Annotated in this window: 35 protein-coding genes and 2 pseudogenes; 15 read left to right on the top strand and 22 right to left on the bottom strand. The window is 71.1% G+C overall.

Features of this window, described 5'->3' with window-relative positions; all coding sequences use genetic code 11:
* From D452_RS0114020 to D452_RS0114005, 4 genes are all read left to right on the top strand, one after another.
* On the top strand, positions 1 to 623 hold a 623-nt coding region (locus D452_RS0114020; protein WP_017544781.1), incomplete at its 5' end, for a nucleotide-binding domain containing protein.
* Positions 620 to 1,642, top strand: a complete 1,023-nt coding sequence (pdxA, locus tag D452_RS0114015; RefSeq protein ID WP_017544780.1) for a 4-hydroxythreonine-4-phosphate dehydrogenase PdxA — start codon at positions 620 to 622, stop codon at positions 1,640 to 1,642. The genes D452_RS0114020 and pdxA, both read left to right, overlap by 4 nt.
* A gap of 148 nt (positions 1,643 to 1,790) precedes the next feature.
* Positions 1,791 to 2,696 (top strand): GntR family transcriptional regulator, encoded by a 906-nt coding sequence (locus D452_RS0114010; protein ID WP_026129294.1) that lies wholly within the window; start codon positions 1,791 to 1,793, stop codon positions 2,694 to 2,696.
* Positions 2,697 to 2,793: 97 nt separating this feature from the next.
* A complete protein-coding gene (locus tag D452_RS0114005) occupies positions 2,794 to 3,891 on the top strand; it encodes an ArsR/SmtB family transcription factor (protein ID WP_017544778.1) in 1,098 nt (365 codons plus the stop codon).
* A gap of 115 nt (positions 3,892 to 4,006) precedes the next feature.
* Here the strand turns inward: D452_RS0114005 and D452_RS0114000 are convergent, their stop codons facing one another.
* From D452_RS0114000 to D452_RS0113975, 6 genes are all read right to left on the bottom strand, one after another.
* Positions 4,007 to 5,371: an alpha/beta hydrolase domain-containing protein gene (locus D452_RS0114000; protein ID WP_017544777.1), complete on the bottom strand. Its 1,365-nt coding sequence runs from the start codon at positions 5,369 to 5,371 to the stop codon at positions 4,007 to 4,009.
* A 50-nt stretch (positions 5,372 to 5,421) separates the two neighbouring features.
* Positions 5,422 to 6,225 carry an ATP-binding cassette domain-containing protein gene (locus D452_RS28285; protein WP_017544776.1) on the bottom strand — a complete coding sequence of 268 codons (804 nt, stop codon included), beginning with the start codon at positions 6,223 to 6,225 and terminating at the stop codon, positions 5,422 to 5,424.
* Positions 6,225 to 7,085 carry an ABC transporter ATP-binding protein gene (locus tag D452_RS0113990; RefSeq protein WP_017544775.1) on the bottom strand — a complete coding sequence of 287 codons (861 nt, stop codon included), beginning with the start codon at positions 7,083 to 7,085 and terminating at the stop codon, positions 6,225 to 6,227. Before D452_RS0113990 ends, D452_RS28285 begins: the two co-directional genes overlap by 1 nt.
* Positions 7,082 to 8,035: an ABC transporter permease gene (locus tag D452_RS0113985; RefSeq protein WP_014910150.1), complete on the bottom strand. Its 954-nt coding sequence runs from the start codon at positions 8,033 to 8,035 to the stop codon at positions 7,082 to 7,084. Before D452_RS0113985 ends, D452_RS0113990 begins: the two co-directional genes overlap by 4 nt.
* A gap of 3 nt (positions 8,036 to 8,038) precedes the next feature.
* Positions 8,039 to 8,950, bottom strand: coding sequence for an ABC transporter permease (locus D452_RS28280; protein WP_017544774.1), 912 nt, complete (start codon positions 8,948 to 8,950; stop codon positions 8,039 to 8,041).
* Between the two features lie 70 nt (positions 8,951 to 9,020).
* Positions 9,021 to 10,577 (bottom strand): ABC transporter substrate-binding protein, encoded by a 1,557-nt coding sequence (locus D452_RS0113975; protein ID WP_051061311.1) that lies wholly within the window; start codon positions 10,575 to 10,577, stop codon positions 9,021 to 9,023.
* 256 nt (positions 10,578 to 10,833) lie between these two features.
* Between D452_RS0113975 and D452_RS0113970 the strand changes: the two genes are divergently transcribed.
* The 3 genes from D452_RS0113970 to D452_RS0113960 all read left to right on the top strand — a co-directional run bounded on the left by D452_RS0113970 (position 10,834) and on the right by D452_RS0113960 (position 12,376).
* Positions 10,834 to 11,088, top strand: coding sequence for a hypothetical protein (locus D452_RS0113970; protein WP_152498591.1), 255 nt, complete (start codon positions 10,834 to 10,836; stop codon positions 11,086 to 11,088).
* 190 nt (positions 11,089 to 11,278) lie between these two features.
* Entirely contained in the window at positions 11,279 to 11,962 is a 684-nt protein-coding gene (locus tag D452_RS0113965; protein WP_017544771.1) for an HNH endonuclease family protein, read from the top strand.
* Positions 11,963 to 12,073: 111 nt separating this feature from the next.
* Positions 12,074 to 12,376: a hypothetical protein gene (locus D452_RS0113960; protein ID WP_017544770.1), complete on the top strand. Its 303-nt coding sequence runs from the start codon at positions 12,074 to 12,076 to the stop codon at positions 12,374 to 12,376.
* A gap of 74 nt (positions 12,377 to 12,450) precedes the next feature.
* Here the strand turns inward: D452_RS0113960 and idi are convergent, their stop codons facing one another.
* The 6 genes and pseudogenes from idi to D452_RS31960 all read right to left on the bottom strand — a co-directional run.
* Positions 12,451 to 13,053, bottom strand: a complete 603-nt coding sequence (gene idi / locus D452_RS0113955) for an isopentenyl-diphosphate Delta-isomerase (RefSeq protein WP_017544769.1) — start codon at positions 13,051 to 13,053, stop codon at positions 12,451 to 12,453.
* 110 nt (positions 13,054 to 13,163) lie between these two features.
* The gene (locus tag D452_RS0113950) at positions 13,164 to 14,042 is read right to left on the bottom strand and encodes a geranyl diphosphate 2-C-methyltransferase (RefSeq protein ID WP_017544768.1); all 879 of its coding nucleotides are present in this window, start codon (positions 14,040 to 14,042) and stop codon (positions 13,164 to 13,166) included.
* A gap of 120 nt (positions 14,043 to 14,162) precedes the next feature.
* Positions 14,163 to 15,413 carry a family 2 encapsulin nanocompartment cargo protein terpene cyclase gene (locus D452_RS0113945; RefSeq protein ID WP_017544767.1) on the bottom strand — a complete coding sequence of 417 codons (1,251 nt, stop codon included), beginning with the start codon at positions 15,411 to 15,413 and terminating at the stop codon, positions 14,163 to 14,165.
* A 31-nt stretch (positions 15,414 to 15,444) separates the two neighbouring features.
* Entirely contained in the window at positions 15,445 to 16,848 is a 1,404-nt protein-coding gene (locus D452_RS0113940) for a family 2B encapsulin nanocompartment shell protein (protein ID WP_017544766.1), read from the bottom strand.
* Between the two features lie 456 nt (positions 16,849 to 17,304).
* Positions 17,305 to 18,054 carry a cryptochrome/photolyase family protein gene (locus tag D452_RS31385; protein WP_017544765.1) on the bottom strand — a complete coding sequence of 250 codons (750 nt, stop codon included), beginning with the start codon at positions 18,052 to 18,054 and terminating at the stop codon, positions 17,305 to 17,307.
* Between the two features lie 151 nt (positions 18,055 to 18,205).
* A pseudogene (locus D452_RS31960) lies at positions 18,206 to 18,796 on the bottom strand (cryptochrome/photolyase family protein); the annotation flags it as partial.
* A 514-nt stretch (positions 18,797 to 19,310) separates the two neighbouring features.
* On the opposite strand from D452_RS31960, the gene D452_RS0113930 reads away from it, so the two are divergent.
* Together D452_RS0113930 and D452_RS0113925 are read left to right on the top strand one after the other, a co-directional pair.
* Positions 19,311 to 19,820, top strand: coding sequence for a TspO/MBR family protein (locus tag D452_RS0113930; RefSeq protein WP_017544764.1), 510 nt, complete (start codon positions 19,311 to 19,313; stop codon positions 19,818 to 19,820).
* A gap of 125 nt (positions 19,821 to 19,945) precedes the next feature.
* Positions 19,946 to 20,407: a hypothetical protein gene (locus tag D452_RS0113925; protein WP_017544763.1), complete on the top strand. Its 462-nt coding sequence runs from the start codon at positions 19,946 to 19,948 to the stop codon at positions 20,405 to 20,407.
* 60 nt (positions 20,408 to 20,467) lie between these two features.
* Here the strand turns inward: D452_RS0113925 and D452_RS0113920 are convergent, their stop codons facing one another.
* The 3 genes and pseudogenes from D452_RS0113920 to D452_RS28265 form a co-directional block, all read right to left on the bottom strand.
* Positions 20,468 to 24,172, bottom strand: a complete 3,705-nt coding sequence (locus D452_RS0113920) for a caspase, EACC1-associated type (protein ID WP_017544762.1) — start codon at positions 24,170 to 24,172, stop codon at positions 20,468 to 20,470.
* Positions 24,172 to 24,576: a hypothetical protein gene (locus D452_RS28270; protein ID WP_083927521.1), complete on the bottom strand. Its 405-nt coding sequence runs from the start codon at positions 24,574 to 24,576 to the stop codon at positions 24,172 to 24,174. The genes D452_RS0113920 and D452_RS28270 overlap by 1 nt, the downstream gene beginning before the upstream one ends.
* A gap of 159 nt (positions 24,577 to 24,735) precedes the next feature.
* Positions 24,736 to 25,946: pseudogene (locus tag D452_RS28265) on the bottom strand (PLP-dependent cysteine synthase family protein).
* 378 nt (positions 25,947 to 26,324) lie between these two features.
* Between D452_RS28265 and D452_RS0113905 the strand changes: the two are divergent.
* Positions 26,325 to 26,660, top strand: a complete 336-nt coding sequence (locus D452_RS0113905; RefSeq protein WP_026129291.1) for a hypothetical protein — start codon at positions 26,325 to 26,327, stop codon at positions 26,658 to 26,660.
* 42 nt (positions 26,661 to 26,702) lie between these two features.
* On the opposite strand, the gene D452_RS0113900 is transcribed toward D452_RS0113905, so the two are convergent.
* From D452_RS0113900 to D452_RS0113870, 7 genes are all read right to left on the bottom strand, one after another.
* Entirely contained in the window at positions 26,703 to 28,007 is a 1,305-nt protein-coding gene (locus D452_RS0113900) for a DUF5685 family protein (protein WP_017544759.1), read from the bottom strand.
* Between the two features lie 95 nt (positions 28,008 to 28,102).
* On the bottom strand, positions 28,103 to 28,810 hold the full coding sequence (locus tag D452_RS0113895) for an SEC-C metal-binding domain-containing protein (protein ID WP_017544758.1): 708 nt from the start codon (positions 28,808 to 28,810) through the stop codon (positions 28,103 to 28,105).
* A 51-nt stretch (positions 28,811 to 28,861) separates the two neighbouring features.
* Positions 28,862 to 31,081, bottom strand: a complete 2,220-nt coding sequence (locus D452_RS0113890) for a hypothetical protein (protein WP_051061310.1) — start codon at positions 31,079 to 31,081, stop codon at positions 28,862 to 28,864.
* Positions 31,082 to 31,222: 141 nt separating this feature from the next.
* Positions 31,223 to 32,194 carry an aldo/keto reductase gene (locus D452_RS0113885; RefSeq protein WP_017544757.1) on the bottom strand — a complete coding sequence of 324 codons (972 nt, stop codon included), beginning with the start codon at positions 32,192 to 32,194 and terminating at the stop codon, positions 31,223 to 31,225.
* Positions 32,194 to 32,601, bottom strand: coding sequence for a MerR family transcriptional regulator (locus tag D452_RS0113880; protein WP_017544756.1), 408 nt, complete (start codon positions 32,599 to 32,601; stop codon positions 32,194 to 32,196). The genes D452_RS0113885 and D452_RS0113880 overlap by 1 nt, the downstream gene beginning before the upstream one ends.
* Before the next feature lie 368 nt (positions 32,602 to 32,969).
* Complete coding sequence (locus D452_RS0113875; RefSeq protein ID WP_017544755.1) at positions 32,970 to 33,623, bottom strand: TetR/AcrR family transcriptional regulator; 654 nt, start codon at positions 33,621 to 33,623, stop codon at positions 32,970 to 32,972.
* A gap of 56 nt (positions 33,624 to 33,679) precedes the next feature.
* The gene (locus tag D452_RS0113870; RefSeq protein ID WP_017544754.1) at positions 33,680 to 34,450 is read right to left on the bottom strand and encodes a hypothetical protein; all 771 of its coding nucleotides are present in this window, start codon (positions 34,448 to 34,450) and stop codon (positions 33,680 to 33,682) included.
* A gap of 532 nt (positions 34,451 to 34,982) precedes the next feature.
* Here D452_RS0113870 and D452_RS0113865 point away from each other — a divergent pair.
* From D452_RS0113865 to D452_RS0113845, 5 genes are all read left to right on the top strand, one after another.
* On the top strand, positions 34,983 to 36,710 hold the full coding sequence (locus D452_RS0113865) for an ABC transporter family substrate-binding protein (RefSeq protein ID WP_017544753.1): 1,728 nt from the start codon (positions 34,983 to 34,985) through the stop codon (positions 36,708 to 36,710).
* A gap of 135 nt (positions 36,711 to 36,845) precedes the next feature.
* A complete protein-coding gene (locus D452_RS0113860; protein ID WP_017544752.1) occupies positions 36,846 to 38,357 on the top strand; it encodes an ABC transporter permease in 1,512 nt (503 codons plus the stop codon).
* Positions 38,358 to 38,373: 16 nt separating this feature from the next.
* On the top strand, positions 38,374 to 39,390 hold the full coding sequence (locus D452_RS0113855) for an ABC transporter permease (RefSeq protein WP_017544751.1): 1,017 nt from the start codon (positions 38,374 to 38,376) through the stop codon (positions 39,388 to 39,390).
* Entirely contained in the window at positions 39,390 to 40,544 is a 1,155-nt protein-coding gene (locus tag D452_RS0113850) for an ABC transporter ATP-binding protein (protein ID WP_017544750.1), read from the top strand. The genes D452_RS0113855 and D452_RS0113850 overlap by 1 nt, the downstream gene beginning before the upstream one ends.
* Entirely contained in the window at positions 40,541 to 41,554 is a 1,014-nt protein-coding gene (locus D452_RS0113845; protein ID WP_017544749.1) for an ABC transporter ATP-binding protein, read from the top strand. The genes D452_RS0113850 and D452_RS0113845 overlap by 4 nt, the downstream gene beginning before the upstream one ends.
* Positions 41,555 to 41,626: the final 72 nt, after the last annotated feature.

The raw sequence follows: 41,626 nt of genomic DNA, 5'->3' as shown, positions 1-41,626 counted from the left end.
CCGGGGCCGCCGCCGCCGTCACCGCCCTGGGAGACCGCGCCGTCCCCGTGGGTTCGGCCGGTCTGGCCACACGGCTGGCGGAGGCCTGGCGCCCCGTCCTGGAACCGGACCCGACCCTGGTGGTGGTGACCTCCCTCCACCAGGCCGCACGCGGTCAGGTGGCCGAGCTGATGGCCGACGAGTGGACGCGGGTGGAACAGCCCGACGCCCACGCGCTGGCCGACGACGCCGCCTGGCGGGAGTGGTCGCAGCGGGTGCTGGACACCTTCGACCCCGCCTGCCCGCACACCGCCCTCGTCGCTCCCGACGACCGCACCAGCGGGCTGGACCCCGCCCTGGTCGCCCGACGCTTCGGGGAGCTGGCGGCCCGCGTCGCCCAGCGATACCCGCTGTCCGGGTTCGTCGTCACCGGCGGCGACGGGGCACGTGCCCTGACCGCGTCCCTCCAGGCCAGGGCCATCGTCCTGACCGGCGAGGTGGCCCCGGGCATCCCGTTGGGCTCCCTGGCGGGCGGCCCCCGCGAGGGACTCTCCATCGTCACCAAGGCCGGGGGCTTCGGCTCCCCCACCGCCCTCATCGAGGCCGCTGACGCGGTCCGCAACACGAAAGGCAGCAACGTATGAGCCGCCCCACCCTCGCGGTCACCCTCGGTGACGTCGCGGGTATCGGTCCGGAGATCACCGCCAAGGCGCTCCTCCACCACCCGGAGGTCCGTGAGCTGGCCAGGCCCGTGGTCGTCGGCGACGCCGACGCCCTGCGCAGGGCCGTCACCGCCGTGGGCGGGGACGCGTCGGCGGTGAACCCGATCGACTCCCCCGCCGACGCGGCCGACACCCCCGGCGTGATCGACGTCGTGCAGACCGGCCCCTCGCTCGGCCACGTCCCCTACGGCGAACTGAGCGCTGAGGCGGGCGACGGCGCGGCCCGCTTCGTCATCGCGGCCGTGGACCTGGCCAAGCGGGGTCTGGTCGACGGGATCGTCACACCCCCGCTGAACAAGGCCGCCATGCACCTGGGCGGGCACCTGTGGCCGGGGCACACCGAACTGCTGGCGCACGAGTTCGGGGTCAGCGACTACAGCCTCGTGCTGTCCGCGGGCGAGCTGTCCTTCTTCCACCTGACCACGCACGTCTCGCTCCGCCGTGCCATCGAGGACGTCACCCAGGAACGCACCCTGGAGGTCCTGCGGCTGATGAGCGCGTTCGCCCGCGCCCAGGGGGAGGCCGACGAGCCCATCGGCGTGGCCGGACTCAACCCGCACGCCGGGGAGAACCGCCTGTTCGGCGACGAGGACGCCGACGTGCTCGCCCCGGCCATCGAACGCGCCCGCGCGGAGGGCATCAACGCCCACGGGCCCATCCCGGCCGACGCGCTCATCCCGGCGGCCGTCCGAGGCAAGTGGAAGCTGGTCGCGGTCTGCTACCACGACCAGGGGCACGCGCCCTTCAAGGCCGTCTACGGCGACGACGGCGTCAACATCACCGCGGGACTGCCGGTGGTCCGGGTGTCGGTCGACCACGGTACGGCCTTCGACATCGCGGGCCAGGGCATCGCGCGCGAGGCCAGCCTGGTCCTGGCACTGCGCCGGGCCGCCGAGCTCGCTCCCGGTTGGGGGCACGTCTGGAAGGCCACCGCCTCCTGACGGCACGGACGACGCACCGCCGCGAGGCGGCCGGGACGCCCCTGTCTCCCCTGGTTTCCGGGGAGGCGGGGGCGCGCCCCGTCGCGCGCGACCCGCGGGTCCGGGGGCGCCTCCGACGCTCCGTGGCACCCGCGCCACACGCCCTAGAATGACGGCCATGCCTGTCGACCGCTCCGACCCCCGGCCCCTGCACGCCCAGGTGGCCGACGCGCTGCGCGCGGAGATCCGCGACCGCTCGATCCCGCCCGGAGACGCCCTGCCCAGCGAGGCCGCCCTGCGCGAACGCTTCGGCGTCTCCCGAAGCGTGGTCCGTCAGGCTCTGGCCACCCTGGAGGACGACGGGACGGTCCGCCGGACCAGGGGCCGGGCCCCGGTCGCGGCGGTCCCCACCGAGCACCACCGCCTGGTGCAGCGGGTGACCGGACTCTTCGACCAGTTCTCCGCCGAGGGGCTGAGCCTGCGCACCGCGGTGCTCTCCCTGGAGCGGACCCGCGGCGGACCGCCCTCGGCCGTCCACCACCTGGTGACCGAGGACCTGCTGCGCCTGGAGCGCGTCCGGTCGGTCGACGACGAGGCGCTGTCCTACGTGCGCACCTGGCTCCCGGCGGGGCGCTTCGCCGACCTGGACTCGGCGATGCTGGCCAACGCCTCCCTGCACCGGCTCATGGAGACGCGGTTCGACGCCGTTCCCAGCAGCGGCCGCAGGCAGATCCGGGCGGTCCCGGCCGACCCGCGCATCGCCCGTGAGCTCGGTGTCTCCGACGGAGTCCCGCTCCTGCTCCTGGAGGGCGGCACCTTCGACCAGGACGGCCTGCCCCTGGAGTGGTTCGAGAGCTGGCACCGCTCGGACCGGGTGGTCTTCGACATCGAGGCGGACGGTGCGGCCGACCAGATCCGCATCGCTCCGGGTCCGTCGTTGGCGGCCGCCCCGTCCCCGGAGGGCCCGCAGGAGGCCGCGTCCGAGGCTCCCGCGCCGCACTCCGGGCTGGACCGCGCCGCGGCCCTCGCCGCCGAACTGCGCACCGAGCTGGACCGTCTGCGCGCCGGGAGCTGATGCTTCCCGCGGTCCTCGCGGTCACGCCGGACTGGGGCCCACGGCGACGGGGGTGCCCGGGGTCGCCCGCGTGCGAGAGGTCACTAGGATCTGGGGCATGCCCATCGTGTTCGACCTGGTCAGCACCGACGCCTCACGTGTGGTGGTGCGCCCCTCGCCGCTCGCCGAGCTGATGGCGTTCCTGCACAGCGTCGCCGAACCGGGCCACCACCCCGGCGCGAGCCGGGACATCCGCGCCGTGCGGACCGGAGTGGACCGCGCCACCGATCGGCGCCTGCGCACGTTCGCCCCCCTGTGGGCGCGGTTCCGTCTGCGCGCGCTGCTGCCCCTGGACACCAGCCACCCGGCGACGTTCCAGGACGAGCTGGCACTGATGAACGCCATGCCCGCGTCGGTGTTCGACTCCATGGTGGCGGAGACCATCGCGAGCGGGAGCTGGGAGCGCTACTACGGCCTGCGCGACCCCAGCGATCACCGGGCGGAGTTCCTGGAGGTGTGCCGGGCCAAGAGCGAGGAGCGCGAGGAGCTGGGCGAACTCTTCCTGGCAGACCGCGCGGCCTTCCGCCACAACCTGTCCGACCTGCTCCAGCACTGCCATGACACGTTCTTCCGCGCGCGCTGGGAGGCGACCCTGCCCCAGCTCGCCACAGCCGAACGCGAGGTGCGGGGGCGGTTCTCCAGGGACCGGCTCGGGGTCGTGCTGGCCTCGCTCACACCGGGCGGGCACTACCTGCCGCAGACCGCGCAGGTCGCCTACGACAAGCTCCAGAACGCCTTCGTCTCCTGTGCGGGACGCGACCTGGTCCTGGTGCCCAGCCTGTTCACCCGCCCCCACCTGGTGGTGAAGTTCGAGGAGGCCCAGCCCCGCGCGAACCTGCCCATCGTGGTGCAGTTCCCCATCACCGAGATGGGCACCACCGACGTCCCTCTCAAGGAGTTGCAGCACCGTATGGCCGTGCTCTCGGACCCCGCCCGGCTGGTGTTGTGCCGTCACCTGGTCAACGAGCACTGCACCACCGGCGAGCTGGCGGCACGGGTCGGCATGACCGAACCCCAGGTCTCCCGGCACCTGCGGCGCCTGCGCGAGGCCGGGCTGCTGGAGTCGGTGCGCGACGGAAGGCTGGTGCGCCACCGCATCAGGCTGGGCACCGTCTACGCGCTGGGACACCAGTTCCTGACCCGCCTCGTGCAGTGACGCCGAGACGCGGGGGCCGCTCCGTGGCCCCGATCCCCCGTGCCCCGTGCGGCGACGCGGCCCGGGACGCCACGGGCCCCGGTCCGCGTCCGCGCGGAACCGGGACCCGCGCCGGTCAGAAGTCGACCAGCTCCGCGGCCAGCCGCAGCTGCTCGGCGTCCTCCGGCAGGACGAACCCCTCGGCAAGCATCCGGTCCAGGACCCGCGAGTGCTCGCGCCGGTAGCCGTCCGCGTCCCCGTAGCGCTCGACGAGCCGTTCGGTGCCCAGCGGCGTCTCACTGCCGTGGTACCAGGAGGGCCGACCCATGGGGGTGGCGGCCACCAGGGTCGACAGCGGTGCGTCGGTGTAGGTGGTGCGCAGCCCTCCCCTGGCGTTGCCGTCACCGTCCCTGAGCACGGTGTCGGTGTCGTCCACCGTCTCCAGGAGGCGGGACGCCGGGGGTGCCGCCTCGCCGCGCGCCCACGCGGAAAGGGACTCCAGCAGGGCGTTGTACACGTGGGAGTTGGGGAAGGTGGACCACCGGGCGCCCTCGGGGAGCGGGCAGTCCCGGAGCCGCTCGCGGTCCCGGTCGCTCATCTGGCGGGTCTCCCGGTGCGCCATCCCCGCCACCTCGTACAACCGGAAGGTCGGCGAGTCCGGCCTGCGGTGCGTGAGCCCCCGCACCTGGCCCGAGACCCCGCAGGCCCAGCGGACGGACTGGAACTCCGCCTCCCCCAGGACCTCCATGACCGGGGCGTCCACGTCCGGCAGCGCGGGGCCGCCGGAGGCGCAGGGCATGTACCCGTCGAAGACGGGGCCGCCGTCCGGGCGCCGCAGGACACCGTGGTGGCGCTCGACGAACCTGCGCACGACCCCGCCGGTCTGGGAGATCCCGGCGAACAGCAGGGTGCGCACGGCGGCCTCGGGCAGGCCGGGAAGCCCCTCCCTCAGGGCGTTGGCCACCTGGGCGACGATCTCGAACGACTGCGGCGTGGCGCGCCACCACCGCTCCTTGAACTCGTCGTACTCGCGGGCCAGCACCTCCGGAGTGGGGTTCTCCGTGAAGGGGATGCTGCCCGCGAAGTCCTTGGCCAGCTCCCCCGGGGAGAAGGTCATGTCCGCGTACCGGCGCTCGTCGACCCCCTTGATGAGGTCGAGCGCGGACGGGGCCTGGGAGTCGATGCCCACCCAGATGAAGCCCCCGCGCATGATCTGGCGGTTGAAGGCCCGCCACACCGAGTTCCCGCCCCAGATGTGGCTCACCTCGGCCAGCGCCCGACCCGTGTACAGCGACATGTCCGAGGGACGCCGGATGAGGATGCGGGTGCTGTAGGGGTCACCGGCGGCCGTGCCGGAGACGAGGTACTCCTCCTGGACGTAGTCGTAGGTGGGCATGCGGTCGACCCCGTAGGGTTCGAGCACCACGGCCCGGTTCCCGTCGGTCTCGGGGACGGGACCCCGGATCAGGGCATGCTTCGCCTGCGCGTGTCGGGTGGTCATGTTCTCCTTCTTCCAGAACGGAAGGGGGGCGGGCGGGCGGGAACGGACGGTCAGAGTCGGGGCACGGCCTCGAGCAGCGTGCGCGTGTAGTCGTCCTCAGGGGCGCGGAGCACCCGGGACGTGGGGCCGGACTCGACGACCCGGCCGCCGTTCAGGACGGCGACGCGGTCACACATGAAGTCCACGACGGCCATGTCGTGGCTGACGAAGAGCAGGGAGAGCCCGCGTGCCCGGCGGATGTCCTTGAGCAGATTGAGGACCTTGGCCTGCACGGACACGTCCAGTGCCGAGACCGGCTCGTCGGCGACGATCAGTTCGGGTTCCAGGGCCAGGGCGCGGGCGATGGACACGCGCTGGCGCTGACCGCCGGAGAACTCGTGGGGCAGGCGCCCCATCCAGGACCGGGCGAGCCCGACCTCGTCAGCGAGTGCCAGGGCGCGGGCCTCCCTCTCGGCGGGGGTGTGCAGTCCCTGCACCCGGTAGGGCTCCTCCAGCAGCTCGCGCAGGGTCATGCGCGGGTTGAGGGAGTTGGACGAGTCCTGGAAGACCATCTGCATGCGGCGCCGGTAGGCGCGCAGTTCGGCCCGGCGCATGGACAGGATGTCCCGGCCCAGCACCGTCACCGAGCCCGAGGTGGGCCGGATGAGGCCGATGGCCATGCGGCCCAGGGTGGACTTGCCCGAACCGGACTCGCCGACCAGGCCCAGGACCTCGTCGCGGCCCAGTTCCAGGGACGCGTCCCGGACCGCCACGTGCGCGGTCCGGCGCAGGATCCCGCCGAGACGGAACCTCTTGGTCACGTTCTCCATGCGCAGGACGGGTTCGGCCCCCGCGGCGCCGTCGGTCGTGCTCATCACTGCACCGCCTTGGTGAATCGGCTCTTGTCGATGACGGGGAGGCGGTCCGGACTGTCCCCGAGCCGGGGTGAGGCCTCCAGCAGACCGCGCGTGTACCCGGACTCCGGGGCGGACACCACGCGGTCGGTGGGCCCCGACTCCATGGCGTGGCCGTCGAGCATGACCACGACGTCGTCCGTGTACCGGGAGACCAGTCCGAGGTCGTGGCTGATGAGCAGGACGGACAGGCCGAGCTCCTCGCGCAGCTCGGCCAGCAGGTCGAGGATCTGCTTCTGGATGGTGGCGTCGAGCGCGGTCGTGGGTTCGTCCGCGATCAGCAGGTCGGGCTCGCAGGAGATGCTCATGGCGATCATGACGCGCTGGCGCATTCCGCCGGAGAGCTGGTGCACGTAGGCGTCGAGGACGCCCCGGGAGGGCGGGATGCCGACCAGGTCGAGGAGTTCGGCGCTGCGTGCACGGGCCTGGCGCCGGGTCAGCCCCAGGTGCAGGCGCAGGGGTGCCGCCATCTGCGCGCCGATGGTCTTGGTGGGGTGGAGCGCGCTCATGGGCTCCTGGAACACGAAGCCCATCTCGCGTCCGGCCATGGCTCGCCGTTCCCGGGCGGGCAGGGACAGCAGGTCGCGGCCCCGGTACAGCACCTGCCCGGAGGCGATCGCCGTCTCGGGGAGGATGCCCATGACGGCGGTGGCCGTCATGGACTTGCCCGAACCGGACTCGCCCACGATCCCCAGGGTGCCCCGGCGGCGCAGGGTGAGGTCGAGGGAGTGGACCACGCGGCGCGGACCCTCCGGGGTCAGGACGTCGATGTCCAGGCCGCGCACGTCCAGCAGGATGTCGTCGGTGGAGTTCGTGGTCACTCCTTGGCCTCCAGCCTGATGCGGGGGTCGAGCGTGGCGGCGACCACGTCGACCAGCAGGTTGACGAGGACGAAGGCCACCGCGATGAAGAAGATGCAGCCCTCGATGAGCGGGTAGTCGCGCCGTTCGACGGCGGTGAGCAGCAGCTTGCCCAGACCCGGCAGCGAGAAGACGTTCTCGGTCACGACCGCTCCGCCGAGCATGGAGGCCAGGGAGAGCCCGACCACCGTGACCAGGGGCGCGAGCGCGGCCGGGAAGACGTAGGAGCGGGTGATGGTGCGCTCGGGCAGGCCCTGGGCGCGGGCCGTGGCCACGAAGGGCTGGTGCTTGGCGTCGAGCACGCCGTTGCGCGAGTACCGGAACAGCGTGGCCGCCTCCAGGGTGCCCAGCGCCAGGCAGGGCAGCGCCATGTAGCGCACGTACTGGACGGGGTCCTCGGTGATCGGGGTGAAACCGGCGACCGGCAGCCACTGGAGGGTCACCCCGAAGAGCATGACCATCAGGATGGCCAGCCAGAAGGTGGGCATGGCCACGCCCACCGCCGAACCGACGACCATGGTCCGGTCCAGGGCCCTCGACCTCGTGGCTCCGGCGACGGCGCCGAGCGCGGGGCCGATGAGCAGCGCGAGGAGCATGGAGATCAGCGCCAGCTGGCCGGTCACGAGCGCGGCCGACAGGACCAGTTCGGCCACGGGCGCGTGCAGGAAGATGGACTCCCCGAAGTCGAAGCGCGCCATCCTGGCGAGCCAGTCCAGGAACTGCTGCCACATCGGGGCGTCGAGTCCCAGCTCGGTGCGCAGCTCGGCGATCTCGGTCGCCGTGGCGTTCTCACCGAGGATGACGGCGGCGGGGTCACCCGGGGTCAGTCGCAGCAGGACGAAGAGCAGCACCATCGGCACGGCGACGGTCGGGATGAGCGCCAGCAGGCGTTTGAACACGTAGGAGAGCACGGGTCACCCGTCCTTCTCGTCGGAGCGGGCGGTGGCCGCGACCCGTCGCGAGGACCGGGCGGAGGACTTGGAGGAGCGCGCCAGTTCGGCCAGGCGCCGGGCCCTCGGGTCCATGGCGTCGCGGAGTCCGTCGCCGAGGAGGATGAGCCCGAGGACGGTCAGCAGGATGGCCGCGCCCGGGAACACCCCGATCCACCAGGCCACCGCCGCGTACTGCTGCGCGGCGGACAGGCTCGCGCCCCAGCTGGGCACGTCCGGAGGCAGCCCGATGCCGAGGAAGCTCAGGGCCGCGATGGACAGCACCGTGGCGGCGAAGCCCATGGTGGCCTGGACGATGAGCACCGAGACGGACTCGGGGGCCACGTAGCGGAAGAGGATCCAGGAGTCCCGGGCTCCCAGCGCGCGGGCCGACTCCACCATGGGCGCGGAGCGCGCGGTGAGCGCGGCGGCGCGGACCACGCGGGCGATCGGCGGCACCAGGACCACGGTGAGGCCGAACAGGACCGGTCCCACCCCCCGGCCCAGGACACCGACCAGGCTCATGACCAGGATGATGTTGGGGAACGACATCAGTCCGTCGATGACGCGCATGACGATCGCGTCCACCCAGCGGAAGTAGCCGCAGACGACGCCGGTGAGGAACCCGGCGACGATGGCGAGCAGGGTGCAGGCGGCGGCGATGCCGAGCGAGGTGCGGGCTCCGTGGAGCAGCACCGTCCACATGTCGCGGCCCTGCTCGTCGGTGCCCAGGGGGCCACCGGTTCCGGGCGCCTGGAGTCGCTCGCTGGGTCGGAGCAGGTCGGGGTCGCCGCCCAGGACGGGCGCGAGGAGTGCCAACAGCGTGATGACCGCGACGATCGCGGCGCCCGTCATCGCGCTCGGGTCCCTGGAGAGGGACCGCAGGGTGGTTCTCATGAGGAGTCTTTCGTGCGCGGTGGGTTCCGGGGCCCGGCGGCCCTGCGGCGGGCCGCCGGGCGGCGGGGTCCTACTGGTCGATCCAGATGTTGTAGAAGCCCCGGACGGTTCCCTGCGTGGCCTCGAAACCGCCGACGTCGGCGGAGGTCACCGCGAGACGGGGTTCGTGGCCGAAGCGGATGAACGGGACGTCGTCCCAGATGAGTTCCTGGAGTTCGTCCCAGGCGGGCTTGCGGCTCTCGGTGTCCTCGCCCTCGGTGACGGCGGCCATGAGCTCGGCCTTCTCCTCGGTGGCCCACCAACCGGGGAAGTCGTCGTTGAGGAAGACCACGGTCAGGGGGTCGGAGTAGGCCGCGCCCCCGCCGAGGAACACCTCCCAGGTGTCCTCCTCGGTCCGCGTGGAGCCGAAGGTGGCGGCGTCCATCGCCTGGAGGTCGACGTTGAGGCCGACCGCCTCCAGCTGCTGCTGGACGATGGGGCCGTAGTTGTCGTTGGAGGGGCGGTAGAGCACGCGCACCGGGGTGCCGTCGTACCCGGCCTCGTCGAGCAGGCGCTCGGCCTCCTCGGCCGAGCGGTCCGTGTAGGCCTCGGATCCGGCGTCGGAGTACCAGGGCGAACCGGGCGGGAAGAAGCTGGAGTCCTCGGTGAAGTAGTCGGTCCCGCCGAGGTACTGCGTCTCGATCTCCGCGAAGTCCAGCGCGTTGAGCACGGCGCGGCGCATGAGCACGTCGCCCATCAGCTCGGATCGCAGGTTGAACTGCATGATGGAGAACTCGGAGTCCTCGCTCAGCACCGCCTGGAGCGAGGGGTCGGCCTCGTAGACGTCCAACTGGTCGACGCCGAGGAACTGCGGGGCGACGTTCACCTCGGCGGTGCGCAGCTGGTTGAGCGTGTTGGACTCGTTGAACGGGATGAACCTCAGGGTGTCGGCGTGGGCGGTCTTGGCCCCCGCGGCGCCGTCCGGGTCCTCGTCCCGCGGGGCGTAGTCGTCGAACCGGGAGGCCGTGGCCTGGCGGTCCACCGTGAACTCGTCGAGGCTGTAGGGGCCGGTGCAGTCCAGGGACGACAGCTCGTCGTCCCCTGCGGCCTCCAGCGAGGCGGCGGACATCACGTAGGCGCCGGTGTCGGGCGTGGAGAGCAGTGCGGGGATCGCGCCGGTGGGGTTGACGGTGGTGATCGTGACCGTGAGGTCGTCGGTCTCGACGATTTCCTCCACCAGGCTGTTGAAGAGCTCGCCCGGGTCGGAGTCGGCGTAGCGGTCGAGCGAGGCCACGACGTCGGCGGCGGTGAGCTGACCGCCCTCGTGGAACGGGACGCCCTCCCTCAGGCGCAGCGTGTACACGCCCGCGTCGGCGTCGTACTCGTAGGAGTCCACGAGGCCGTCCTGGATCGAGGTGTCGGCCGCGTTGGCGAACAGGCCCTCACACACCGAGGCGGCGACCATCCAGTTGGAGCGCGAGGTGGTGGCGTGCGGGTCGATGACGGCGGGCAGGGAGGCGACCACGAGCTCGCCTCCGGTCACCGGCTCCGAGGAGGCTCCGCCGCTCTGGGGGGAGCCGCAACCGGACAGGAGGAGTGCCGTGCCGCCCACCAGTCCTAGTGCGGCCGCGCTGCGCTGAGAGATCACGGATCAGGCCTTTCGGGGAAATCGGGATGGTGGTCCCGTGGGGACACCCACAGGTTAGGCATGATCCACCCACGTGAAAGGCATCGTTTACCGCGACCCCGGTAAGAAACGATCAGGTGACGGGAGTTACAGGTTTGACTGGTGGGACCGTGGGTGTCCGTGACCCCACCCACAGCGACCACTCCGGGGCCGCCGCCTCCCCCGGACGCACCCGTCCCCGGGCCCGCGTCCGCCCCGACGGCCCCTCGATTCTCATTTGAGCACGGCGATGTGGACCGCCTGGGGGCAGATCGAGGACGTCCACTTCATCCTGATCCGCATGGACCTGGACTCGGGCGGGGGCCTCTCCGCCGGAGAGCTCGCGGGCGAGTGCGAGGGTGACTTCCGCGAATTCCGCGAGTGTCGGGAACGTCTGACGCGGGAGCGCGCACGGGAGGCCCTGGACGAGGCGGACACCGAGTTCGACGAGTTCCTGACCGTCGCCCTACGGGAACTGGAACAGGGTGTGTGAAGGCGCGGCCGCGGTGGATCGGGCGCGCGGTCGATCGTCGGCGCCAGGGGGTACCGGGCGTCCACCAGCGCCGTCACCGCGCCGCAACCGGAACGCGGTACGGATTTCACGTGGGGGGTCTGGTCAGAACGCCCGCGAGGCCCCATGGTGTGAGGGTTCGACCGACTCCCTCCTCCCCCAAGGAGCAGCGTTGCCCGCGATCCCCCGTACGTTCCCCCTGACCCACGCGCGCCGGACGGTGGTCCGCGCCCTGTCCGCGCTCACCGCCGCCGTACTCGTCGCCGTCCTCGGGTGGGCCACCCCGGCCCTGGCCCACCACGTCCTTCCGCCCGGCATCCCCTCCACGTCAGCGGCGCAGTCGCAGCTCAACGGCCTGACCGTCCGCGCCAAGAACAACGGCGCGGGCTACGACCGCAGCCTCTTCCCGCACTGGGTGATCATCAGCAGCCCCTGCGACGCGCGCGAGACCGTCCTGCGACGCGACGGCCACACCGTCCAGGTGGACGGCAACTGCCAGCCGACCTCCGGCCGGTGGTCCAGCGAGTACGACGGCGTGTGGACCGACAACGCGTCCTCGTTCGACATCGACCACATGGTGCCGCTCTACGACGCCTGGCGGTCGGGCGCCAACGGCTGGTCCGCCGCCCAGCGCCGCGCCTTCGCCAACGACGTCTCCTCGCCCCAGCTGTGGGCGGTCTCCGCGAGCAGCAACCGTTCCAAGGGCGACCGGGACCCCTCGGCGTGGATGCCGCCGCGCACCGCGATCCACTGCGACTACGTCAAGGCCTGGGTGAACGTGAAGCACCGCTACGGCCTGTCCGTGACCAGCACCGAGAAGTCCTCCATCCAGGGCACCATCAACTCCCGCTGCTGACCCCCGACGACCGGGGCCGTGTGGACGGTGGTCCACACGGCCCCCGGACGTGTTCGGCGCGGTGGCGGAAGGGGGCTTCCGCACGGTTCACCGGCTCTGCATGATGGTGCGATGAGACGCTGTGATTTCTGCGAACTCCCCCTGGACGGCGGCTGCGCCTGCGCGCTCAGAACCGACCGTCGTCGCGGCGAGGCGACCCCCGTGAGCGAGATCCACATCCACAGCAGCGGAAAGGCGCACCTTCCCGGCTGCCAGCACCAGTACCCGAGCGGGGTCAGCGCCCCCAAGTGGGGATGGGTCCTCGACGCCGATCCCTCCGTGTGGCGCAGGATCAGCGAGGGCTCGCCCCTGAGGGCCACCCACGGCAACACCGACCGGGTCGCCACCAGCCGCTGCAAGGACTACGACGTCTGATCCCCCGGTCGTCGATCCTGGTCCCACCGCCCTGACCGGGGCGGTGGGCACGGACCACCGCCCCGGCCTCCGGCTCACCAGCCGGCAGTGGCGCCCAGCTCCCGCAGGGCGGGCCGCACGGCGTCGAGGACCGTCGGGAACCACACCGAGAACTCCGCCGTCCCGCGCAGCCGCTCCAGTCCGACGGCGTCCACGAAGCACGTCTCGGCCACCTCCTCCGGGTCGGGCCGGGTCCGGCCCCGGACCACCCCGACGAACAGGTGATTGAACTCGCGTTCCACGAGCCCGGAGACCGGGTCCGTGTGGTGGTAGCTCACCGTCCCCGCGGCGCGCAGCAGGGTCGGGGCCACCCCCAGCTCCTCACCCGTGCGCCGGGAGGCCGCCACGAAGGGGAGCTCGCCCGGTTCCGGGTGACCACAGCAGGTGTTGGACCACAGGCCCGGCGAGTGGTACTTGGACAGGGCACGGCGCTGGAGCATCAGCTGACCCCGTTCGTCCAGGAGGAAGACCGAGAAGGCCCGGTGCAGCTGGCCCGGGGCCCGGTGCGCGGACAGCTTCTCGGCGGTGCCCGTCGTCGTCCCGTCCTCGTCGACCAGTTCGAGCATGATCGGCCGGTGCTCGTCCCGCACGGTCTCGTTCACGGACCCGGGGACTCCGGCATGGGTGTCGGTGGTCATGAGCGCCCTTCGTGTTCGACGGTGTTGTGGCGTGCCGCGTGGTGACGACGGCCCGGGCCGGGGCCCCGAGGGAGGGGCGCCCCGGTCACCGGGCCGAGCTCGCGGAGGGGTCAGACCTTGTCCGCCGCGATGAGCAGGTAGTGGAAGCTGCCCTCCTTGTAGGCGGTCAGGAAGGGGTCCTCCACGCCGGTCGCGACCTGCGACTGCGCGCGCAGCTCCCAGTACGGGATGGTCGCGGCGGTGAGGTCGACGACGTTGATCGGCACGAGGTTGTTGGCGGACATCGCCCGGAAGTACTCGCTCCGGGGGTGGATGTTGCAGGTGTAGTGCTCGTCGATCCGGCTGACCGCCTTGGAGCGGCCGCCGGTCACGTCGTTGTAGCAACCGGTGATGGTGACGTAGCGGCCACCGTACTCCAGGAGGCGGGAGTGCTCGCTGAACAGCTCGAACAGGTCCACGTACATGGTGGACTCGTTGTTCCAGCTGGCCCGCATCGAACCCGTCTCGAAGCCGGTGTCCAGCATGTTGCGGAAGTGGAAGCGCACCTTGTCGTCCACACCCCGCTCGCGGGCCTGGGCGTTGGCGAACTCCACCTGCTGCTCGGAGATGCTCACCCCGTCCACGTGGCAGCCGAACCGGGCGTTGGCCATGAAGCTGGTGCCGCCGCGGCCGGAGCCGGTGTCCTGGATGCGGTCGTCCGGGGTGATGTCACCGAGGTGGTCCAGGAGCACGTCCGCCTGCGCGGTCTCCAGGCGGTGCATCTCCTCGATGATCCGCTGTTCGCGCGTCTCCTCGGGGCCCTCCAGCACGGAGGGGTCGTAGTCGCCGATCCCGTAGTGGTGGTGGAAGAGACCGTCGACCTCACCCAGGCGGATGTTCACGGGGTCCTTCTCCGCGTTCCAGTAGTCCGCGACGGACTGCTGGTAGGCGGTACGCAGGACCTGGCCCTGGTTCCGCACCTGGTTGTGAGAGGGCATGGTCGTGGTCATCGTGTTGCTCCTTGTCATGGTGGTGTTCGTCCTCGGCTCGGGCGCACCGCGTTCGCGGCGCACACCGAACCGGAGCGGGGGCACGCGCCCCCGCTCGGAGGGGTCTCGGATGCGGTGGGGTCAGGCGGCGGAGGCGCCGTGGTAGCGCGCGGTCCGGGCGTGCCACTCCCGGCTTCCCCCGAGCCAGGCCCACACACCGGCGAGGAAGCGGCGCAGCTCCGGTGAACCGGAGAGGGCGAGCGCGGCCGCCTCGGCCTCGTAGGTGTGCATGATCTCGTCGTGGATGAGGACGGTGCGCTCGATGGCCTCCTGCTCCGAGCAGTTCTCCTCGGTGGCGATCAGCCGGGGGACGCTGAAGTCCGAGGGGTCCTCCTTGCCCATCGAGTAGAGGTCGTTCACGATCACGCTCGCCGACCCTGCCAGGGTGAAGACCCTCCGCACCCGGGGGTCGGCGAACTCGGCCTGGGAGAGTTCGTAGCCGGCGACCGCGTCGATGAGCACCATGCAGGGCACGAAGCTGTTCTCGTGCCGGTGCATGAGGAACTCCCAGACCGGGGGACGCTGGCCGGTCGCCGCCCAGACCCCCTCCTGGTTGTAGGCCACGAACATGATGGCCAGCTCGTGCCGGAGACGGCGTACCTGAGCGGCGGAGGCGTAGTCGGACAGGTTGTCCAGGGCGGCGCGCAGCGCCACCATGACCGGATCGGCCTGGACGACCTCCTCCAGCTGCGGTGCGTAGCGCAGCGGCAGGTGCGCCTGGTCGATCACCGAGTGGGCGATCGCCAGCCGCTGCCCGAGCAGTTCGGGCTGGGCCTCCTCCACCTCACCGTCCATGTAGTGGTCGTCCACCGACCACTCGGACAGCGCGCACTTGGCCGCGGCCAGCAACCGTTCGGAGTCGTCGGTCTCGGGGTGGGCGAGCATGATGAGGCGTCCGAAGTCGCAGGCGCGCACCCGGTCGAGCTGGCCGGGGTACACACCGACCTCCTCGGCCCACTCGACCAGCCGGTCGTTGACCTCCTCCCCCAGCGCCGGGTCGTCCCGGACGGCGGGAGGGCAGTAGAGCACGGGGACCGGTGATCCGCCTTCGCCCTGCGGGAGTCCGGGACCCGCGGGCGAGGCCGGGACCAGGGTGGCGGCCCTCTGGCCCCTCGGCTCGGAGACGGGCGGCCGGTCGGGCAGCAGGATCCGGGCGGCGGAGGTCCCCAGCCCCGAGGGCCCGCCAGGCAGACGGGGTCCGCGAACCGGTCTCGCCGACGTCGCGAGCAGGTCGGCGTTCCCGGGGCGTTGGGGGTCGCGCAGCAGCGACCGCACCAGCTCCGCCGTCGAGTGCCCCGCGCTGGTCGAGGACATCCGGGACAGCAGTGACACTCAGTCCCCCTTCCCTGAGGGTGTGGACGGCTCAGGCACGGGGGCGGACCTCGACGTTCTCCAGGACGCCCAGGGCGTCCGGGACGAGCACGGCGGCGGAGTAGTAGGTGCTCACGAGGTAGGAGATGAGCGCCCTGTCGTCGATGCCCATGAACCGGGCGTTGAGGCCGGGCTCGACCTCGTCGGGCAGGCCGGTCTGGTGCAGGCCGATGACGCCCTCGTTGTCCTCGCCCGTACGCACGGCGATGATCGAGGAGGTCTGGTGGTCGGAGATCGGGATCTTGCCGCAGGGCAGGATCGGCACCCCGCGCCACGCGGGCAGGTGGTGTCCGCCGACCTCGACCGTGCCGATGTTGAGGCCCAGCTTGTTGCACTCCTTGCCGAAGGCCGCGATGGCCCGGGGGTGGGCGAACATGAACTGGGTGTTGCGCCGCATGCTGACGAGGTCGTCGAGGTCGTCCGGGGTGGGCGGGCCGGAGTGGGTCTGGATCCGCTGGCGGAAGTCGGCGTTGTGCAGCAGGCCGAAATCGCGGTTGTTGACCAGTTCGTGCTCCTGGCGCTCGCGCAGCGCCTCGATGGTCAGACGGAGCTGCTGCTCGGTCTGGTTCATCGGCTTGTTGTAGAGGTCGGCGACCCGGGTGTGCACGCGCAGCACGGTCTGGGCCACGCTCAGCTCGTACTCTCGCGGCTTGAGCTCGTAGTCGACGAAGGTGCCGGGGAGCTCGACCTCACCGGAGTGCCCCGAGGAGAGGGCGATCTCGGCCTCGCCGTACTTGTTCTGGCTGTGCCCCGGTGCGGACAGGTAGCCCTGGACCTGGACCTGGAGGCTGGGAGAGTCGTCCAGGAGCGCGATGAACTCCCGGCGCGGCAGCTCCAGGAGGGTGCCCGCGGTCGCCGCCTTGACGGTGAACCCCCAGATGGGATCGGTGTCCAGGAGGTACCGCTCACCGACGTTGTCGCCGTCCGCGAGCACACCGAGGCGGTTGGTCTCCCCGTAGGCGCCCTCGCTGGTCTTGTGGACTCGGCCGTGCGCCAGGAGGAACAGCCGGTCGGCGGGGGTGCCCTCCTGCGCGAGGACCTCACCCGGTTCGAACTCCCGCTGGGTGAAGCGCCCGGCCAGGGCCTCCAGGACCTCGATGTCGTCGTAGCCGCGCAGCACGGCCAGTTCCCCGAGCTCGCGCGGGATCACGCGCACCTCGGAGCCGTTCTGCTCGAAGTCGATCCGGCCGTCGCCGATGGTGTAGCTCAGGCGACGGTTGACCCGGTAGGCGCCACCGTCGGTCTGGACCCACGGAAGCGTCTTGAGCAGCCAGCGGGAACTCTTCCCCTGCATCTGCGGAGCGGACTTGGTGGTGGTGGCCAGGTTCCGCGCGGCCGCGGTCGCCAGGCTCTGCTGATCGCTGGTCCGAACCTCGGGGGCTGAGTCGATCGACATCGGAGGTGTCTCTCCTCATGGTGGTCGCGTGTACCCGCACGGCGGTCGGGCCGCGCGGGACTGAGAGGGCGAAGGGGACACGAAACGCAGGGAAGAGCTCATTTCGAGCACTCCCGAACCGTCCCCCACAAACCGCGGCCCACCTTACGAGAAACACCGTACCGAAATCACAGGAACCTCTTTTTCAGACACAAGAAGAGCTTCTGGCCACACTCCGATTACCAAAACGGACCTTCGAGGCACATCACCCCACCTCAAAGACCCAGCACACCTCATGAGCAGCACCAACGGAGTTCCTCACCCTTCCCCGAAGACAGCGAGGACATTATCCCCCAAGGCACCCACAAAAGACCAAAGATCCACCCGAAGACCGCATTAACCCTGCATCCAGGACCACCGAACTCCCCGATTTTCGGTCACCCCAGAAATCACCCCAAAGCCACAAAACACCCGGGGCTACTCCCGGAGCCGCTCCTGCTCGACGAGTGCCTCGAGGTCCGGCAACCGACGCATCGTCGCGAGGGGTTGCGCCATCCGGTGATTGCCCGAGAGCACCTCCTCGTTGCGCCTCATCCACGCCCAGTACCCGGCGGTGAACGGACAGGCCCGGGGCCCCACCCGCACCCCGGGGTCGAACCGGCACGAGCCGCAGTGGTCGCTCATCCGGTGGATGTAGGCGCCCCCGGAGGTGTAGGGCTTGGTCGCCACCTCTCCTCCATCGGCGTACTGGCTCATCCCGATGACGTTGGTGGCCATCACCCAGGGAAAGCCGTCCACGAACGAGGTGGCGAACCACTCGCTCAGCCGCTCGGGCCGGTAGCCCCGCTGGAGGGCGTGGCTGCCCAGCACCATCAACCGCTCGATGTGGTGGGCGTAGCCGCGTTCCCGCACCCCCGCCATGGTCTGGCTCAGACACCGTGCCCCGATCCCCTCGGAGTCGAGTCCGCGCCACCACCCGGGAAGCTCCGTGCGCGCCCCGAAGTGGTTGGACCGCAGGTAGTCGGGCCCCAGATGCCAGTACAGGTGCCAGGTCCACTCCCGCCATCCGAGGATCTGCCGGACGAACCCCTCGACCGAGGCGAGCGGCGCGGTGCCCTCCCGGTACCGGCGCTCGGCGGCCTCGACCACCCTGAGCGGGTCCAGCAGACCCAGGTTCAGCGGGACCGAGAGCAGCGAGTGCGACATGCTCCAGTCGCCCTCCAACATGGCGTCCTGACGGGCGCNNNACCGCCGCCAGCCGCTCGTCGAGGAACCGGCGCAGCGCCCGCCCGGCCTCCGCGCGGCCCACCGCGAACAGGCGGGGACCGTCCTCGCCCACCACCCTGCTCCCGGTCTCCCCGCACAACGCGTCCAGGTCCCTGCGCACCCCCTGGTCGATGGCGTTCTCCCGCGGGTGCCACGGCGCCGGCACCCCCAGCGTCGCGGCCTTGGGCGGTCCCTCACGGTTGCTCTTGTCGAAGTTCCACCCGCCACCCACGGGCCCACCGTCCGGCTCCAGCAGGACACCGAACCTGCGGCGCTGGTCCCGGTAGAAGTCCTCCATCCGGAAGCCCGACCGGCCCTCCACCCACTCGGCGAACTCGTCCTTGCCCAACGCGAACCCCGGAGTGGGCAGGACCTCGCCGACCAGCCCCTCGTCCCGCAGGCCTTCGACCAGCGCCAACGCCGCGTGGGACCCGGGTTCGTGCACGTCCACCGTCCGACCGAATCGGCGCAGCCCCTCCCGGTAGGTCTCCGCCCGGACATAGGTGACCCGGCCGCCCAGGTCCCGCGCCAACCGCCGCATGGCCGCCAGGACCAGGTGCAGCTTCTGTCGGTGGTAGGGCCTGCGCCGCAGGGCCAGCTCGGACTCGATCAGCAGGATCGGCCGGCCCCGGTTCCGGTGGGTTCCGTGGAAGTGCCCGCCGAGCTGGTCACCGAACAACCACAGAGGTCTGTCCTGGGTCATGTGCACCCGATTCCTTCGGAGTCGTGGGGTGTGTTGGAACGCGCTGTGAGCAGGGGCCACCCCGCAGGTGCGCACACCATCGCGAGGCCACGGGCCAGGTGACGCAGGAAGCAGGGTGCGGGTGAGCAGGGCCGGGTCCGGGTCGGCCGCCCCCGCAGTCCGATCGCATCGGTCATCACCTCGGGGCTGACGAGGACGAGAAGGGCGCACCCGACGGTCGGGGGAACGCGCGCAGGAGGGCTCCGCCCACGCGCTGACCAGCGGTGGAGTCCTCCGCTCCCACAGGCTCCCTCGACGGCGGCATCGCCCATGGGGACAGTATGTGGCCGACTCCGCACTGGAAGTGGGAGGCACAGAGGCGGGACGCTGCGCTCGGGAACGCGTACTCTCTGACAACATAAACGTTTGGAAAACGAGCTACTCGGTATACGAGTAATAAGCCGACGGTGTCGGCGCCGCCACCTCAGGGCGTCAGCCGACCACAACCCAGCGCTCCTGCGCTCGAAGGGAAGCCATGACCACCGCCACGCCCAGAATCACCCCGTCGACCACGTCCGCACTCCTCGCGGCCCTGGTGTTCGCCGCCGCCGTGACCGCGGCCGCGCTGGTCGGTGTGCTCTCCAATCCCGGAACCGCCGGGGACTACGCGGCTCTCCAGCAACCGTCGTGGGCACCACCGTCCTGGCTGTTCGGCCCGGTGTGGACGGTGCTGTACGCGATGATCGCCGTGTCCGGCTGGCTGGTCTGGCGCCAGCGAGGCTGGCAGGGAGCCCGCACGGAACTGTCCCTGTTCGCCGTCCAGTTGCTCCTGAACGCGGCGTGGTCGCCGCTGTTCTTCACCGCCGGACTCCGGGGGACCGCCCTGGTCGACATCGTGCTGCTGTTGGCGGCCCTGGCGGTGACCATCCTCCTGTTCGCCCGCGTGTCCCGTTGGGCCGCGGCCCTGCTGGTGCCCTACTGGGCCTGGGTGGCGTTCGCGACCGCGCTCAACTTCTCCATCTGGTCGCTCAACACGGGGAGTTGACCACCGGCCGTCCGACTCCGTTGCCCGTCTCGCGTACCACTCGGCACCGCCCGCGTGCGAACCTGGGCGTGGGTGACACGCAGTCACGCACCCGCACCGAGCAGCATCGAGACCAGGGGGCGACCATGGCGTCGGACGCACAGGCCACGCGGTCCACGGCGCTGGCGGCCATCGAGGAGTACCTCACCGGCCGCCTGGAGAAGACCCAGAGCGCGGCACGCTCCGTGCGCGCCTCGGGCGGCGATCCAGGCGGCACCGGCAGGGAGGTGGAGCTCCTGCGCGCCCGGGAACTGACCGACTGGCAGGAACGGGGTTTCCTCAGCCACCTCAACGCCGCCGCGGTGATCGAGGAGTACTACGGGCGCAGGATCACCAAGGCCCGCCGCGACCTCCGGCGCGAACGCCCCGAACGCGGGGACCGGTACGCGGGGGTTCGGGACGCCTACCGGCGCATCCGCGAGGAACGCGACGACGTCCGCGCCTGGTTCCTGGAGCAGGGCTGGGACCCCGACCTCACCACCACGCTCTCCGAGGAGGCGGGCGGGGTCTGCGGCCACTACTGGAACGGCAGCCCCGCCCCGCGCTGACAGTCACCTTCGCCCGACGGGGCGGATGGATGGCCAGACGTTCCAGGAGCTCGGCCCGGCTCAACCGCCGATGAGCTCGCCCGCCACCGTCTCGGGTTCGACGAGGCATCGCCAGGCGGGTACGCGCACCGTGCGCGCACCGGAAACCTCCTCGAACAGGGCCGCCCTGTCCAGGACCCGCTGGAGTGTCCGACCCGGAGCGGGAGCGGCCGTGGAACCGACACCGGCGCGGTCGACGATCACCGCCGTATCTGTGTGCTCCCCCGGCACCAGCAGGTCACAGGAGTATCCCTCGACACGGTGGCTGACCCTTGGGGCCCTTCCGCGCACGGTGAGCGCCTCGAACAGCAGGCTGCCAGCCTCGTCGAGCGCACCGACGCCCGAGACCTCGTCCTGGGCCGCGAGGTCGCCCAACAGCCCACCCTGTTCGGCCCAGTACTCGCGGTCGCCGACCACGTACAGGCGCGAACGAGCGCGGGTGACCGCCACGTTCCACAGGTTCTGCTGCTGGCGCGCCCAGTTCCCGCTGCTCCGGTGCACACCGGCCGCCGCTGCGGGCGAGACGACAACGACGTCACACTCCCCGCCCTGGAACCGGTGAGCCGTGCCCACGCGAATACGGTCGGCGGCACCCTCCCCGAGCTTGTCCTCGATGAGGCGGACCTGCGGGGCGAACGGCGAGACCACTCCGATGCTCGCCTCCGGAGGCAGGGACCGCCCCAGCTTACGGAGCAGGTCGAGCACCGACTCGGCCTCCTCCCGGTTGAGGCAGGAACGTCCTCCGGGACGTTCACAGGCACCACGCACGTCGATCCACTGCACCGCGGGGTCGCCCGGCGCGACGAGAGCGGCGCTGTTGGTGCGCACCGCCAGGCGTTCGCCGTAGAAGCGCCGGTTCACCGGAGCGACGATGTCGGGGTGACAGCGGTAGTGCTCGTCGAGCCACAGAACCTCGCCGCCGCCCGCGACCAGCGCTGACGCTGCCGCGTGGTAGGCGGAGGAGCCACCGAAGGAGAGCGAGCGCTCCTCCGTCTCCGCCGCTGGCAACCCATGCACGGAAAGGATCCGACGGTCGTCCTGCGCGGTCATGGGGTTGACCGGTTGCAGCTGGTAGGGATCGCCGATCACCAGGGCCCGACGCGACCGGTAGAGCAGCGGAACCAGGTCAGCGACCGTGCACTGACTGGCCTCGTCGATCACCACCAGGTCGAACAGCCCGGGTTCGGGAGGGAAGACCCCGCGCACCGAACGTGACGTGGTGGCCCACGCGGGCACGGTGCGCACCAGCGCCTTCATGCCCTTCCAGCCGTTCTGCCCCGAGGCGAGGTTGCGCAGGCGCGCCTCGACGACGCCCCTCCCCCGGCGCAGTGAGTCCGCGACCCTGCCCAGCAGGTACTCCGTGCTCGCTTCGCGGCGCTGCTCGCTCAGGCCCCGCATCCTGGCCACCGTCTGCTCGGGGCTCGTTCCCCGCTCCGCCCGCCCGCGCAGCTCCCACCACTCGTTCTCCGTGGTCAGGTACGCCAGGACGCCGGACAGTTCCTGGTCCGTCCCCGAGATGCCGAGTCCCCGACGCGTCAACCACCGGTGCCACCAGCCCGTCCAACGCGACTCCAGTGACGCCTCCACCCTGCGTGTCCAGCGGTTCCGGTCCCGTGGCCTCTCGAAGGCGGAGGGGTCGACCGCCGTCGGCAGACTCCGCCGCAGCCGGTTCCGTTCTCCGGCCAGGAGCGCCAGACGTCGCTCCGTCCGCTCCGCCTCCGCCAGTTCGTGACGGCCCGCGTCCAACCCCTTCTGGTGAACCACCAGACGTGCGTGCGCGGTGGCCGCATCCGCCGCACCCCACTCGGCGGCCATCAGGGCGTTGAGGATCTCGGACTCACGGGCACGGCGTTCCTGGTTGCCGGTGCGCACCATCAGATCCGCGTCCGGCGCGAGCTTGTTGACCCTCGTGACCACCTCGTCCACGGCCGTGTTGTTGGTGGAGGCGACCAGGACCGACTGGCCCGCCGCGACGGCCGTGGTGACCACGGAGGTGATGAGTTCGCTCTTACCGGTTCCGGGAGCGCCGGTGGCCACGGTCAGCACCCGGCTCATGGCGGAGGCGAGGATCTCCTCCTGCGCGGTGTTGCTGCGGCCGGTCACGACGGGCAGCACCGGCTCCCCGCCACCGGCGGCAGACGCAGGGCCGGACAGGGCCGCGAGCGCGGTCCTGTCGATCGTCTCCAGACGGATCCCACCGCCGCTCCGGTCCAGATCGCCGAGCAGCTGCTTGACCGCCGCTCCAGCGGGGTCTGCCCGGTAGAGGACGGCGGCGTTCTGGGCGCCCCGTCGGGCGCCGTGCCGCACGTCCAACGCCGTGCGCAACTCCCCGGCGATCAGATCATCGACCCTGGCCAGGTTCAGGCGGTCGCAGACCGTGCGCGCCTTGTCGGCAAGGCCCGAGACCCCTCCCCCGTCCCAGTCGACCTCGAACCAGGTGACCAGCTCCTCGATGTCACCCTCGTCCAGGTCGGCGGCCGAGACCAACAGTTCCCGGTTGAGCTCCGGCTCACCGACGGGAACCAGGAAGCGCTCGCCGTCCTCCTCCTCGACCTCCACGTCCATCACGAACAGCGGGGCGAGTTTGGCCTTGCGGCCACGGCCGCGCTCGGACCGCACCGGATCGAAGAGCACCGCCGGATAGCCGTAACGCAGGTGGCGGCCCTCGTCGACCGCTTCCCGGGCCAGGCCCTCCGCCCTCCCGGCCAGTCTCCACCGGTCCGCAGCCCTGCTGAGCAGCACCTCCGAGCCCATTTCGCAGACAGCGACGTCCCGCCCGCTCGCGTCCGGCAGCTGCTGAAGCACGCTCTGCTTCATCAGGCAGTCCCGCAGGTAGTCGAGGTAGGGACCCCAGCCCCACACACCACCCGCACGGTGCCCGCCGCGGCCCGTCTCCCCTGCGGGAGCCTTCGCGCCTTCCTCTGCGGCGCTCCCCTGTTCCCCGGCTCCGGCCTGGGCCTTCGGCAGATCAGCGGCGGTCGCCGACCCCGTGTGCCGGGCCAGTACCAGTGAACCGCGCACGCCCAGGGACGAGACCGTGACGCGTTGGCCCTCGACGTGGTCGACCTCGCGGTGGACGTGCTGGTAGAGGTCGACCGCGTCGATCCACCCGTCGCCGTTGGAGTCGGTGGCCGCCCCCGCCAGCCCGCGCACCACGGAGGCACTGAACGGGGACGGACGCGCACCCGCGCTGTTGTCACCCTCCCGAGCCAGCTCCAGGGCGCCCGAGGCCGCGATCACGTAGGTCCCCGCTCCATCGCTGAGCTGGCGCTCCAGATCAAGGGGCTCGGCCTCCTCGCCACCGGCGGACCGGGTCGCGAACCCGTCGGCGAACGCGCCTCCGTGGCAGCAGTCCAACAACAGCACCTTGCTGCGCATCCGGGAGTCCTCCAACAACCGCTTGAGGACCTCCGCGGACAGCGCGGTCGTCTCCAGGCGCTTGCGCCGCGTGTCCCGCAGCGCCAGGTGCAGGCGTCCCCGCTTGTCCTTGACCCCGTGCCCGGAGAACGAGACAAGGAGGAGGTCGTCGGGCCTGCCCTCCGACAGCGCCGTCTCCAGGGCCTCCATGGCCTCGTTACGGGTGGGGTCCAGCAAGGGCTGGACCCGGTCGTAGTGCCCGTTCGCCTTCAGGACCCGCTCGATGGCGCGGACGTCCTCGTGCGGTGAGTCGAGCGGGGCCAGGTCGTCGTAACGGTTCACCCCGATGAGGATCGCTGTCCGGCGCATCAGTCACCGTCCTTCGCGGTCACCTGGGTCTTGCGCCCCTCGTTCAGCGCGCGCACGTAGGCCTCGACTTCCCCCGTGCCCACGCGACCCTTCACGGTGACCTTGGCGTCGCCGAGCTCCACCGTCACCGACCGCTGACCGCTCTGTTCGATCCACTTCCCCAGCAGCGTCACCAGCCCGGTGAGCACGGGCCTGAGGAACGCACCCGCCAGCACCACAGCCCCCGCGAGCAGCGCGGGGTCGGCGGACCTGGTTCCCGCCACCGCGTCGCCCTCCGCCACACCCACCTCGTCGACATCCAGGTCCTCCAACAGGAGTACCAGGTCCCGGGTGTGCTGTTCCGCCTCTTCCTCCGTGACGTCCTCGTCGAAGTCGACCCTGGCCACAAGCTCGCTCGGCTCCACGCGCGCGTTCTCCCGATTCCCCAACAAGGGGCCGCTCCGTCACGACCCGCTGACACTCCGCCACGCAGGTCTACCAGCCGGAACCGTCGTTCGTCAGGGACTTTCAACCACTGACCGGAACCGGCCATGCGTCACGAAGGCTCGCACGCGGACTCTCGCTCAGGCGTCCCTCGCGGCGGGCACGGCGGCGACCACCGGCTCGTTCCAGCGGCCGGTCGCGAGGAAGTCCTCCAGCGCCTTCGTGTAGGGACACGATGTCCAGCTTGAGGGTCTGCTCGACCCATGTGTCGTCGTAGTAGCTCTTCATGTACCGCTCGCCCTGGTCGCACATGAGCCATGACCACGCTGCCCTGCTCACCGTCGGACAGCATCTCGGCGACGATCCGCAGGGCTCCCCACAGGTTGGTCCCGGTGGAGGGGCCAGCGCGGTGGCGCAGGCGTGACAGGAGCAGCCGCATGGCGGCAATCGAAGCGGCGTCGGGCACTGAGATCATCCGGTCGACGACGGCGGGCAGGAACGAGGGCTCGACCGTGGGGCGCCCGATCCCCTCGATGTGCGACGGGCTCCCCTTGATCCACGTCGAGGGGTCCTCCGGCCACTGGCTCTTGGGGTGGCCCTGGTTGGCCACCCAGTTGGGGAAGAACGCGGAGTTCTGCGGGTCCACGACGCACACGCGGGCGTCGCGACGGCTGAAGCGGATGTGTCGGCCGATGGTCGCACCGGTGCCGCCGGTGCCCGCTCCCACCACGAACCACTTGGGGTCGGGGTGGCGCTCCTCGGAGATCTGCTGGAAGACGGTCGCCGCGACGTTGTGGTCGTCCCGGTAGTCGTAGGCGCGCTCCGCGTAGGTGAACTGGTCCATGAAGTGCCCCTTCGGGGTCTCCTTGGCCAACCGTGCGGCTTCCTTCTTGATGTCGCCGTCGGGTCCGGGGTTCTTCACCTCGCCCCCGTAGGCCTTGATGAGCTCCACCTTCTCCACGCTGGTGTTCTTGGGCACCACTGCTGTGAACTTCAGCCCCAGAAGCTGGGCGAAATAGGCCTCGGAGACCGCCGTGGACCCGCTGGAGGCCTCGAACACGTGCGTGTCGGCCTCGATCCAGCCGGTGCACAGGGCGTGCAGGTACAGCGCACGCGCCATGCGGTGCTTGAGGCTCCCGGAGGGATGCACCGATTCGTCCTTGACGTAGAGGTCTATGCCCCAGTCCGTGGGGAGGGGGAAGCGGAACACGTGCGTGTCCGCCGAGCGCGTGGCGTCCGCGTGCAGCAGGCGTACGGCCTCCTTCACCCAGGCGCGTTTGCGGCCGTCGTAGTAGTCGACGATCCGGGTCGTCACAGGCTCTGTGATCTGCTCGGTCTGTGTCGTGGTCATGCGCCGTGGCTACCCGGACACCGGCGACACGGACCGCATGACCGCGAAACCACCGCTCGTGCCTCCTGCTTACGCCTGGTTTCTCTGGGTTGGTCCTCCTCGGCTCGGGCGTTTTCGGCTCTTCCCCATCGAGTGATCAGGCGAGGCCACGATCCCGGGTTGGGAGGGCCTGGCGGTGACGGAAGGAAGCCGCTCCCGCGGGGATCGGGTGGGAGCGGAGCACGATCCCCTGCTTCCCCGCGGTCGTGGAAGGGGGGTTCCCGGTTCCCGCCCGCGCGATGGGGCCTGGACGGGGCCCGGAGGGAGGTTCTTTTATTTGGTGGCGCGTTGGGAACCGAAAGTTGCCTGAACGTCACCATGCGGGTGCACTGTTAGAGAATGAAGCGCTGCGATTTCTGTGAACTCCCCATCGGTGAGGGGTGCGCCTGTGCGCTGCCCCGGGACTACATCGGTAGCTGTGGGACGGGGACTCCGTTCTCCACCGTGAAGCCGTACCCCTCCAATGACGCCATCCTCATCTCCCTGCGGGGCGTGGCCCACCGGCTCGGTTGCTCCCACCAGTCCGAGTCGGACGTCCGAGCCCCGTTGTGGGGTTGGATCAACTACCCGGACCCCCGGCTGTGGCAGCGGATCAGTGAGACCTCCCCCCTTCAGGCCACCGGGGGCAACACCAAGCGCGCGGCAACCCGGCGGTGCCGGAGCTGCGACCACTGACGGACTCCGGGACGGGTTCCACGAAGCCGTCCCGGGACCGGGTCAGTCGCAACTGCAGTCGCAGTTCTCGCAGCAGGAGCAGTTGCCACAGCAGCTGCACGCGTCGCAGCAGGTGGAGCAGGTGTCGGCCACGCACGCGCAGGCGTCGCACCAGGAGTCCTGGGGTTCACCCGACCACGGGCCGGGGTGCGGGTCGCGGCAGCAGTACTGGCAGGTGCAGCACATGAACAGCGCCGTGGCGCAGCCGGTGAGGATGCCCCGGCCGCGCGGCGGTTCCTGGAGTTCGGGGGTGCCGCAGGAGCAGGCGCCGCAGCATCCGCCCTTGCCGGAGCGCTTCGAGCCCTTTCCGCCGTGCCCGGAGTGATCCCCGTGTCCGGCGTCGTGGGGGTGTCCGCCGTCGCCGGGGTAGTCAACGTGGCCGCCGCCGTGGGGCGGGTAGTGACCGTGCCCTGGGTGGTCACCGTGGCCGGGGTGGTGACCGTGACCGGGGTGGCCGCCGTGGGCGAAGGTGCGCTCGACGGCGCGGTGGAGCTCCTGGACGAGGAGCACGCGGACCAGGCGGTCGTCGGTGAACACGGCCTCACGGAGGGCCAGGTCGACACCGAGGACCGCGTCGTCGCAGAGCTCCCGGGCCCGGCTGACCGGGGTGCCGGTGGCCGTGAGCGGGTTCCACGAGCCGTTGGCCAGGTCCTCCTCGCGGTCCTCGACCGCGTCCAACAGGTGCGCCACCCGGCCGAAGAGGCGACCCGCCTCCCGGAGCGGGTCGGCGTTCCCCGGGATTCCCGCCAGGGCGGCGGTGTGCGCGAAGGCCTCGCCGGTGGCCTCCTCGGTGGGCCGGGTGACGGTCAGGACGTCCGTGCCCTCACGGGCGGAGAGTTCGGCCTCGCGTTGGCGGTCCACCACTGAGACCAGGGCCCTGCCTTCGAACCCGAGTCCGCTGCCGGTCCGCTGGGCACCGTTCTGCCAGCGCGCCGCCACGCGACCGGCGACGGCGCGCACGCCGGGGCGGGCGTAGGCGCCGTCGCCGTCCTCGATGTGGTCGCTGATCTTGGCCGAAGCGAGCATCAGGGAGACCGCCGCGGCCAGGTGGGCGCCGGAACCGTCTGCGACCTGGGCCCCGCGCATGCCGCGGAGGAGGCAGCGGCCCGCCACGCGGGTTCCGGCCTGGTCGCGGGACTGCGCCGCGGTCAGGACCGACACGACCAGACCGTCGTAGTTGGTGGCGACCCTGGAGGCCTGGCCGTGGTCGTCCCGAAGGGCGAGGCACAGTCCGCACATGTGGGACATCCACTCCCGCGCGAGATCCTCGGACAGGCTGTGACGGCAGGGCCGCAGGATTCCGAACACGAAACCGACACCTCTTCTCCCGGTGCGCCGATCGCGCACTGATGCGGGATGTGACTCCCGGAAGGGGTGTCCGGTTCTCACTGGTTCGTGACTGGTCAGCGGGCCAGAGGCGAACCGCAGCACTTCTTGAACTTGCGCCCGGACCCGCAGGAGCACGGTTCGTTGCGCCCGGGTGACGGAGCGGGGCGCTCGGCGGTGGGGAGGTGCCCGCTCGGAGCGCCCCTGAGGTCGTCCTCCAGAGGGGGCAGGTAGGCGTCGGTGGAGCGGGTCGCCAGGTCGTGGGCGTCCGGGGCCATGCCGAGCGCCTCGCGCATGCGGGCGCGGCCGAGCAGGGGCAGCAGGCCGAGCCGGTTGAGTTCGGCGACGGTCTCCGGGGGCTGGGCGAGCATCCCCCGGCAGACGACGTTGTAGCAGTGCAGGGCCTTCTCGAAGTCGCCCCGCGACGCGAGGTCCTCGGCGAGGAGCACGGCCACGCCGCGTTCCAGGCCGGAGTCCATGAGCTCCTTGAGCAGGGCGTCTGTCTCGGCGGTCCGGCCCTCGGCGCGCAGCATCGTGACGATCTGGTTGGTCGCGAACTGGCGGTGCCCGCTCTTCGGCGCGTGCTCGCGCAGGGCCTCGGCGAGCGTCCGTGCGGCGTGTTCGTCCCGCTCGCGCAGGACGTCCACGGCCTCAAGGAGGATCTCACCGGCCTCGTCGGGGAAGGCCGTCAGGTCCTTGAGGTGTCGCTTGGGCAGGTCGAGGTCGCGGATCGCGTCCCACAACGGCTGCGGGACCGCCGTGGGGGCCGGGGAAATGTCGGTCATCCTCCCAGGTTAGGACGTGTCGGGTGGGTGCTGCCCGTCACACGGGGGCGGTCAGATCGGGCTGATACGGCTGAGGAGGTCGAGGAGGCCCGTCCCCGTGCTGGAGCCGACCTCCAGCCCGATGACGAGGGCGGCCACGGCCAGACCCAGGACGATCAGGATCAGGGGCCAGCGCCGTTTGCGTTCCGGGGTCTCGGAGAAGGGTTGCGCGTCGATCCAGGACTGGTCCAGGCGGGCGATCTCCCTGCGGAGGTCCTGGACCTCGGTGTGGTAGTGGTCGCGCTCGTCGCGGACGCGTTGGAGTTCCGCGCGCTCGGCGCGGACGGCGGCGCGGGCATCGACGACGTCAGTGTGGGCCCCCTCGGGGCCGCGTTTGGAGTGCCACCGCTCCAGGCGGGAGAGGGGCAGGTCCGCGTACTGGGTGGGCCAGTTGTCGTCGGGGGCGTCGAAGTCCTCGTCCGGCTCGGGCACGGTCTCGGCCGCGTAGTCGGGGGTTTCGGGGAGGGCGAGGGGCGGGGCGTCCTCGGGGGAACGGGGTTCGGGCCGGTCGGCCCGGACGGGTTCGGGGGCGCTCATCGAGGCGGAGACGGTCCAGGGCTCGGGATCGGTCCCCGGTGTCTTGGTGGCGGGCTCCGTCGTGCGCGGCGCCTCGTCCCAGAAGCCCGTTCCGGGTGAGAGCCGGGTGTCGCCGGACGCGGCCTCGGGTTCGGCTGAGCGGGCCGTGTCGGTGTCGGGTTCCCCCGGTCGCGGTTGACGGCCGAAGATCGAGAGGGGGTCGTGTTCCGGTTCCTGCGGGGTCTGGCGCCGCGCCACTCCCAGGAAGGTGTGCCCCCGCCTTCCGGAGGAACCATCGAGGCGTCCGGCCCAGGTCTCCTGCTCGGCGGTGTCCTGGGAGTCGTCATCGGTGAAGGGGTCGGGGGCCTCTTCGAGATCGCTCTCAGGGTCTAACACCGGGTCGGGGTCGGCTCCAGGCAGCGGCGAGGGCCAGCGAGCGGATTCGACCTCGGTCAGTGGCGACGTCCTCGGGCCCTGTTCGACCTCGGTCAGTGGCGGGCGCACCGGGGAGGACTCGACCTCCGGCAGCGGCGAGGGCCGCGCGGACTCGCCCCCGGTCAACGGCGAGCGCGCCGGGGAGGATTCGGGCTCGGTCAGCGGCGATGGCTCGCCATAGGCGCCGTAGGCGCCGAAGGCTGGGGTGGCCGTGGTGTCCTCCTCGGCGGCCACCCCGCTCTCGGGGACCTGCTCCACCGTGTGGGTCTCGTCGGGCTCCTCCTCCTGCGGCTCGGAGCGGGGGGCCGGGTCCAGCCAGTCGCGGAGCAGGTCGCGGCGTTCACCGAAAGTGGTGGCCTCGGGAATCCCGCGATCCCTGAGGTGGTCGGCGAGCGCGTCGCCGCCCTGCTCCCTCAGGACGGTGACCAGGCCCTCGGCGATCCGCAGGTGGTCGCTGGGGACCGGTGAGAGGAAGGGCGACCCCGTGGCGTGGTTCGCGGGGGGTGGCGCGAAGGCCAGGTGCGGGCCGTCCCCCGCGCCCAGGACCGGGTCATAGGTGGAGAAGGACCAGCTCCACCCAGCGGCGGGCAGGGCGGCGCGCGGGGTGAGGACGTCGTGCAGGGTGCGGTGCATGCCCCACAGGAAGCGCAGCTGGACGGCCTGCCACAGGTCGGCCCGGTCGGGGTCCAGGGCCAGGTGGACGGGGCGGTCGGGGTGCGCGAGCGCGTGGGCGACGGCCCCGGCGAGGATGGGTTCGCCGTCGATCTGGGTCTCGGCGGCGCGCCGGTCGCGGGTGCGCAGGGCGCCCGGCGCCGCGGTGCGTTCCCAGGGCGCCGGGGCAGACAGGCTGCGCATGGTCGCCCAGCCCGGTGTCGGTGGCCTGCTCGCGGCGGGCCGGGTGTTGGGGTTCTCGTGCAGGGAGAGGACACGGGGGAAGGTGAGCCCCCGGGTGGGCCCCACGATCGCCCAGGCGTGCGCCTCGCGGACGTCGCCGGGCCACCGGTAGACCAGAGCGCTCTGGCCGTCGGGGTAGTGGTGGGCCCAGAGGGTCTCCGGGTAGGCCGCCGGGTCGGTGCCGGGCAGCGCGGAACGGTAGTCGGCGGTGAGGGCGGGGATCAGGCGGTCGCGCCATGAGCGCAGTACGGGCTGGTCCCGGTCGGGGAGGGACGTGGCGGCCGGTCCGGGGCCGACGCGACCGAGGAGGGTGGGTTCGGCCCAGGCGAAGTGGATCTGGTGGTAGGCACCTGAGTCCGCTTCCAACGCCGTCGTGCTCTCGGGCAACTGGCCCCTCCCCCTTGGTTCGCGGATCCGTGGTGCGCGCGGATCCGCCGCGCGCCTACCTAGGGAAGGTATCCGCCGGAAGCGTCAGGAAACCGCGAAAGCGGAGTTATAGGGACATGTGCGAGCTATGTCGGGTCCGAATCAGCGCACGGCGGCGAGCCGGGAGTGCTGATCGGAGGTCAGGGTCAGGTCCATGGCCTCCAGCGCCTCGTCCAGCTGGGCGACGCTGCTGACACCGACCAACGGGATGACGCCCGGATCGTGGCCCGCGAGCCAGGAGAGCACCACCTGGTTGCGGGTGGCTCCGGTCTCCTTGGCCACCTCGTCCAGGACGGCCAGGCGGGCGGCGGTGCCGGGGTGGTCGTAGGCGTACTCCAGGGGCCGGTCCGGGCGGGTGTAGGCGCCACTCAGCAGCGACGTGTACGCCACCAGGACGTGTTCGCACCCCTGGGCCGCCTCGGCGCGGACGAAGTCGAACAGTTCGGGGGTGGCGTGCATGTGACCCGCGGACTCCAGGGGCACGTCGCCACGGGGCTGGAGGTAGCTGTAGCGGTACTGGAGCACCCGCGGGCGCGGCCACCCGTGGGCCTCCGCCGCGGAACGGGCCCGCTCCAGCCGCCAGGTGCGGTGGTTGCTGAGCCCGAGCTCACGGACCGTCCCCTCGGCGACGAGCCGGGCGAAGGCTTCCATGGTCTCCTCGACCGACGTGTCGGGGTCCTCCCTGTGGGCGTACAGGAGGTCGAGGGTGTCGACCCCCAGGCGTTCGCGGCTGCGCTCGGCGGCCGTCGCCACGGCTGCGGACGAGAGCCCCTCCGCCGCTTCCAGACCGGCGCCGGGCACGGTCGGCTGTGCGCCGATCTTGGTGGCGATCACGACCTCGTCGGTCACGCCGCGCTCGCGCCGCCAACGGCCGAGGAAGGTCTCGCTCTCGTGTCCCTGGCCTCCCTCGATCCAGAACTGGTAGCAGTCCGCGGTGTCGACGAAGGTGCCCCCGGCCTCGACGAAGCGGTCGAGGAGGGCGGCGGAGTTGGCGGCGTCCGTGGTGCTGCCGAACTGCATCGCCCCCAAGCACAGGGCGCTGACGGTGCGGCCGTTGATCGTGGTGTGTCGCATCAGGCGCTCTCCCCGGTCACGGGGACCGCTTCCGAGGCTTCGTCGGCGAGCGCCCTCGCGTAGTAGTCGATCTTGTGCTGGATCGTGATCTGACGTTGGCAGAGCTCGGCGATGCGGGCGTCGAGGTCCCGCTGGTGGCTCTGCAGCACGTCCAGGCGCTCGGGGATGGTGTGGTCGCCGTCGCGGACCAGCTCGGCGAAGTCGCGCAGCCGGGCGATGGGCATGTCGGTGTCGCGCAGACACCGGACGAGGTGAAGCAGGTCGACGTCGTCGGTGCGGTAGCGGCGATGACCGCTGGGGGCGCGCTCGACCCTCCGGAGCAGGCCCGCCTTCTCGTAGTAGCGCAGGGTGTCGAGGGTGAGACCGAAGCGCTCGGCGACCTCACCGGGGGTGTAGTAGTCCTCCATGCCGCAAGCATGGGACCTGGAGCGCACTCCAGGTCAAGTACCGGCGGAAAGTTCGCCTCGGGAGAGGGGAGCAAAGGGGCGGGTGGGGGTGAAGGGACGAGGGTGAAAGGTAGCGGTACTAGGCAGCCGACCGACCACGAGGCTCCCGGGGGGCCGAGTGGCTCCGGGGAGGGCCCGACCAACCACGTAGGACGCGTGGGACCGAAGGGTCCCGGCCCGATCCGCGAGGCGACCGACCGGCCCACGGGCCCCGGGTGGGGACGAACGGCCCCCGCCCGAGCGGCGCCAGACAACCGACCAACCACGAACGCACCAGGTGCGGACGACCGGCGCTGCCTCGCCGAGGCGGCCCTGGCCGGGGCTCCGGGTCAGGTGCCGCTGCCCCGGATGGCACCGACCACGGCACCGGTGAGGTCGTCGATGATCTCCTGTTCGCTCACCTCGGGGTGTTCGAGCCACCACTCCCCCGCCGCCTGGACCATGCCCACGACGGCGTGCGCGGCGATCTGGGCCCGCAGCCGATCCCTGATCCGCCCCTCGGTGAGCAACAGGTCCGCGAGCTCCTCCCCCAGGCGGCGCACCATCAGTCCGAGGTCGCTGCGGGTGCGCACGTCCTCCGAGGTGGCGCGGTCCATGAGGAACCGGTAGAGGTTGAGGTTCTGCGAGATCATCGACAGGTACGCGCCGACCGTGGCCCGGGCGCGCACGTCGAAGTCGGCGTGCTGGTACAGCTCGGAGCGGATGGCCTCGATGAGCGGGTCCACGTGGCGCTGGGCCAGCGCCTGGTAGAGGCCGCCCTTGTCGCCGAAGTGCCGGTAGAGGATGGGCTTGCTGATTCCCGCCTCGGTGGCGATGGCGAGCATGGAGGCGTCGGGGCCGTCGCGCTGGATCACCCTGTCCGCGGCGTCCAGGATGGTCCGCCGCCGTTCGGGGTCGCGGCCGCGCCCGCTCCTTCCCCGGCGGGGCGCCGCCGCGGGGGTGTCGTCGTCGGGCGCGGTCTGCTGAGTGTTTTCGAAGGCCACAAGCGTTCACCGTACTGGAGGGCCCGGCACGGCGGACCGGGGCGCGGACGCGCCCCTCAGGTCGGGATGGCGATCCAGGTCGCGCGTGCCAGGGCGAGCACGCGGCCGTCGCCGTCGTACAGGGCGCTGCCGGTGTGGACCTTGCGACCGTCCACGGACTCCAGGTGTCCCATCACCACCTGCGTGGACCCGACCGGCGGGACCGCGAGGACCTGGGCGGTCAGTCGGCCCAGGACGATGGGGCGGCCGGAGATGTCGCTGGACCAGCCGCCGGGGCAGTCCAGCGCGGCCCAGACCTGGGCGAGGGCGGCCGTTCCGTCGCCGCCGTCCACCTCCGGGCGGACCTCCCACGTGCAGGCGACGGTGTTGCCGACCCCGTCGGGGCCCTCGCCGGAGCGGACCCGTCCCGCGAACAGGCGCAGGCCCTCGCCCTCGGCGCGTTCGGGGCCGCAGCTGTAGCAGCGCGGGAAGGGGTGGTCGTCCAGCCCGGCGTAGCGGTCGCGGGCCTCCTCGGCCTCGGTGACGCCAACAGGTCCTCCGGGGATCAGTCCGGGGTCGAGGGGACCGGTCGTGACGGCCTCGGCCACGAGGCGGGCGCGGTCCTCGGCCGCGGGGTCGACCAGACGCAGGCCCTCAGGGGACTCCTCCACCGTGAGCGGGCGGTCCAGCGGCGGCGGGGTGCGCAGGGTGACCCGGACGGCGGGGCCGCCCGGGGCGGTCAGCCGCGCGGCGAGCAGTCCCGCGCTGTAGCCGCCGTTCCCGGAGCCGTCGGGGCCGTTGAAGGCCGCCGGGATGGTGAGGGTGGGGGCGCCGTTGCCTGGTGTCATGGGCCACAGGCTAACGGGGGTGGTGGGTGGCGGCGCCGTCCGCCCCGTCCGGTGTGCGGCCTCGGGTCGGGGTGCCAGGGGTGGTGATGGGGGTTGGTGTGGTGTCAGGGCGCGGAGTTCGTTCTCCGGGATGGATCACGGGTTGTTTCAGGAATCTCGCGCATGTGTTTCGATTCATTTCCTCCGAGTTTCCTTTCTTCACTTCGGGCCCGAACTCAACTCGGTCAGCACGAAGGGAAAAGCAGACCTCCGACCGCATCGGCAATCCCTTCATGGGATGAGATGACCATGGGCCTTCTCCATGACGCGTGGCAGGCCCGACAGCCCGCGAAGACGCAGGTGATCAACGGACGAGAGGATGGCGGCAGGCCCGGTTTCCTACCTGGAGTTCCTTTTTTGGCTAGCTTTGGGGCCAAATACGCCTCAGGTGGATAACAGCCCGTTGTGGACTATTGCCACGGACTCACCCGCTGCCTAGAATCCGATCTACTTCGATCCTGGATTCGTCCCCCAACGGCAGAGGAACCACTGCGTGAGAATCACCGGGAAGATCACCAAGGCCACGGCTGTGGTCGCGGCGGGAGCGCTCGTGCTCTCCGCCTGCTCGACGTCAGACTCCGGCGACGGCGGCGACGCCTCCTCCGGCTCCTCCACCATCACCTTGGCGTGGGACCAGGAGTACGACAGCTTCAACAACACCACCGCCGGAGCCAACTCCAGCAAGAACGCGATCATCAACCACCAGTTGACCAGCGGCTTCTGGTACTTCGGCGAAGGCGGCGCGGTCGCCCCCAACACCGACTTCGGGACCTACGACCAGGTCTCCGACGACCCGCAGATCGTCGAGTACTCGATCCACCCGGACGCCGTGTGGTCCGACGGGGAGGTCATCGACTGCTCCGACGCGCTGCTCTGGTGGGCGCAGCAGAGCGGCCGCTTCGAGTTCTCCTCCAACGGCACGGCGGGTGTCGAGGACACCCTCATGCCGGACTGCGAGATCGGTGACAAGGACTTCGCGCTGGAGTACGAGGTCCCCTTCTCGGACTGGGCGAGCAACGGCCCGGGCAACGGCAACAACACCCTCATGCCCGCGCACGTGGTCGCCGAGCAGGGCGGGCTCACCGTCGAGGAGCTCGTGGAGGCCATCCGCGACGAGGACCACGACGCTCTGGCCGACTCCGTCGAGTTCTTCAACGAGGGCTGGACCGTCACCGGCGCTCTGCCGGACTCCTCCCTCACCCCGTCCTCCGGGCCCTACCAGCTCGCCGGTTACGAGGCGGGGCAGTCGCTGACCCTGGAGCCGAACGAGAGCTGGTGGGGTGAGGCCCCCGCCACGTCCAACATCGTCGTGCGCTGGATCGCCTCCGACGAGCAGACCCAGGCCCTGGAGAACCGCGAGATCAACATCATGCGGCCCCAGCCCACGGTCGACCTGATCAACCAGGTCGAGGCCCTGGAGGGGGTGGAGTACCAGGTCTACGACGAGTACATCTACGAGCACCTCGACTTCAACTTCGACTCCAGTCCCTTCGAGGAGTACGAGCTGCGCGAGGCCTTCACCGAGTGCGTGCCGCGTCAGCTGATCGTGGACAACCTCATCAAGCCGGTCCAGCCGGACGCCGAGACCATGGACGTCCGCAACATCGCGCCCTTCGACCCGGGCTACGCGGAGGCCGTTGCCGCCAGCGGCGGCGACCAGTGGGCCGAGGTCGACCTCGACCGCTCCCGGGAACTCCTCGAGGAGCTCGACATGGTCGGCCAGGAGGTGCGGCTCGGCTTCATCGGCGGCAACCCCCGCCGCCAGCAGACCGCGGAGCTGATCAAGGACTCCTGCGACCAGGCCGGGTTCGACGTCCAGATCAACGGTGAGGACACGTTCTTCGACACCGACGGCGGGCTGTCGCAGAACACCTACGACGTGGCCATGTACGCGTGGTCCGGCTCGGCCCAGGTGAGCAGCTGGAACTCCACCTTCCGCTCCCCCGACGAGTGCACCGGCGAGGCCAAGGGCAACAACAACGGCTGCTACGCCAACGACGACCTGGACGGGCTGCTGGCCGACGTCCTCCAGGAGGCCGACCCCGACGCCCAGCTGGAGATCATCAACGAGATCGAGACGATCCTCTGGGACGACCTGGTGACGATCCCGCTCTTCAGCCACCCCGGCACCGCCGCGTGGAGCGACAACGTGGAGAACGTCATCCCCAACCCCGCGCAGACCGACATCGTCTGGAACGTGTGGGACTGGTCGGTCCAGTAGGCCGCACCACACCCAACGCGCGCGAACACCCGTGCCGTCCGATCCCCACCCGGACGGCACGGCCCCGGCCCTGGCCGGGAGGGCCGGCCCGCCGGCCGCGCGCGAACATCCCCCTGCCTCCAGGAGTCAGCACCCGTGCTCGTCTTCATCGCGCGAAGACTCGTCGTCTCGGTCTTCGTGCTCTTCGCCGCGACCTTCGTGATGTTCGTCCTCGCGACCAACACCGGGGACCCGCTCGCCGACCTCCGCGAACTGCCGGAGAACGCCCGCGAGGCCGCCATGGCGGAGCGGATCGAGCGGATGCGTCTCAACCTCCCCGTCTACTCCCGCTACTTCCTCTGGCTCGGTGGCGCCCTCACCGGTGACTTCGGGGTGAACCGGCAGGGCCAGGACGTCAACGTCCTGCTCACCGACGCCGTCTCGGCCACGATGCAGCTGGTGGTGGCCGCCACCCTCCTCGCGATCATCATCGGCATCGCCATCGGTGTCGTGTCCGCCCTGCGCCAGTACAGCGGATTCGACCACTCGGTGACCTTCGGTGCCTTCGTCGCCTTCTCCCTACCCATCTTCTGGGTCGGGGTCCTGCTCAAGCAGTACGGCGCCATCGAGTTCAACAACTGGCTGGCGCAACCGGCCATCCCTCCCCTGGTCATCGCCGTGGTGGCCCTGCTCGCCGGGCTGGCCTGGAGCTCGTTGGTCGTGGGCGACCGGCGGACCCGGATCATCGCCTTCGCCGGTGCCGCGGCCGCCACGGCGGGGATCCTCACGTTCGTCTCGGTCACCCGGTGGTTCACCGACCCCGGCCTGGGCCCGGTGGTCGTGGCGGTCAGCGCCTTCGGCGCCGCCGTCGGCTTCAGCGTGCTCATCTCGGGGCCGAGTCCGAACCGCCCGATGTACGCCGCGTTGGCGTCGGCGGCGGTGGGCACGGTCATGTACTTCGCGCTGTCGCCGGTCCTGGCCGACCCCAGCCTGGCCGTCATCGGCGGCCTGGCCCTGGCCACCGTCGCCGTGTGCGTGGCGCTCGGCTACGGGATCGGCGGTGTGCTGTACCGGCGCGAGGCCGTGGCGACGGCGCTGTGGACGGGCCTGTTCACCGGCGGAGTCATCTTCGTCGACCGGATGCTGCGCTCCTTCGCCTCCTACAGCTCCTCCATGCAGGGCCGACCCATCTCCACCGTGGGCGCCCGCACCCCCAACTACCAGGGCACGTTCTGGGAGCTGTCACTGGACTCGGCGGGCCACCTGGCCCTGCCCACCCTGGCCCTGATCCTGGTCTCCCTGGCGACCTACACCCGTTACAGCCGCGCCAGCATGCTGGAGGTGATGAACCAGGACTACGTGCGCACGGCTCGGGCCAAGGGCCTGCCCGAACGCACGGTCATGACCCGGCACGCCCTCCGCAACGGGCTCATCCCCATCACGACCCTGGCCGCCTACGACTTCGGAACCGTCATCGGCGGGGCGGTGGTCACCGAGACGGTCTTCGGCTGGCGCGCGATGGGACACCTGCTGCTCACCGGACTCAACGAGGCCGACCCGGCACCCGTCATGGCGTTCTTCGTGGTGGCGGGCGGCGCGATCGTCCTGTTCAACATGGTCGCCGACATCACCTACGCCTACCTCGACCCCCGGATTCGGCTGTCATGACCGAGGGAGACACTCGATGACGACGCACCACGACGCTCCGCCGCCGGACCCCGAGGACGGTACGACCGCGCCCGGGCACCCGGACCCCGACGCCGCCGCGGGCCTGAACATCGCCGCCCGCACCCAGTGGCAGCTGGTCCGCTCGCGGTTCTTCCGGCACCGCGCGGCCCTGCTCGGCATGGTTCTCCTCGCCGGGGTGGTCCTGCTGTCCTTCACCTCGATCGGGTTCGGCCCCGTGCCGGGCTGGTGGGACAAGTCGCCCTCCGCGACCGGTCCCCTCACCGACGGCGGCGACCCCACCCTGAGCCTGGTGCCGAGGTTCCTCGGCGGCGCCGGGCTGGCCCTGGGCGAGCACCCCTTCGGGCAGGACAACGTCGGCAAGGACTACTTCGCGCTGACCATGCGGGGCACCCAGGTCTCCCTGACCGTGGCCTTCCTGGTCGGGATCGTGGCCACGGTCGTGGCGACGGTGATCGGTGCCTGCGCGGGCTACTTCCGGGGCTGGACCGAGGCGGTGCTGATGCGCCTCACCGACGTCCTCATCGCGATCCCGCTGCTGGCGATCGCCGCGGCGGCCGCCAAGATCGCCGGGCAGGCCGGCATCGTCTACCTGGGAGTCGTCCTGGGGCTGGTGACCTGGACCCAGACCGCCCGCCTCGTACGCGGCTCGGTGCTGTCCCTGCGGGAGAAGGAGTTCGTGGAGGCCGCCCGTTCGGTGGGCACCTCCTCGGTCCGCATCATCTTCAAGCACATCCTGCCCAACACGGTGGGCGTGATCATCGTCAGCGTGACCCTGGCCATCGCCGCGGCGGTGCTGCTGGAGTCCGCCCTCTCCTTCCTCGGGATGGGCGTGCAGCCGCCGGACACCTCGCTGGGACGGCTGATCACCGACTACCGGAGCGCGATGGGCACCCGCCCCTGGCTGTTCTACTGGCCCGGCCTCTTCATCATCCTGATCGCGCTGTCGGTGAACTTCATCGGCGACGGCCTGCGAGACGCCTTCGACCCACGACAGAACAGGGTGCGTGACTGATGACCCAGACACCCGCCATCCCCCCGCCGCCCGGGCCCCTACCCGACCCCGTCCTCGGTGCGGCGGTCACCGACGCGGCCGGGGAGGTCCACACCGCCCGCACCCTCTCCGATGCCGAGGCCCCCACCGAGCACGAGGTCCTGCGCGTCGAGAACCTCTCCGTGGAGTTCCCCACGGACGACGGCGTGGTCAGGGCCGTGCGCGACGTCTCCTACACCCTGCGCGAACGCGAGGTCCTGTCCATCGTCGGCGAGTCCGGCTCGGGCAAGTCGGTCTCCTCCATGGCGCTGCTGGGCCTGCTGCCCCGCAGCGCACGCGTCAGCGGGAGGGTGCTCTACCGGGGCCGGGACCTGCTGGAGATGCGGCAGAAGGAGCTGCGCTCCCTGCGCGGCCGACGGATCTCGATGGTGTTCCAGGACCCCATGACGGCGCTCAACCCGGTGCACACCGTCGGGGACCAGCTGGCCGAGGCGGTCCGGGCGCACAGCCTGGTCCCGCCCCGCAAGGCGCTCGAACGCGCCCGCGAGATGCTCGACCTGGTGGGCATCCCGCAGGCCGCGCAGCGCCTGCGGAGCTATCCGCACGAGTTCTCCGGCGGCATGCGGCAGAGGGTCATGATCGCCATGGCGATCATCAACGACCCCGACGTGATCATCGCCGACGAGCCGACGACGGCTCTGGACGTCACGGTGCAGGCCCAGATCCTGGAGAAACTGCTGGAGGTCAAGGACACCGTCAACGCGGCGATCCTGCTGATCACGCACGACCTCGGAGTGGTGGCGGGCCTGGCCCACCGGGTCCTGGTCATGTACGCGGGCCGCCCCGTGGAGATCGGGGGGACCGACGACGTGTTCTACCGGACCCGGATGCCGTACACGGCGGGGCTGCTCGGCTCGACCCCGTCGATGACCTCGGAGCGCCGCGAACGCCTGCGGCCCATTCTCGGCACCCCTCCCTCCCTGATCAACCTGCCCCGGGGCTGCCCCTTCTCACCGCGCTGTCCGCTGGCGGACGCCACCTGCCGGTCGGCCGAGCCCGAGCTGGTCGAGGTGGACGGACCCGACAGCGGCCACCTGGCCGCCTGCCATCACAGTGACCGGCTGGTGGACGTGGCGGACCCGACGACCTTCTTCCGTAACGGGGGGACGCGATGACGACCGTTCCAGAGGAACCCGGTACCCGGACGGACCCGGACACCCCGCTGCTCGACGTCCGGGATCTGGAGGTGCGCTTCCCCGTGCACGGCTCCGGGCTCCTGCGCCGGGTGGTCGGGCAGGTGCACGCGGTCAACGGGGTCAGCCTGCGGTTGGCCGAACGCGAGACCCTGGGCGTGGTCGGGGAGTCGGGCTGCGGCAAGTCCACCACCGGCCGGGCCATCCTCCAACTGGTCTCCCCCACCGCCGGTTCGGTGCGCTTCCGAGGGGAGGAGCTCACCACGATGTCGGCGGCGAGGATGCAGCGGGTCCGCCGCGAGGTGGGCATGGTCTTCCAGGACCCCTACGCCTCGCTCAACCCCCGGCTCCCGGTCAACGACATCATCGCCGAACCCCTCAAGGTGCATCGGCGCTGGCGTGACGGCGGGCCGGAGCGGGTGGCCGAGCTGCTGCGGATGGTGGGTCTGAGCCCCGAGCACGGGAACCGCTACCCGCACGAGTTCTCCGGCGGTCAGCGGCAGAGGGTCGGGATCGCCCGGGCCCTGGCGCTGGAACCCAGCCTGCTGGTGCTCGACGAACCCGTCTCCGCGCTGGACGTCTCGGTGCAGGCCGGGGTGGTGAACCTGTTGGCGGAGCTCCAGGAGCGCCTGGGCCTGTCCTACGTGTTCATCGCGCACGACCTGTCGGTGGTGCGGCACATCTCGGACCGGGTGGCGGTGATGTACCTGGGCGGGGTGGTGGAGACCGGCACCCGTGAGGACGTCTACGACCGGGCCTCGCACCCGTACACGATCGCCCTGTTGTCCGCGGCGCCCTGGGCCGACCCGCGTACGGAACGGGTGCGGGAGCGGATCGTCCTCACGGGTGACGTGCCGAGCCCGGTGAACCCGCCCAGCGGCTGCCGGTTCCGTACGCGCTGCTGGAAGGCGCGGGACCTGTGCGCGGAGGAGGCTCCCGAGTTGGTGGACCGGGGAGCGGGCCACCCGGTGGCCTGCCACTTCCCGGAGTAGGCGGCGCCGGGCGCGGGGGTGGAGTGGCCCCGCCCCGCGCCCCGCCGCTTCCTTCGGCCCGGGGCCGTTCCT

This window comes from Nocardiopsis prasina DSM 43845, assembly GCF_000341265.1.
GTDB classification, from domain to species: domain Bacteria; phylum Actinomycetota; class Actinomycetes; order Streptosporangiales; family Streptosporangiaceae; genus Nocardiopsis; species Nocardiopsis prasina.
This window is presented reverse-complemented; position numbering and strand designations above follow the sequence as displayed.

Bases quoted from the DNA above. Each gene is read 5' to 3' on its own strand.
- D452_RS0113870 (WP_017544754.1), bottom strand. From the start codon at position 34,450: ATGACACCAGGCAACGGCGCCCCCACCCTCACCATCCCGGCGGCCTTC.
- D452_RS0113925 (WP_017544763.1), top strand. From the start codon at position 19,946: ATGGCGTCGGACGCACAGGCCACGCGGTCCACGGCGCTGGCGGCCATC.
- D452_RS0113850 (WP_017544750.1), top strand. From the start codon at position 39,390: ATGACCCAGACACCCGCCATCCCCCCGCCGCCCGGGCCCCTACCCGAC.
- D452_RS31385 (WP_017544765.1), bottom strand. From the start codon at position 18,054: ATGTTGGAGGGCGACTGGAGCATGTCGCACTCGCTGCTCTCGGTCCCG.
- D452_RS0113950 (WP_017544768.1), bottom strand. From the start codon at position 14,042: ATGACCACGACCATGCCCTCTCACAACCAGGTGCGGAACCAGGGCCAG.
- D452_RS0114000 (WP_017544777.1), bottom strand. From the start codon at position 5,371: ATGACCACCCGACACGCGCAGGCGAAGCATGCCCTGATCCGGGGTCCC.
- D452_RS28285 (WP_017544776.1), bottom strand. From the start codon at position 6,225: ATGAGCACGACCGACGGCGCCGCGGGGGCCGAACCCGTCCTGCGCATG.
- D452_RS0114010 (WP_026129294.1), top strand. From the start codon at position 1,791: ATGACGGCCATGCCTGTCGACCGCTCCGACCCCCGGCCCCTGCACGCC.
- idi (WP_017544769.1), bottom strand. From the start codon at position 13,053: ATGACCACCGACACCCATGCCGGAGTCCCCGGGTCCGTGAACGAGACC.
- D452_RS0114005 (WP_017544778.1), top strand. From the start codon at position 2,794: ATGCCCATCGTGTTCGACCTGGTCAGCACCGACGCCTCACGTGTGGTG.
- D452_RS0113885 (WP_017544757.1), bottom strand. From the start codon at position 32,194: ATGCGACACACCACGATCAACGGCCGCACCGTCAGCGCCCTGTGCTTG.
- D452_RS0113960 (WP_017544770.1), top strand. From the start codon at position 12,074: ATGAGACGCTGTGATTTCTGCGAACTCCCCCTGGACGGCGGCTGCGCC.
- D452_RS0113940 (WP_017544766.1), bottom strand. From the start codon at position 16,848: ATGTCGATCGACTCAGCCCCCGAGGTTCGGACCAGCGATCAGCAGAGC.
- D452_RS0113920 (WP_017544762.1), bottom strand. From the start codon at position 24,172: ATGCGCCGGACAGCGATCCTCATCGGGGTGAACCGTTACGACGACCTG.
- D452_RS0113880 (WP_017544756.1), bottom strand. From the start codon at position 32,601: ATGGAGGACTACTACACCCCCGGTGAGGTCGCCGAGCGCTTCGGTCTC.
- D452_RS0113895 (WP_017544758.1), bottom strand. From the start codon at position 28,810: ATGACCGACATTTCCCCGGCCCCCACGGCGGTCCCGCAGCCGTTGTGG.
- D452_RS0113845 (WP_017544749.1), top strand. From the start codon at position 40,541: ATGACGACCGTTCCAGAGGAACCCGGTACCCGGACGGACCCGGACACC.
- pdxA (WP_017544780.1), top strand. From the start codon at position 620: ATGAGCCGCCCCACCCTCGCGGTCACCCTCGGTGACGTCGCGGGTATC.
- D452_RS0113905 (WP_026129291.1), top strand. From the start codon at position 26,325: ATGAAGCGCTGCGATTTCTGTGAACTCCCCATCGGTGAGGGGTGCGCC.
- D452_RS0113930 (WP_017544764.1), top strand. From the start codon at position 19,311: ATGACCACCGCCACGCCCAGAATCACCCCGTCGACCACGTCCGCACTC.
- D452_RS28280 (WP_017544774.1), bottom strand. From the start codon at position 8,950: ATGAGAACCACCCTGCGGTCCCTCTCCAGGGACCCGAGCGCGATGACG.
- D452_RS0113855 (WP_017544751.1), top strand. From the start codon at position 38,374: ATGACGACGCACCACGACGCTCCGCCGCCGGACCCCGAGGACGGTACG.